The organism is Sphingopyxis microcysteis (assembly GCF_012274265.1).
GTDB lineage: Bacteria > Pseudomonadota > Alphaproteobacteria > Sphingomonadales > Sphingomonadaceae > Sphingopyxis > Sphingopyxis microcysteis.
The window spans coordinates 509,761-564,885 of the sequence record NZ_JAANYY010000002.1 but is presented as its reverse complement, the minus strand read 5'-3'; the positions used below and the strand labels follow the sequence as shown (position 1 = coordinate 564,885).

Here is a 55,125-nt window from a genome sequence, read left to right as displayed (position 1 = left end):
CAATGACCTCGTCTTCCGCGTGACGCAGTTGTTCCCCGAAACCTTCATCGGCGTCTGCATGTTGCCGCAGAGCCCGCAGGCCGATCTTTCCGAGAGCGTCACCGAGCTTCGTCGCTGCGTCGAAGAACTCGGTTTCATCGGCTGCAATCTCAATCCCGATCCGGGCGGCGGTCACTTCGACCACCCGCCGCTGACCGATGAATTCTGGTTTCCGGTCTACGAGGAGATGGTCCGGCTCGACGTCCCGGCGATGATCCACGTTTCGGGCAGCTGCAACCCCGCGATGCACGCCACCGGCGGCTTCTACATCGCGGCGGACACGATTGCCTTCATGCAGCTGTTGCAGGGCGATCTCTTCGCCCGCTTTCCGACCTTGCGCTTCATCATTCCGCACGGTGGCGGGGGCGTTCCTTACCACTGGGGCCGGTATCGGGGCCTCGCCGACATGCTCAAGCAACCCAGTCTCGACACGCACCTGATGAACAACCTGTTCTTCGACACCTGCGTCTATCACCAGCCCGGCATCAACCTGCTGGCCGAAGTGATCGACACGAAGAATATCCTGTTCGGCAGCGAGATGGTCGGGGCCGTACGCGGCATCGATCCGGAGACCGGCCACTATTTCGACGACACCAAGCGTTACATCGATGCGCTCGACATCACCGACGATCAACGTGACGCGATCTTCGAGACCAACACCAGGCGGGTGTTCCCGCGCCTCGATGCACTGCTGAAGGGTCGCGGCCTGTGACCGACATCCACGAATATCTCGCGGAATTCGACGACATCCCTGGGACACGCGTCTATACCGCCAAGCGCGCGCGGCAGGGATACCAGCTCAACCAGTTCGCGATGAGCCTGATGAAAGCCGAGAACCGCGCGCGTTTCCACGCGGGTGAGCGCACCTACCTCGACGAGTGGCCGATGAGCGAGGACCAGAAACGGGCGGTGCTCGACCGCGACTATAACCGGCTACTCGACCTCGGCGGGAATATCTACTTCCTGGCCAAAGTCTTCGCCAGCGACGGACTGAGCTTCGTCCAAGCGGTCAGCACGATGACGGGCATGAGCGTGGAGGATTACCAGGCGATGATGCTCGGCGGCGGGCGCTCGCCCGAGGGACTTCGGTCGATCAAGGACGAGAACTGATGGCGCGGATCACCTACGGTATCGCCTCGAGTCACATCCCCGTACTCGGCTTCGCAGCCGACAACGGCAAGACGCAGGAGCCGATCTTCAAGCCAGCCTTCGATGGCTACAACTGGACCCGTGAGTGGATTGCGAACGAGGGCAAACCCGACGTTGTCGTGCTGGTCTATAACGATCACGCGTCGGCCTTTGACATGAACATCATCCCGACCTTCGCGATCGGTTGCGCTGAGAGTTTCAGGGTCTGCGACGAGGGCTATGGACCCCGGCCGGTACCCGGCGTCGTCGGCCATCCCGACCTCGCCTGGCATATCGCGCAGAGCCTGATCCTCGACGAATTCGACATGACCGTCTTCAACGAAATGGAAGTCGACCACGGCCTGACCGTGCCGCTGACGATGATGTACGGAGAGGACTGCGCCGAATGGCCGACGAAGGTCATCCCGCTGGCGGTCAACGTCGTCACCTACCCCCCCCTCGGGCAACCGCTGCTGGCTGCTCGGCGAAGCGATCGCACGCGCGGTCAATAGCTTCCCCGAAGACCTCGAAGTCCATGTCTGGGGTACCGGTGGGATGAGCCACCAGCTCCAGGGTCCGCGCGCGGGGCTTATCAACCAGGCGTGGGACAACATGTTTCTCGACAAGCTCGTCGGCGACACGCAGGATCTCCGCCACATCCCCCACATTGAATATCTGCGCGAGACCGGCAGCGAGGGTATCGAGATGGTCATGTGGCTGATCATGCGCGGCGCGCTCGGCCGCGAGACGAAGTGCCTCCACCGCCACTACCACGTGCCCGTCAGCAACACCGCGCTCGGCCATATCGTCCTCGAGCCGATCGACGGGACCGTCCCGCCCTCACCCACGCTCAAAGGCAACAGCGCCGCGGCGCGTTCGCTCACTCAATAATCGAAACGGAGTAGTTCCATGGTTCGCATTGCCCTCGTCGGCGCCGGCGCATTCGGCGAGAAACACCTCATCGGGCTCAAGAACGTGCCCGATGCCGAAGTGGTCACCATCGTCAGCGCTTCCAAAGAGGAATCGCGCAAGCTCGCCGCGCCGCACGGCATCGCCGACGTCTCCGACAGCTACGAGGCGACGCTCGCACGAGAGGACATCGATGCTGTCATCCTAACCACGCCCACGCAAATGCACGCGCGCCAGGCTATCATGGCGATGGACGCCGGCAAGCATGTCGAAGTCGAGATTCCGGTCGCCGACAGCTGGGCAGATGCGCAAGCCGTAATGGCGAAGCAGCAGGAAACCGGCCGTATCTGCATGGTCGGCCACACGCGCCGTTTCAATCCGAGCCACCGGTTCGTGAAGAGCCGGATCGATGCCGGCGAGTTCAACATTCAGGCGATGGACGTCGAAACCTTCTTCTTCCGCCGCACCAACACCAATGCAAAAGGTGAACCACGCAGCTGGACCGACCACCTGCTGTGGCACCACGCGGCGCATACGATCGACCTCTTCCAATATATGACCGGCGGCAAAGTCGTCGCCGCGAATATCCTGCAGGGGCCAAAGCACCCTGACCTGGGGATCGCGATGGACCAGTCGATCCAGATGAAATCTGACAAAGGCCAAATCCTCACGCTGGCGCTTTCGTTCAACAACGACGGTCCGCTCGGCACCTTCTTCCGCTACATCGGCGACACGGGTACCTACATTGCGCGGTACGACGATCTTGTCACGGGGCGCGAAGAACCGGTCGACCTGTCCACCGTCGCAGTGTCGAACAACGGCATCGAGCTGCAGGACCGCGAGTTCGTCGCCGCGATCAAGGAAGGGCGCGAGCCCAAAAGCTCGATTGGCCAGGTCCTCGACTGCTACCGGGTGATCGGCGAGCTGGCCGCCAGCCTCGAAATGCAGGACGGTTGGAGCTGAGCCTATACGGGTATGCCGACATAATTTTCGGCGATGCTCGTCTGCGCCGCGCGACTGGTGGCGATGTAGTCTGGTTCGGCCATTTGCAACGGTCCGTCCTCGGGAAAGCGGCGCATCAGCCGGGTCAGCGCCCAGCTGATCCTGACGCGCAGGCCTGCCTTGCTGAGGGGGGTCGCCCACTCACGCGCCTCATCGATTAAAAATGCAGGTCCGATACCCAGGATTATTTCGACGTTTTTCCTTGTACCGGCGACAACGCGGTTAAAGCGCCACTGCTTATTGGCGGGGCGAGCGACGATGAGGGAAAGGCCCGATACCTCCGGTCGGCCAACGCGCTGCTGTTCAGCCGCTCGATATGGGCGGGCATCAGAAATACCCATTTGGTCATGATAACCTCGGACTGATCGAGGCTAAAAAAAACTCGCCAAAATTCTCGCGAAACTTGTGTCTAATCTGGTCACAAACTGGTGGGCTTCGTCCAGATAGATCACAAAAATTCTTGCCAAAATTCGCATAGCTTGGGCCTCGATGAACGGCAGAAAACTGCCGGAAATGCGAGGTTCGAAGGTGATTCGCGATGGTAGCGGAGGAGGGACTCGAACCCCCGACACGCGGATTATGATTCCGCTGCTCTAACCAGCTGAGCTACTCCGCCCCAAGGGGCCGCCGCGACGGGCGAGCAGCGCCTATAGGCAGGCCTTTGCCGCGGGTCAATATCATGTGCGAGCCCCATGAAAATTCCGTGCGAAAGCCGCTTCCCAGGGGCCGCCGCGATAATGGTGCGCGGCGAGGCCGGTGATCGCCAGCGGGCGCGGCACGAAATCGGCGGCGAGTTCGGTCAGCAGCGCGCGCGCGTCGCTGGGCGCGACCTTGTTCTGGACGGTGATGTGGAGGCGCGGCGTCCCCTGGTCCTGCACGGTCAGCATGCCGGTGAAATGATCGGCGATCCGCGCCCGGATCGCCAGCAGGTCGGGGCTGTCGATGCGATAGGCGACGCCTTTGCCGAGCGAATAGAGCTCGCGCAGCCGCGCCGCGGGTGGCGGGGTGTCGGCGGCAATCCGGCGGATCAGGCCGTCAAGCTCCGTCAACGCCGACGGCGGCAGCTGATGAAACAGCGTGATGTGCGCGGCAAGATAGTTGCGCTCGGGCGGAAAATGCGCCGCGCGCAGATGATCAAAATATCGCTGGTCGGCCGCACCCATCGTCGCGGTAACGATGATGGGTGCGGCGCCAGCGGCCCGGATGGGAGGGGGGATGGCCGGGCCGCTCAAGCTTATACCAGCGTCAGTTAGGCCGCCTGCGACAGCTTGCCCTGATAGGGGTTCGCCTTCACCCATTCGAGCGCCTTTTCAGGGGTCGATTCGACATAGGGGTCGCTGTCGGTGCCAACGTCATTGATGCCGGGTTCGACAAACATCTGGACCACGATGCCGTCGTCGACGATCGCGGTGTAGCGCCAGCTGCGCATGCCGAAACCGACATGATCCTTGTTGATCAGCATGCCCATGCGGCGCGTGAAGGCGCCCGAGCCGTCGGGAACCATCTTGACGTTCTGGACGCCCAGGCTCTTGCCCCAATTATACATCACGAATGCGTCGTTGACGCTGATGCAATGGATGTCGGTGACGCCTTCGGCGATGAAGTCGCCATAGAGGCGCTCGAAGCCCGGGCACTGCTCGTTCGAGCAGGTCGGGGTGTAGGCGCCGGGCAGGCCGAACAGGATGTGGCGGCCGGTGCCGAACGCTTCGCCGGTGTTGACGTCCTGCCAGCGGAACGGGTTCGGGCCGTCGACGGCCTCGTCGCGGACGCGCGTCTTGAGGGTCACGGCGGGAACGGGCTGATTGATCATGGGAGAGAATCCTTTCTGTGGGGATTTTTGTGCGGCGCACCAAGAGCAGACCGGCGCGCCCAGGTCAAATCGAGTGCGCCGCTTTCGTTGATCGACCCAACCGATCAGAGTGTTGACCAGAAGCGATGGAGCGCCGCGGCGACCTCGGCGGGTCGTTCGGCGATCGCCCAATGCCCTGCCCCCTCGATGACGGTCAGCGGCGTGCCGGTGTTCGCGGCGTAACGCTGCGCAACCGCGAGTTCGACATAGGGGTCGCCCGCGCCCCAGATCAGTGCGCCGTTTGCGGGCAATTTTCCGATGTCACGCGCCCAGTCATGCTCGAAACTCAGCCCTTTGGCCGATCGATAGAGCTTCAGGATCGCGCGGCGCTTGTCCTTGCTCCGCCACTGTTCGGCCTCTTCGGCGGCGATGTCGGCGGGCATGCCCTGTGCGGCCAGTCCCTCGGCGAGCTTGTCGGCCTTGCTCAGCGCCATGAAGATCTCGCCAAGGATCGGCGTGTTCCAGATGCGCGCGATCCGGTGACCGCGATAGTCGGGATCGATCACCGCATTCGACAACGCCCAGTTGCGGAGAAGGTCGGGGCGCAGCATCGCCACGCGCTGCGCGATGAGCGCGCCCCAGTCATGCCCGACGATGTCGATCGGCCCGTGCGCCGCGTACAGCGCCTCGGCCTGCCCCACCGCCCAGTCGGCATAGGCTTCCTTGGTGGCAGGAAAACCCGCGGGCAGCGGCGCGGTGAAGCCGGGCAGCGCGGGTACCGCGACCGGCGTATCGCCCAGATCGAGCGCCGCGAGCAGCGGGCGCCAGATCGCGGGACTGTCGGGGACACCGTGAAGGAACAGCTTGGCAGTCGTCATCGGGTCACCCCTTCGGCAAATGGACAATCCAGCTCTGGTCGGTCGGCTCGATCCGTCCCTCGCGATAGCCGCCCGCGAGCAGCGCGGTGCGCGCATCGGCGCGGACCAGCGTCATATAATTCCACTGCCCGCCAAGGTCATAGTCGAGGCGTGTCCCGACCCCGCGCGCGACGTCGAAAATCTCCGGCGCCGCGTCGCCCGCCGCGACGAGCACGCGGTTGCCGGGGAGCAGCAGCAGCCCGTCGGCAATCTTGAACCGCGGATCGGCGAGGTTGCCGGCGGGGACAAAGCGCCCCGCCGCGACATCGAACCGCTCGACCGAGCGCAGCTTGCCGCCATAGTCGCGAATGTCCGATCCACCGACGATCAGCACGTCGCCGTTCGCCAGCCGCACCGCGCCATGCTTGTAGCGTTGCTGCGCCATCGTTCCCGCGGGGGTGAAGCGCCCGGTGGCGGGATCGAACAGCTCGGCGCTCGCGAGCGCGCGGCGCGGTTCGCGGTCGGGACGTCCGCCCCCGGCGACGAGCACCCGACCGTCGGCAAGCAAGGTTCCCGTCGCGCCGCTCCGTGCGGCGGCGAGCGGCCCTGTCGCGGTCATCCGGCCTGTCGCGGCGTCGAAGATTTCGGCGTCGGCGCGCACATCGCGCCCGTCATATCCCCCCGCGATCAGGATGCGGCCATCGGCGAGCGTCACGACGGTCGGCGCGTTGCGCGGCCCCGCCATCGCCGGTCCAGCCACCGACTTGCCCGTCGCGGGGTCGAATATCTCGGTCGCCCCGCTCACCCGCCCATTGACCCAGCCGCCGAGGATCAGCACCTTGCCATCCGGCAGCGCCGCCGCCGAAGGCTGGATGCGCGGCGCGAGCAGCCGCCCCGTCGCGATTACCCGCATGTCCGGCGCGGCGATGATGTCGACCGTCGCGCTCGCGGGCCCCGCTTCGCAGCCCGACCTGACGCAGCCGCCGATCGCGAGCAGCCTGCCCTCGCCCGCCGCGACCAGCTGGTGCGTCGCGCGCGGCGCGCCGAGCCCCGGACCCGGTTCGATGCGGACATCGGTCGCGCCCTTCTCGGCTGCGCTGCCTCCGCCTGCCATGCAGGCAGTGAGCGCCAACGTGACGGCAGACAATCCCAACAATCGACGCATCGGCATCTCTCCCCCCGCGTCGCCCCCGCGAAGGCGGGGGCCGCTATCGGTGTATCACAAGCTTGCTAGCGGCCCCCGCCTTCGCGGGGGCGACGGCCGACTCCTACTCCATCTCCCCGCGTTCGCGGCGGAGCGCATACCATTTCTGCACATTGGCATTATGTTCGGACAGCGTGCGCGCAAAGATATGCCCGCCGTCGCCCTTGGCAACGAAGAAGAGATAATCGTTCGCTTCGGGATCGAGCACCGCCGCGATCGACGCCTTGCCGGGGTTGGCGATCGGCCCCTGCGGCAGCCCCGCCATGCTGTAGGTATTATACCCGTTCACCGCCTGGATTTCGGACCGCAATATCCGCCGACCGAGCGGCTTTCCCTTGGTGATCGGATAGATGATCGTCGGATCGGCTTGCAGCCGCATGCCGACCGCCAACCGGTTGGTATAAACCCCCGCGACGGTGCGGCGCTCGGCGGGAACGCCGGTTTCCTTCTCGACGATCGAGGCGAGCGTCAGCGCTTCGTTGCGGTTCTTGACCGCGGTGCGCGGCGTCCGTTTGGCCCACAGCTCGGCGAACGCCTTGTCCATCGCCGCCTGCATGCGCTTGACGACCGCGGCGCGGCTTTCGCCGGTGGTAAAGGCATAGCTGTCAGGCAAGATGCTGCCCTCGGCGGGCACCGGGATTTCGCCCTTCAGCCGCTTTTCGGCCATCAGCCGTTCCCACACCATGATCGACGGCATGCCCTCGGGGATCATCACCAGCCGCTGGATCGTCTTGCCCGACTGAAACAGCTCCAGGATGTCGCCCGCGTCCATCCCCTTTTCGATTTTATATTCGCCGGGCTTGATCGGATCGTCGCCGCCAAAGAAGCGCGCTTCGTTGCGAAAGCTCGACGCCGAGACGATGCCTGCGTCCTCGAGGATCTGCCCCGCCTTCGCGATGCTCGCGCCCGCCGGGATCACAACCTCGGCATCCTTCGGCGCGCCGCCCGAGCAGGCGGCGAGGAGGAGGGCCAAAATGGCGATCGTCAGCCAGCGGAACGGATGCACTTCATTCTCCCGTCGGTCATAGAGTGCTTAAAGCCACAAAAGCCCCGCAGGTGCAGCGTCCTTTTGCGTCCTTTGTGGCCTTAACGCCGGTGCCCCGGCGGGTCGTGCCAAGGGTAAAGCATGGCGGGATTATGTAGGAAAGCGATTTTGTTCCTCCCTGTGGCGAAGCCATGGGGAGGTGGCAGCGCGCAGCGCTGACGGAAGGGCCATGGCGCTGCCGTCGCCGCCCCTCCACCACTCGCTCCGCGAGCGGTCCCCCTCCCCACGGCTTCGCCGCAGGGAGGATCGGTTGATCAATCCACCGCTTTGACGATCACGCTCGCGTTGGTGCCGCCAAAGCCGAAGCTGTTGTTGAGCGCCGCCTTCACCGGGCGTTTTTTGGCGGTGTGCGGGACGAGGTCGACGCCGTCGGTGCCTTCGTCGGGGTTGTCGAGATTGAGCGTCGGCGGGACGATCTGGTCGCGGATCGCGAGGATGCAGAAAATCGTCTCGACCGCGCCCGCGCCGCCGAGCAAATGGCCGATCGCCGATTTGGTCGAGCTCATCGACACATCGCCGATCGCGTTGCCGAACAGCCGCTTGACCGCGCCAAGCTCAATCGTGTCGGCCATCGTCGAGGTGCCATGCGCGTTGATATAATCGATGTCCGACGGGGTCATGCCGGCCTTTTTGAGCGCCATTTCCATCGAACGATAGGCACCCGATCCTTCGGGGTGCGGCGCGGTGACGTGATAGGCATCGCCCGACAGACCGTAACCGACGACCTCGGCGTAAATCTTCGCGCCGCGCGCCTTGGCATGCTCATATTCCTCGAGCACCACGACGCCCGCGCCTTCGCCCATCACGAACCCGTCGCGGTCCTTGTCATAGGGACGGCTCGCCTGCTCGGGGCGGTCGTTATAGCTCATGTTGAGCGCGCGCGCTTGCGCGAAGCCCGCGATTCCGATCGGGCAGATCGTCGCCTCGGCGCCGCCCGCGAGCATGATGTCGGCGTCGTCGTCGCGGATCATCCGCGCCGCGTCGCCGATCGAATGCGCGCCGGTCGAACAGGCGGTGACGACGGCATGGTTCGGACCCTGCAAGCCATATTTGATGCTGACCTGCCCCGAGATCAGGTTGATCAGGCGACCGTGAACGAAGTGCGGTGACACCCGCCCCGGCCCTTTTTCGGCGAGCAGCAGGCTTTCGCTTTCGATGCCCGGCAGGCCGCCGATGCCCGACCCGATCGAGCAACCGGCACGCAGCTTCATCGCGTCGGTCATATCCTCGAGCCCGGCGTCCTCGATCGCCTGCCCGGCGGCGTCGATGCCATAGATGATGAACGGGTCGACCTGGCGCTGCACCTTGTGATCGACGCGCTTGCCGGGGTCGAAACCATATTCATGGTCCGGTCCCTTGACCTCGCACGCGATCGTGCATTTCTGGTCGGCGGTGTCGAAGTGGGTGATCTGACCCGCACCCGATTTGCCCGCGATCAGATTTTTCCAGCTTGTTTCGACATCGCCGCCCAGCGGCGTCACCAAACCCAAACCCGTCACCACAACCCGGCGCATAATCATTCCTTTCGTCGGCCCCTGCCCCCGCAGGCGCCCGCGTTACCTAATCCCAGTCACCTCGGCGAAGGCCGGGCTCTCGCCCTCTCGACCTGCTGCTACCGAAATCGCGAGATCCCGGTGTTCGCCGGGATGACGGATTTAGCGCCGTGCCGGGCTATATCCATAAAAAAAGCTCCCCGGTCGCTGCGCACGAGCGCTCGAGACCGGGGAGCCGGGTTTGCGTGGACGGCGTCGCCGCCGCATCCGGCAACGCCGGACAGGCTGGATCAGCCCTTGTTCGCTTCGATATAGTCGATCGCATCCTTGACGGTGGCGATCTTTTCCGCCGCATCGTCGGGAATTTCGACGCCGAATTCTTCTTCAAATGCCATCACCAGTTCGACGATGTCGAGGCTGTCGGCGCCCAGATCGTCGATGAAGCTCGCTTCCTCGGTGACCTTGTCGGCTTCGACGCCCAGATGTTCGACGACGATCTTCTTAACCTTTTCGGCCGAATCGCTCATGCGCTATTCCTTTTCTGACTAAGCCGTGAATGTTGGAAATTGCCCTAGTGTCCGTCGGCGGGGCTGGCAAGAGGGCTGGTAGCGACCAGTTCCTCCTCCGCCGCGCTATAGGCCGAACGCCTCCCCTTCTGTCCGTTCGGCACCTGCGTCACGAAATAGGCGGTGCCATTGCCCGCTTCAAGATCGTACCAGAGCCCCGATCGCAATCCATAGGCGTCGCCCGAATGGCCGAGCCGCCGCCGCCCGTCGCCGAACAGGTCGTCGCGGCACCCCGCCCCGGTCGCCGCACCGGTCCCGTTACTGTGCATCGCCGCACCATATTCGCAGAAAAACCCGCCCGTCCCCTCACCCGTCGCCGGGCGGACCGGTGCCATCGCTTCGAGGCGCGCGAGGCTCGCGGGGGTCAGAAAATCCTCGCCGCGGCGCAGCAGCATGACCCCGATCCGCGCCAATCCGTTCGCCGATATGCGCAGCCCGCCCTGCGGGCTGAACCCCGCGCCGTGGCGCGCGAGCCGATAGGTTTCAAGGTCGCAGCTGCCGTCGCTTGCCGGAACGACCGGACAGGCGGGACGGATGCCCTGCATGTCGTCGCGCACGGCTGAACCGTCGGCGCCGTACAGCACGACGGCGCGCGCAACCGCGGCGTCGCTGCACGTCGGCCAGTTGAAACAGGCGTCGATGCCGAGCGGGCGCAGCACCAGCCGCGCCATCGCGCGGTCAAAACGCTCGCCCGTCGCGCCTTCGATCGCGGCGGCGACGACGGGATAGTTGAGGTTGGCATAGACGAAATCGCCGCCCGGCGGGCGCGGTGCGTCCCACGCCGCCGGGTCTTGCAACGCCTGTTCCAGATCGGCGCCCAGCGGCAGCGCATAGTCGATATTGTCGGCCAGCCCCGCCCGGTGGCCGAGCAGCTGGATCAGCGTAATCGGCTGGTCGGGATAAGCGGGATGGCGCAGCCGCCAGCCCAGATAGTCCGAAACGTCGCGATCGAGGTCAAGGCGCCCTTGCTCGACCAGACGCAGCACGCCGAGCGCAACGACCAGTTTCGATACCGACGCGATGCGGACCGGATCATCCGCGGTCAGCGGACGCCCGCTCGCGCGGTCGGCCTGCCCGACGACGACGCGCGTCGCGATTCTTCCGTCGCGGTCAAAATCGACCGCGACCGCGGCAGGCGCCGACGGCGCAGAGGCGAGCAAGGCAAACGCGAGCAGCATCGGCCCGTTGTGCTTGGCGGTTTTCAGTGCGTCAAGACACGGGCCGGAGAGGAACGACGCCGGATTCGCGCAAGGCCGCCGATGCACGCTGGATCACGACCGGGGTGATCATGAAGCGGCCGAGCACCGCTTCGGGGGCGGCGTCTTCGGGTTGCCGGGTGTAGGCCAGCAAGCGGCGCCAATGCGCCTGCGCCGCCGTGACGTCGCCTTGCCGCGCGGTGACGATCGCGCGGACCATCAGATATTGCGGCTCCATATTGCTTGGCGATGGCATCTGGTCGAGCACGGTCAGCGCTTCGGCCTGTTCGCCGCGCTGCGACAGGATGAACGCCAGGGTCACCGCGGGAACGCCCGGATAGCTGTCGTCGAGCGCCAGCGACCGACGGAGCAATATTTCGCCCTCGGCGGCCTGACCGCACGTGATCTTGAACAGCCCCAGAAAACCCGAAATGTCGGGGTCGAACGGGTTGAGCCGCCGCGCGGCGTCGCCCATCGTGTTGCCGCCCGAACAATTGCCGACATAGAAATTCGCCCGCGCCATGGCAAAAAGCCCCGCCGACGAGTTGGGACTGGCTTCATAGGCCTTGAGCGCCAGCGCGCGCGCTTCGGCAAACGCCGTGCGTCCGGCGGGGGTTGCCCTTTGCGGCTGCCAGTCGCCAAAGCGCAGCAGCGACAGCGCGGCAAGCGCCACCGGGTCGCGGTCGTCCCGCTTCAGCGTCGCGCGCAGGCAGACATCGACCTGCTTCGCGCCCGACGGATTGCGCATCTGGCGCAACCGGTTGAACTGCGCGAGACACGGAAAGCCGGGCGCAAAATTGTCCGGCTGGCGCTGAATCTGATCGCGGACGATGACGCCATAATCGCCCGCAATCTGGGCGATCAGCGGCTCCATCGACACAAATTGCGGCGTGTCGGGGTCGGCCACGCGGATTCGCTGCGACCATATGGCGCGTTGATCGGCGACGCGGTTCAGCACCAGCGTCACTTCCGCATTGCCATCAAGGTCGCGGACCAGCGATGTGTCGAGCCGATAGTCGGCGGTGCGCGGCGCGGCGCCGCCCGGCGCCTGCGAGCTCAGCAGATCGACCAGATCGAACCGCCGCAGACCGTCGCGCAGCTTGCCGTCGAGCGCGCGCGCCAAGGCGCGCGATGGCGCGGTGCTGCCCGCGACGGGCTCGCTCACATCGAGGAGCGGCATCGGCTGCGCATCGCTGACGAACAATCGCTCCGGCCCGCTGCGCAGCGACCACAAGGCAAATATCGCGAGCGCCAGCAGGACGAGCGCGACGACCCAGCGGCCATAGCGCGGCCCGTCGGCAGGCTGCGAACGGCCGGGCGCGCCCGGTGGAAGCGGTGCCCCGGCCGCGTCGGCGCGCGCGGCGGCCTTGACGTCATCCTCGCTCCCCGGCTCGTCGATCGAACGCGAGGGCGGCGCGACGCGGTACTGGACGACGACCTCGTAGCTCCCCTGCGGCACCCGCAAACGATGGATCCAGGGGGTTTCGGCATAGTAGCGGTCGAGCAGGCTGCGCAGGCGCCCGACCATCACGCGCGGATAGCTGTCAACCGCAGGGTCGAAATCTTCGCTGCGCCCCAGCGCCTCGGTCGCGATCGCATAGGCCTTGGGCGAACTGCGTCCGCCGCGCAGCCGATGCTCGACCAGAAACTGCAGCAAGCGCGTCAACACCGGCGACCGCACGAACATCGGGGATTCGAGCAAACGCTCCAATTCTTCCGCGATAATCCGGTCGGTGTCCCCGGTACCCTGAGTATCGTTCGCTTTCGCGTGGTCCATGCTACCCTCGATTGCCCCTGACGGGCGGTGCGGGTGATACGCCAATCAAGTCGCGCGACCAGTCCTTGTTACTTCCACGTAACGGTAACAGGAAGGCCCGCCGCCATATCAGAAGAACGATGAGCCGCCAATCTGGAACGATGAAATTCGAAACAGGGTCAATAAAGGGTTATCAAATGGCGACATCAGCGCGTGTGACCCCTTGTAACTGCCGCACTTTCGCAATTCTGTCATTCTTTCAACGTCGCGGCTTTCCTACAGGGCCGCGATGTTGAGGCTGACAGGCGAAGAATGCGAGCTGGTCCCTGGCGTTCTTCAGACCCCCTTCGGCCTCAGTTCAAGACTTCGCCGGATGCATGGCAGCCCCACCTGTCACGCGTCCGGCAAGTCGATCCCGGACCGGCGGCGGCGCCTCAGGCTTTGCATAAGCGCAGCGCGCTTGGCCACATCGGCGCCCACCAACACGCCGACCGCGAGCGCGACCGTAGCGATTTCGCGAACAAACCGATCAACAACGGTGCCGATCGGCGGTCAAGCCATGCGGCCAAACTCAGGCCGGCCCGATCCGAAACGCACAGAGCTTGTTGCCGTCAAGGTCGCGGAAATAGGCAGCGTAAAAGGCCTGATCGCCGTCGTCGCCGCGCACCCCCGGGGTCCCTTCGCACGTCCCGCCCAGTTGCAACGCCTTCGCGTGGAGGGCATCGACCTTGGCGCGCTCGTCAACGACGATCGCCGCCATATGTCCGTTGCCCGCATGCATCGGCTGGCCATCATAGGGCCGCGTCACCGCGATCCCCGGCTGCCCCCAGCTCGTCGCGTAGAGCGTAAAGCTTGTCTTCATCCGACATCCGCATCAATTCGCTGGCGCCGATCGTCCCGAGCAGCGCGGCGTAAAAGTCGCGCGCGCGATCGATGTCGTCGGTTCCCATCGTCACATAACCCAGCATTCCCGGACTCCTTTTCAGCATCGACACGATATGGACATGACAAGGGCGTCAGCTCTGCTGACGCCCCAATCGATTGGCAATTACCTCGCAGATCAAGTCGTTGCCGGCGCCTTGCACGGTCCGGTGTGGGTGCTGGTCATCTGCATGACCATTTCCATGTCACCGCCAGTCGGCACCTTGCCCTTGGTCGTGATCGTCACGTCGGATTTCTTGGCTTCCATCGTGCCGTTCATCGCCATGTCGACGGTCTGGCCATTGGCAGTGCAGGTTCCGGCGATGTCGATCTTGCCGCCCGCAATGTCCTTTTTGGACCATTTGCATTCGCCGCCATTGCCCGGACCCTTGGCCAGTTCCGCGGCGATGTCTTCCTTGTCGACCTGCTCCTGGGTGAAGCACTGGTCCATGCCGCTGGCGCCTTCCATCATCTTGGCCATGTCCTCTTTCATTTCGGGCGGCATGCCGGGAACTTCGAACTTCACCAGCTTGATGTCGGTTTTCCAGTTGCCCGCCTCGCGCTTCACCGCGCCGCCGGCATTTTCGCTTTTGCCGCAGCCCGCGACCGCCAGGAGCGCGCCGAGAGCTGCAATCGTCAAAATCTTTTTCATACCCTGTCTCCTGTGACTTGCCGCTGCCTGCTCTGTGGCGGACTCATTGCGATTGTGGACCCGCCCCATCGATACCATATTGGCGACAATGGCAATTCAGATTCGTACATCGCTCGATGAAATCGACACGGCGGAGGGCTATGTCCCGCACCGCCCCGCGCGCCCCGACAAGGTCGAAGGGGGCAAAAGATTTGAACTGGTTAGTGATTATGAACCAGCCGGCGACCAGCCCACCGCGATCCGCGAACTCGTCGATACCGCGCTGACCGGCGAACGCGATCAGGTGCTGCTCGGCGTCACCGGATCGGGCAAGACCTTCACCATGGCAAAGGTCATCGACGAGCTGCAGCGTCCTGCGCTCATCCTGGCGCCGAACAAGATCCTCGCGGCGCAGCTCTATGGCGAATTCAAGAGCTTCTTCCCGAACAATGCGGTCGAATATTTCGTCAGCTATTATGATTATTACCAGCCCGAGGCCTATGTGCCGCGGTCCGACACGTACATCGAGAAGGAAAGCTCGGTAAACGAGGCGATCGACCGCATGCGCCACTCGGCGACGCGCGCCTTGCTCGAACGCGACGACGTCATCATCGTCGCGTCGGTGTCGTGCCTCTATGGCATCGGGTCGGTCGAGACTTACTCGGCGATGATCTTCGACCTCAAAAAAGGTCAGGTCGCCGACAATCGCGAGATCATCCGCAAGCTCGTCGCGCTCCAGTACAAGCGCAACGACCAGGCCTTCGCGCGCGGCAATTTCCGCGTTCGCGGCGACAGCCTGGAAATCTTCCCCTCGCACTATGAGGATATGGCGTGGCGCGTCAGCTTCTTCGGCGACGAGATCGAGGAGATCACCGAATTCGACCCGCTCACCGGCAAGAAGATCGCGAGCCTGAACAGCGTCCGCATCTATGCCAACAGCCATTATGTCACCCCGGGCCCGACGCTGAAGCAGGCGACCGAGGCGATCCGCCACGAACTCGCCGAGCGCCTGAAGGAGCTCGAAGCCGAAGGCCGACTGCTCGAGGCGCAGCGGCTCGAACAGCGCACCAATTTCGACCTCGAAATGATCGCCGCGACGGGGAGCTGCGCCGGGATCGAAAATTACAGCCGCTTCCTGACCGGTCGCCTGCCCGGTGAACCGCCGCCGACCCTGTTCGAATATCTGCCCGACAACGCCCTGCTCTTCGTCGACGAAAGCCATCAGACGATCCCGCAGATCGGCGCGATGTCAAAGGGCGACCATCGCCGCAAGATCACGCTCGCCGAATATGGCTTCCGCCTGCCAAGCTGCATCGACAACCGGCCGCTGCGCTTCGCCGAATGGGATCTGATGCGCCCGCAGACGGTGAGCGTGTCGGCAACCCCCGGGACATGGGAGATGGACCGCACGCAGGGCGTCTTCGCCGAACAGGTGATCCGCCCTACCGGGCTGATCGACCCGCCGGTCGAGATCAAGCCGGTCGAGGAACAGGTCGACGATTTGATCGCCGAGGCGAAGAAAACCGCTGCCGCAGGCTACCGCACCCTCGTGACCACGCTGACCAAGCGCATGGCCGAGGATTTGACCGAATTCCTGCATGAGGCGGGACTGAAGGTCCGCTACATGCACTCGGACGTCGAGACATTGGAGCGCATCGAGATCATCCGTGACTTGAGGCTCGGGGTGTTCGACGTGCTCGTCGGCATCAACCTGCTGCGCGAAGGGCTCGACATCCCCGAATGCGGGCTCGTCGCGATCCTCGACGCCGACAAGGAAGGCTTTTTGCGCAGCGAAACCAGCCTCGTCCAGACGATCGGCCGCGCCGCGCGTAACGTCGACGGCCGCGTTATCCTCTACGCCGACCGCATCACCGGCAGCATGGAACGCGCGATGCGCGAGACCGACCGCCGCCGCGAAAAGCAGGAAGCCTATAACAAGGAACATGGCATCACGCCGCAGACGATCAAGCGCAACATCGGCGACATCATCGCGCATGTCGCGTCGAAGGACGGCGTGACGATCGACATCGGCGACGACAAGCCCGCGCATATGGTCGGGCATAATTTGCGCGCCTACATCCAGGATCTGGAAAAGCGGATGCGCGACGCCGCCGCCGACCTCGAATTCGAGGAAGCCGGCCGCCTGCGCGACGAGATCCGCAAGCTCGAGGCCGACGAGCTGGGCCTGCCGCCGGATGAGCAGGTCGCGCCAAGGGTCGGGCGCTCGAACGAGGGGAAGCCGGGGACGCGCAAGGGGCGGTTCGGCAAGCAAAGCAAGACGAAGTGGGGGCGGTGACCGCTCGATGACGATGATCCGCTGGGGCATGATCGGTTGCGGCAGCGTGACCGAGCGCAAGAGCGGCCCCGCCTACCAGCAGGTCGCGGGTTTCGCGCTGCACGGCGTGTTCAACCGCACGCTGGCGAAAGCGGAATATTATGCCGCGCGCCATGGCGTGCCGCATGTGTTCGCGAGCGCCGAGGCGCTGATCCATTCGCCCGAAATCGACGCCGTCTATATCGCGACGCCGCCCGACAGCCACGAAGCCTATGCGCTTGCCGTCGCCCGCGCGGGCAAGCCGTGCTGTATCGAAAAGCCGATGGCGCCCGATCACGCCGCCTGCGTGCGCATCCGCGATGCCTTCGCCGCACAGGACGTGCCGCTGTTCATCGCCTATTATCGGCGCTCGCTCCCCCGCTTTCGGCAGATCCGCGCGTGGCTCGACGACGGCGAAATCGGCGCGGTGCGGCACGTCCACTGGACGCTGACCAAGGCCGCCAGCCCCGCCGACCTTGCCGGGGACAACTGGCGCGTCGACGCGGCAGTCGCCCCCGGCGGCTATTTCGACGACCTCGCAAGCCACGGCCTCGACCTTTTCTGCTGGCTGTTCGGCGAAGTGACCGACGTCGCGGGTTTCGCGGTCAACCAGCAAGGCCGCTACAGCGCGGCGGACGCGGTGACGGGTTGCTGGCTGCACGGCGGCGGCGTCACCGGTTCGGGCAGCTGGAACTTCGGCGCCGCAGACCGGCAGGACCGCGTCGAAATCACGGGCTGCACGGGCCGGATCACCTTCTCGATCTTCGACGAAGAACCGCTGCGGCTGGTCCGCGGCGACGAAATGGTCGAACGCATCATCGAAAACCCTCCAGCCGTGCAATATTTCCACGTCGAAGCGATGCGCGACCACCTCGCCGGGCGGGCTTTGCATCCGTCGACGGGCGAAAGCGGCGCACACACCGCATGGGTGATGGACCAGATCTTGTTGCGGCGGTGATCGCGCGATATCCCTTCGACCAAAGTCCCTTTGTAACCGACAAGTAACCTTGTCTCCTCCCCGTGCGCGGCCTAGCGTCCGCGTCGCAACCGGGGAGGAAAATATGAAATCGGGTCTGTCGCTTATCGCTCTGGCGCTCGCCGTCGCCGCGCCCGCCGCGCTTCATGCGCAGGACAAGCGCGACGATGCTGGCGCCGCGAAGGCAAAGGCCGAAAAGCCCGCCGATTACGAACCGCAGGTCCGCACGACGAAACTCAGCGGCACCTTCGGCGGTCAGCGGATCAATTACGCCGCGACGATCGGCGAGACGATCATCAAGAACAAGGACGGCGTGCCCGAAGTCGCCGTCGTCACCACCTCCTACGTCAAGGAACCGCGCGACCCGAACCGCCCCGTCACCTTCCTGTTCAACGGCGGCCCCGGGTCGGGAACCGTCTGGTTGATGATGGGCGCGTTCGGGCCGAAGCGCGCCGCGATCCCCGGCACCGGGGTCGACGACGGCGCCCCGCCCTATCCGATCGTGGACAATCCCGACGCACTGATGGACGTCACCGACGTCGTGTTCATCGACCCCCCGGGGACGGGCTTTTCGCACCTGATCGGCAAGGCCGACCCCAAGGATTATTATGGGGTGACGCAGGACGCCAAGCTGGTGGCCGAGGTGATCCGCCGCTGGCTCGCCGACAATGGCCGCTGGAACAGCCCCAAATATCTGGGCGGCGAAAGCTATGGCACGACGCGCACCGCCGCGGTCGCGCACCAGCTGATGAACGCGACCTATAATGACGTCGCGTTCAACGGGCTGATCCTGATTTCAACCGTGCTCGATTTCGCGGCGGGCGCCGACACGCCGGGCAACGAGCTGTCGCCGATCACCAACCTGCCGTCGATGGCGGTGACCGCGCTCTATCACGGCAAGGCGACCGGCACTTCGCCCGAAGCCTTTGCCGAGGAAGCGCGCCAGTGGGCGATCGGCCCCTATGCCACCGCGCTGCTCAAGGGACAGAAATTGCAGGGCGAGGAGCGCGCCGCGATCCGCCGCGAGCTCGCGCGCTTCACGGGGCTTTCGGAGACCTATCTCGAACAGGCGGACCTCCGCGTGACGCCGCAGCGCTTCTACAAGGAATTGCTGCGCGACCGAGGCCTCACCGTCGGCCGCCTCGACAGTCGTTATACGGGCAAGGATTATGACAATGCGGGCGAAGGGCCGGACAATGATCCGAGCTTCTATGGCATCGACGCGAGCTACACCGCTGCGATCAACAGCTGGAGCCGCGACGGGCTGGGGTTCAAGACGGACCGCGAATATCAGTCGATCGGCGGCATCGGCGGCCAGTGGGACTGGCGCATCGGCGGCCGCGACAGCAACGCGTACCTCAACGTCGCACCCTATATCGGGCAGGCCTTGCGCGAAAATTCGGGGTTGAAGGTGCTCGTCGCACAGGGCTGGTATGATTTCGCGACGCCCTTTTTCGCCGCCGAATACGCGCTGTCACGCACCGGCATCCCGCAGGACCGGATCACCTACACTTACTATGGCGCGGGCCATATGATGTATATCCGCGACGAGGACCGCAGCAAATTGTCGGCGGACGTGCGCGCGTTTATTCGGGCGCGGTAGGAGCCGCGGCGAATTGCGGCCATATAATCCTCCCTGTCGCGAAGCGATGGGGAGGGGGACCGCCGCCGCAGACGGCGGTGGAGGGGCCGCGACGTTGCGTCTTTGCCCCTCCGTCAGCCCTGCGGGCTGCCACCTCCCCATCGCTTCGCGACAGGGAGGATTTAAAAGCAACTTACCGCAGCGCACCCTTCGCCGCCTGCGCCCGGGCATACAGGAACAGCGCAATCACGATCACCCAGATTACGGCGGTAAAGATCATCGGGAACGTCCCGAACATGCGCTGCAAATCGCCATAATGCATGCCGAACTGATAGACGCTGCTGATCGCCAGGCCGACGAGCGAAACCAGAAATGCCGTCACCGCATGCCGGCTGCGCGCGAGCAGCAGCATTGACCCCAGCACCGACCCCCAAACACCCAGCGCCCAGCCGACATTCGCCCATAGCGGGAAGCTATAGAAATACGCCTGTTGCTCCGCGGTGAAGGCGGCCATGTAATCGGGGTTCTTCAGCTTTGTCATGACGTAATCGAACGCGCCGAACGCGTTCCACAGCAATGATATGATCCCGACGACCCACAAGTGCCACGGCGTTTTTCCAGCTTCGGTCATGATGATCTCCCTCCCCAGAAAGATTGTAACGCGCAGACCGCCGCGCCCCTCGGCAACGTCGGTGCGCTAATGATATAACACACTGGCGGCGTGACCGAAACAAAGATGTCGCGGCGACCTGCCAAGGCGCTTGGCAAGCCGCGCCGAGATCGCGATAGGCGCGCCATGTGCGTCGTCGCCCTCGCCCACCGCGTCCACCCCGACTGGCCGCTCATCCTCATCGGCAACCGCGACGAATTTCACGCGCGCGCCGCCGCGCCGCTTCACCCATGGGACGATGGCAGCGGTATCGTCGCCGGGCGCGATTTGCAGGCGGGCGGGACGTGGCTTGGCGTTCATGCGCCGAGCGGCCGCGCGGTCGTGGTCACCAATGTGCGCGGCGCGATGCCCGATCCGGCGAAGGAATCGCGCGGCGCGCTCGTCACCGACATGCTGCGCGGTGACGGGCGGTTTGCCGATCCGGCCGCAACCGACCTCGACGGTTTCAACGCCTTCAACCTGCTGGCTGTCGACGGCGAGCGGGTACGCTTGCTGACCAATCGGCCGCTGCCGCAGATCGCCACGCTCGGCGCTGGTGTCCACGCGCTCGCCAACGAGCCCGTCGACACGCCCTGCCCGCGCGCCGAGCGCCTGCGCGCCGCATTGGCCGCGGTGGTCGAAGCGCGCGCAGACCCCGAAGGCCTGCTCGACACGCTGACCGCGACAAGCGACCCGGCGCTGTTCCTGCGCGGCGACGTCTATGGCACGCGCGCGTCGACGCTGGTTGTGGCGGCGGCGGACGGCACGGCGAAAATGATCGAGCGCCGATACGAAAAGGGCGGCCGCCCCATCGGAACGACCGCCCTGGAATTTCGGATTGACGCCTAATCCTCCCTGTCGCGCAGCGATGGGGAGATGGCAGCGCGAAGCGCTGACGGAGGGGCTATAACGCGGCCCCTCCACCATCCCCGCTTTCGCGGGGACGGTCCCCCTCCCCATCGCTGCGCGACAGGGAGGATCGAATTGCTTACTTCGGCGCGATCACCATCAGCATCTGACGGCCCTCGGTGCGCGGATGCGCCTCGACCTTCGCGATTTCCGACGTCAGTTCGGCAACGCGCTGGAGCACGTTCAGGCCAAGCTGGGTGTGGCTCATCTCGCGGCCGCGAAAGCGCATGGTCATCTTGACCTTGTCGCCTTCCTCCAGGAAGTCGAAAACCTTGCGCATCTTCACATCGAAATCATGATCGTCGATGTTCGGACGCATCTTGATCTCTTTGATTTCCTGCGTCTTCTGGCTCTTGCGCGCCAGGTTCGCCTTTTTCTGGGCTTCGTATTTGAACTTGCCCACATCGAGGAATTTGCACACCGGCGGATCGGCGTTCGGGGAGACTTCGACCAGGTCCAGCCCGACGGAGGCGGCCTGTTCGATCGCTTCGGCGGTCAGCATCACGCCCAGATTTTCGCCTTCCTCGTCGATCACGCGGACCTTGGGCGAGGCGATGAATTCATTGTATCGCGGGCCGTTTTTCGGCGGCATCGGCGCCATCGGGCGGCGAGTCATGGGCGGTGGTATAGCTGTATCTCCTGATCGTGGACGGGTGGCGCGCGGAATCAGCGCGATCCACGCACGCCATGTTCATATAGTGAACGCGCACGCGCCGTAAAGGCCGCGCGTGACATTCAGGCGACGCTTTTTGGGCCGACTGTGGCGGTCAGGCCACGCCGATCACCATTTTGTCGGCGCCGGATCGACGACGCGGAAGCCGCCAGCGCCGATCTCGCTGACCTCCAGCGCGCGCTGTGCAATGCCGCGGTTGTTGAAGCGGAAAATGCCGTCGATGCCGCCGAACCCGTCGGCCGCGAGCAGCTGGTTCACCGGAAAGCTGGTGCCGGGTTTCCAGTCGCGCGCAATCCGGACGGTCAGCAGCACCGAGTCATAACCGAGGCTGGCGAGCCGGTACGGCGCCTTGCCGAAGCGCGTGCGATATTTCCCCGCCAGCTGGCCATAGAGCCCGTCGGACACGCTGGCGAACCACGACCCGCGCATCACCGGGCTGCTGCCGAGCGACGCATCAGTGTTCCACAGCTCGGTCCCCAGGATCTGGCGCGGGCCGCTGCCCTTGATGACCGGAACCGCGCGGATCGCATTGCCGCCGCTGTCGGCGATCAGCACCGCATCGATCGCGCCGGCATTGGCGATCCGCCGCGCCGCGCCGGTCAGCGCAGTGGCGCTGCGGTCATAGCTTTCGACGGCGACCAGCGTCCCGCCCGCGGCGGCGACCGCGCTGCGGAAGGCCGCGACCGAACGGTCGCCATAGACGTTCTTCGGCACCAAGGCGCCAAAGCGCTGATGCCCCTTGCCGCGCGCAAAAGCGACGACGCGCTCGACCGACTGGCCGGGGACAAAGCCCATGATGAACACGCCATTGCCCGCGACGCTGCTGTCGTTCGAGAAGCTCAGCACCGGCACCTTGGCGTCGCGCGCGATCGGCGCGACCGCGGCGACATCTTCGCTGAGCAGCGGACCGAGGATCAGCTTGTTGCCATCGGCCACCGCCTGCCGCGCCGCCGCGGCGGCGCCCAGCGCGGTATCGTAGGTGGTGATGCGCACACGCTCGGTCCGCGAATCGAGCAGCGCCAGCGTCGTCGCGTTGGCGATCGCGGTGCCGACGTCGGCGTTGGCGCCGGTCTGCGGCACCAGCAGCGCGACGCGGTGGCGATCGGTGTCGGTCGGCAGGCCCGGCCCGACATTGTCGGTCGGGGTTTCGGGCGGCGGCGGCGTCGCCGGGCCATTGCTTTTCGGCACCACCTGGCACGCGGCGAGCAACCCCGCCATCGCCACCGCGCCGAGTCCGCGCAGCAGCTGCCGCCGCGGCGATGCATATGCTTGGCGCTCGGCAGCAGTTTCTGCCATTTTCGGCGTCATGCCAGATTCGACCATCTCAAATTCTCCCTTGCCCGGTCTCTATATCGTCGCGACCCCCATCGGCAACCTCGGCGACATCAGCGCGCGCGCCGCGGCGGTGCTGGGGCGCGCCGACCTGATCGCCGCCGAGGATACCCGCGTCACGGCAAAGCTGCTTTCACATCTTGGCCTGCGCGTGCCGATGACCCCCTATCATGACCATAGCGACGAGCGGACGCGCGCGGCGCTGATCGGCCGTATGGCAGACGAAATTGTCGTTCTGGTGTCGGATGCGGGAACGCCGCTGATTTCGGACCCCGGATACAAGCTGGTGCGCGATGCGCGCGCCGCCGGGCGGCACGTCACCACCCTGCCCGGCCCCTGCGCCGCGATCGCCGCGATCACCCTGTCGGGATTGCCGAGCGACCGCTTCCTGTTCGCGGGCTTCCTGCCCAACAAGACGAAGGCGCGCGCCGACGCGATCGCCGAATTTGCGGGGCTGCGCGCCAGCCTCGTCTTCTACGAAAGCGGCCCGCGCCTCGCCGCCGCCCTCGCCGCGCTCGCCGAGGGACTGGGCGACCGCGAGGCGGCGGTCGCGCGCGAAATCAGCAAGCTGTACGAGGAATGCGTCACCGGCACGCTGCGCGAGCTTTCCGCGCGTTATGCCGACGCGCCGCCGAAGGGCGAGATCGTCATCGTCGTCGCCCCGCCCGGCGAAGCGGCCCCCGAAGCGGCCGATGACGCGACACTCGCCGCGGCGCTGCGCCAAGCGATGGCCGACAAGCCGGTCGCACAGGCCGCGAAAGCGGTCGCCAAACGCTTCGGGCTCGATCGCCACGACGTTTATGCCCGCGCGCTCGCGCTGAAGGATGCCGATTGAAGCGCGCCGCCGCCGAAGCGCGCGGCCGCAAGGCCGAGCGCCGCGCGGCATGGTGGCTGCGCCTCCACGGCTGGCGCATCCTGGGCGAACGATTGCGCGTCGCGGCGGGCGAAGTCGATCTGGTCGCGCGGCGCGGGCGCATCGTCGCCTTCATCGAGGTAAAATGGCGCGAACGCCCCGAAGACCTCGACCTCGCGATCGACCAATATCGCCTGCGCCGCGTCGCGGCGGCGGCGGAAATGCTCAGCCCGCGCTTTGCCCGGCCAGACGACGACATCCGTATCGACGTGATGCTTCTTGCGCCGGGGCGCCTGCCACGCCATCTGGTCCACGTCTGGCAGCCGTGAGGATGCTGAAACGCTTAAAGCCCCTCTCCTTCAGGGGAGGGGTTGGGGTGGGGTCTCGCGAAGTAGCGCGAGGCCGATGGACCCCACCCGCTGCGACTAGGTCCGGCTTTGCCGAACCAAGTCTCGCTGCCCTCCCCTGAAGGGGAGGGAGAGAATGATTGGAGACAAGAATGACCCTGCGCGCAGCCGTGCAAATGGACCCGATGGACAATATCAACATCGGGGGCGACAGCAGTTTCCACCTGATGCTGAAAGCGCTCGAACGCGGGTACACCCTCTATCATTACGACGTGCGCGGACTGACATGGGAGGCCGGGCGGCTGACGACCAAGGCGCACCGCGTGCTCGAAGTGAAGCGCGAGGCGGGCGATCATTACCGCTTCGGCGAAGAAGTCACCCTCGACCTGGGCCGCGACGTCGATGTTGTACTGATGCGGCAGGACCCGCCCTTCGACCTCGGCTACCTGACCGGCACCTGGCTGCTCGAACGCATTGCCGGGGAAACCTTGGTCGTCAACGATCCGGTCTCGGTGCGCAACGCCCCCGAAAAGGTGTTCGTGCTCGACTATGCCGAATATATGCCGCCGACGATGGTCACCCGCGACCTCGACGCGGTGAAGGATTTTCAGGCGCGCCACGGCGCGGTCGTGATCAAGCCGCTCCACGGCAATGGCGGCAAGGCGGTGTTCAAGATCGACGCCGACGGCAGCAATTTGGGCGCGCTGGTCGAGCTGTTCGGGCAGGTGTGGCCCGAACCCTTCATGGTCCAGCAATTCCTGCCCAGCGTCGCGCAAGGCGACAAGCGCATCGTCCTCGTCGACGGCGAGGTCGCGGGGGCGATCAACCGCAAACCCGGCGAGGGCGAATTTCGCTCGAACCTCGCGGTCGGCGGCTATGCCGAGGCGGCCGAGCTGACCCCGCGCGAACAGGAAATCTGCGCCGCGCTTGGCCCGGCGCTCAGGGACCGCGGGCTGATCTTTGTCGGGATCGACGTGATCGGCGGCGAATGGCTGACCGAAATCAACGTCACCTCGCCCACCGGCATCGTCGCGATCGACCGGTTCAACAACAGCGATACGGCGGGCATGATCTGGGACGCGATCAAACGAAGGATCGGTTAGCCAATGTTATGCGTCATTGCGAGGAGCGAAGCGACGAAGCAATCCCGAGCGGTGTAAGGCCGCCTCTGGATTGCTTCGCTTCGCTCACAATGACAAGGCTTGTTGAACGATGACCGATTTCATCCTGAACCTGATCCAGAGCTGGGGCTACGCCGGGATATTCATCCTCATGTTCCTAGAAAATGTCTTCCCGCCGATCCCGTCGGAGGTCATCATGGGCCTTGGCGGCATCGCGGTGGCAAAGGGCCATTTCGACTTCTGGACCCTGGTCGCGGTCGCCGTCGCCGGGACGACCGCGGGCAATTGGGTGTGGTACGGGGTCGGGCGCTGGATCGGGTACAAACGGCTCAAACCCTTCATCGACCGCCACGGCCGCTGGCTGACCCTCGACTGGGACGAGGTGGAAAAACTGCATAGCTGGTTCCTGAAATATGGCCCCGGCATCGTGTTCGTGGCACGCTTCATGCCGGTCGCGCGCACGATGGTGTCGCTGCCCGCGGGCATGGTGAAGATGAACCAGGCGAAATTCCTGGCGTGGACCGCTGCCGGATCGACGATCTGGATCAGTGCGCTGGCCGGCGCGGGCAACTGGTTCGGCGGCCAGTTCGCCAATCTGGATGCCTTCGTCGGCCCGGTGGCGCTGGTGGCGATCGGATCGCTGGTGCTGCTCTATGTGTACCGCGTGATTACGTGGAAGCCGAAAACGCGCGAACGCTGACCATGTCACCGTAGCCCTGAGCCTGTCGAAGGGCGCTTCCCAGTGAGGCGCCCTTCGACAGGCTCAGGGCTACGGTAATGGACTAACCTGCCCGCGGGTGCGCGCTGCGGTAAATATCGAGCAGGTGCGCGGCATCGACCGCAGTATAGACCTGCGTCGAGGCCAGGCTCGCGTGGCCGAGCAGTTCCTGCAGGCTGCGCAAATCAGCGCCTCCTGCCAGCAGATGCGTGGCGAAACTGTGGCGCAGCGCGTGCGGCGTCGTGCGTTCGGGCAGCCCCAATGCGCGGCGCGCCGCGCGCACGCTCGCGCGGACCACGCCGGGCTGGAGCGGGCCGCCGCGCGCGCCGAGGAACAGCGGCGTCTCCTTCGCGATCGGATAAGGGCAGGCCGCGACATAGCGCGACACTGCCGCAGCAACCGCGGGCAGGATCGGTACGATCCGCGTCTTGTTGCGCTTGCCGGTGACGCGCAGCGTGTCGCCCAGCGGCAGCGCCGCGCCGGTCAGCGACAGCGCTTCGCCGATGCGCAGCCCCGCGCCATAGAGCAGCAGCAGCAGCGCAAAATCGCGCGCGCCGACCCAGCCCTCGCGCGCATTGTCCGCGACATCCTCTGCCAGTTTTAACGCTTCGGCGGGGGAAACCGGACGCGGCAGCCCCTTCTTGACGCGCGGCCCGCGCATTTGCGGCACGCTGGCGTTCGATCCGCCGACGAAGCGCAGGAAGGTGCGCAGCGCCGACAGCTCGCGCGCCGCCGACGCATTGCCCAGCCCCTCGGCGCGGCGTTCGGCGAGATAGGCACGCAAATCATTCGGGGTCAGGCTTTTGAGCATGCGCGCATCGACCACGCCGCCTTGATGGCGCGACAGGAAGGCGCAGAAACGCGTCGCGGTCGCGATATAGGCGCGGCGCGTATGCTCCGACCGGCGCCGTTCGTGCGCCAGATGGGCGTCCCAGTCGCGGATGATGCCAGAAGACAAAGACCGCCCCTTGATTCCGTTCGTGTCGAGCGAAGTCGAGACACGTTTGCGCCGTGCCGCACGTCCCTCGACTTCGCTCGGGACGAACGGTGCCAACAGGCTAGTGCGTTTTCACCACCTCGGAAAGGATTGAGTCGAGCAGCAAAATCCCCGCGTCGGTCACCGCCAGCCGGTCGCCCGCCGCGCGCATAAGCCCCTGATGCGTAAGCCGCGCCACCGCGCCTGCATCGACGAACGCCTCGCGCCCCAGCCCGCTCCGCGCCTCGACACGGCGAAGGTCGATCCCTTCATTGAGCCGCAGCCCCATCAGCATCGCCTCGGTCGCGCGTTCGTGCGCGGGCAGATCGCTCTCGCCCTTGATCCCGTAGCCGTTGCGCTCGACCGCCGCGACGAAATTCTCGGGCTTCTTGTGTCGTTCGGTCGCTTGGCCCGTGCGCCGTCCGTGCGCCCCCGGCCCGACCCCGGCATAATCTCCATAACGCCAGTAAGTCAGATTATGCCGACTCTCCTCGCCGGGCCGCGCGTGGTTCGACACCTCGTAGCGCGGCAGCCCGGCGGCGCGGGTCAGCGCCTGCGTCGCGTCGAACAGGTCCGCCGCGGCGTCGCCATCGGGGATGACGAGCTCGCCCTTCGCCGCCAGCGTCGCAAAGCGCGTCCCCGGCTCGATCGTCAGCTGGTACAGCGACAAATGCCCCGTCCCGAACGCCAGCGCGGCGCGCAGTTCCTTTTCCCAATCGGCAAGTCCCTGCCCCGGCCGCGCATAAATCAGGTCGAAACTCGCGCGCGGGAAACAGGTTTGCGCCGCCGCAATCGCGCGCCGCGCCTCGTCACCGCTGTGCGCGCGGCCCAGAAATTCAAGCACTTGCGGATCGAAGCTCTGGACGCCGATCGATACGCGATTAACCCCCGCCGCCGCCAGATCGGCGAAAGCGGCGACTTCGACCGAATTGGGGTTCGCTTCCAGCGTGATTTCGCAATCGTCGGTCAGTCCCCACAAAGCCGCCGCCTCGGCGATCACCGCCGCCACCGTCGCGGGCGGCATCAGGCTCGGCGTGCCGCCCCCAAAAAAGATCGACGACACGGCCCGCCCCGGCAGCAGCATGGCCTCATGCCGCAAATCCGCCAGCAACGCCGCGCGCCAGACCTGCTGATCGACGCTTTCGCGTACATGACTGTTGAAGTCGCAATAGGGACATTTGCTGACGCAGAACGGCCAATGGACATAAAGGGCGAGTGGTTCGGCCATGGAGAATGATATAGGCTCTATTCGGCAAGATAACACGTCGCCCCCGCGACGGCGGGGGCCGCTAACGGTTTACGCCGTGCGGCGGGACCAGGCCGATGGCGGCCCCCGCCGTCGCGGGGGCGACGGACATTCAGAACACTCCCGCCACCAGCTTCGCAAACGCATCCGCCCGGTGGCTGATCGCATGCTTTTCGGCTGGGTCGATTTCGGCATAAGTCAGCGACTTGCCCGTCGGAACGAACACCGGATCATAACCAAAGCCCAGCAGCCCGCGCGGTGGCCAGGTCAGGCTGCCCTCGGCACGCCCCTCAAACACTTCTGCATGGCCATCGGGCCACGCGAGCGCGAGGGTGCAGACGAAACAGGCGCTGCGATCGACGTCGCCCCCCCGCTCCGCGAGCAGCCCTTCGACCTTGCCCATCGCCATATACCAGTCGCGACCCGGCGGGCCTTCAAATGCCTGCCGCTCGGCCCAGTCGGCGGTATAGACCCCCGGCCGACCGCCCAGCGCCGCAACCTCGAGCCCACTGTCGTCGGCAAGTGCGGGCAGCCCAGCCGCCGATGCGCTCGCATGCGCCTTCAGCAGCGCATTTTCGCGGAACGTCGTCCCCGTCTCCTCGGGTTCGGGCAGGCCAAGGTCGCCCGCCGACACCGGCTCGATCCCGAACGGCAAGAGCAGCGCGCGAATCTCGCGCACCTTGCCGGCATTATGGCTGGCGATGACGAGTTTGCCGGGGGAGAGCTTACGGTGGGCCATGATGTGCTGATTTTCCCGTGGATCAGGTCGCAAAGCCTGAGTTTAGAGAGTTTCGCACAAAGGCACGAAGACACGAAGAGGTCGTGTTTGCCGTGAAGCGGCCTTCGCTTTTGGCGTTGCGGCTGGTCGCAACGCTGGAGAAGGAAGGGGCCTGCCGGCCCAGACTGCCATCTTCGTGTCTTTGTGTCTTTGTGCGAACCGAATCTTCTTTACCTCAGCGACCCGTTGCCTTGTCCTGCGCCGCAAATATCTCGCCGCAGCCGATGCGCGCCAGACGCAGCAGGCGCAGCAGGCCTTCCTCGTCATAGGTCGCACCCTCGGCGCTCGCCTGCACCTCGACGATCTGGCCCTTGCCCGTCAGCACGAAATTGCCATCGGCTTCGGCGACCGAATCCTCGTCATAGTCGAGGTCGAGCACCGGCGTTCCCTGGTAGATGCCGCACGAGATTGCGCCGACCTTGTCCGCGATCGGATCCTCGGCGATCGTTTTCGCCGCAAGCAGCTTGTCGACCGCCAGCCGCATGGCGACCCATGCGCCCGAAATCGACGCGGTGCGGGTGCCGCCGTCGGCCTGGATCACGTCGCAATCGATGACGATCTGCCGCTCGCCGAGCTTCTTCATGTCGACGACGGCGCGCAAGCTGCGCCCGATAAGCCGCTGGATTTCCTGCGTCCGCCCCGACTGCTTGCCCTTGGCCGCCTCGCGGCTGCCGCGGGTGTGCGTCGCGCGGGGCAGCATGCCATATTCGGCGGTGACCCAGCCCGCCCCTTTACCGCGCATCCACGACGGCACTTTTTCATCGACGCTGGCGGTCACCAGCACCTTGGTATTGCCAAAGCTGACGAGGACGCTGCCCTCGGCATGAATGGTGAATTCGGTCTCGATTGCGATGGGGCGCATCTGATCGGGCGCGCGGCCGGAGGGGCGCATGGGATTCTCCTATAATGTGTGTGGGGCGCTTAGCCGCGCTGAGGCCCGATGACCAGAAAAAGGAAATAGCAATCTCGGTCATGCGCGTTAGTCTCGCCGCATGCGAAACGGCGTCGCGATAGCAGTCATAACGGCCACATTGATAGCGATCGGCGTCGCATTGGGCACTACGATGTCCGGCGACGTCTCAAACCGAATCAGCCGTTTCGAGCAGATCATCTACGTCCGCAACATCGAGCACGGCCGGTTGGCATTGTTGGGCGACTGCCCGCTTATGCGCGAGATCATCATCGAACGCACGGGCAAAACGCGAATTAGCTGGTACGCCCAACAGCCCGATCACCACGGCTGCGTACGAGCTATAGATTTTGGGTCGGACCTTGACGAAGCAGAACGCTGGGACGAGCCGAAAGTCGCGCGGATCGAGCTGGCGCTGAGCCCCGGAGACCTTGACCGGCTGATCAACAGGCTGGAGCGTCTGTCGTGGAAGATCGAATGGAAAGCGCCTGAATATCAAGGCAGTACCTATTCGACTGGATGCGAACGCAGGACGTTTTCGCTTCCTGACCGGCTGTTGGCGATCACGAAAACGGATCCCCGGATGGCAACCCTGTCGGTGTACGGCGAAGGGCGACTGGGTAGTGCTGCCTGTCTTGCCAACGAGAAAACTAACGCAGCAGGCCTCGATGCAGCGGTCGCCCCCTTCTCACCCTTCTTGCCCGACAAATATGAGCTGCGACCCGAAGTCGCGAAGCGCCTATATCGCAGCGAAAAAGGCGTCAGCTCAACCGCATCCTGAAAAAATCGAGGATTTCGTCACGCGCCTGTACGGTCGGCTGGCCGGCCTCGTCGATCAGGTGGATCGTCACGACGCTGTGCGGGTTCTTCATCGGGCTGTCGGGGTTCGCGGCGCTATCGGGCAGCACCTTGCCGATGAAGCGGTCGCCGAGCGCATCTTCATAGGCCGCGAAGCGCGCCGCCTTGCAATATTTGTCGCCCTCGAAACGGTAGGCGAGCACGGTCAGGTCCTCGGCCTCCATCCGCGCCTTGACCGCGGCGAGTTCGTCAGGGGCGATGTGCATGCCGGCGGGATCGTTGAGCGGCAGCGACGGCTGCGCCAGCACCGGCGCGAGCACCGCGGGTTCGAGCATCATCGACAGCGCGAAATTGCCCGTGAAGCACATGCCGACCGCGCCGACGCCCTTGCCGCCGCACTCGCGATGCGCCTGCGCCGCCAGCGCGCGCAGCCACTGCGTCGCCGGCGAGCTTTCGTTCGCCTGAAAAGCGCGGAACTGGCGGCTGATGCACCCGCCGAGCATCGTGAACAGCGCCCCGGGCATACGCGGCACGGCGCCGTCTTTCCCGAAGATGTGCGGCATATAGACGGTGAAGCCCGCGTCGCGGACCCAGCGCGCGAAACGCGCGACATGCGGGCTGATGCCGGGCATTTCGGTCATCACGACCACCGCGGGGCCGCGGCCCATCGTATAGACGCGGTGCTTGCGGCCGAGCAGGATGATGTCGCGGTGGTCGAAATCGTCGAGCGGGTCGTCGCGGTCGAGCGGGCGTGTGGTCATGGCGTTCTCCCCCGGGGGAGAGGCTAGCGGCGCAGGCCAGCCTGTCAAATCCATCATCGTCGCCCCCGCGAAGGCGGGGGCCGCGAGCAGCCTGTCCCTGCGTCGCTGCGTCAACCGACAGCGGCCCCCGCCTTCGCGGGGGCGACGGTCTTGTTGCAACCCAATGTCCCCATCCCTAAATCCCCCCTATGACGACCCCGCCGATCACCGAACTGACCACGCGCGCGCGCGACGTGTTCCGGCTCGTGGTCGACGCCTATCTCGAAACCGGGCAGCCGGTCGGGTCGCGCACACTGTCAAAACTCGCGAGCCTCAACCTTTCGCCCGCGTCGATCCGCAACGTCATGCAGGATCTGGAGGAATTCGGCCTGCTCGCCAGCCCGCATACCAGCGCCGGGCGGCTGCCGACAGAGCAAGGCCTGCGCCTCTTCGTCGACGGCATGATGCAGGTCGCCGAACCGTCGGCCGAGGACCGCGCGCAGATCGAAGCGTCACTTGCCGACGCTGGCCCGATCGAGAGCGCGCTCGCGCAGGCGACCTCGGCGCTGTCGGGTCTCTCGGCGTGCGCGGGGCTGGTGCTGGTGCCGAAGCACGAGCGCGTGCTGAAACAACTCGCCTTCGTGCCGTTATCGGCGAACCAGTCGCTCGTCGTGCTGGTGGCGGGCGACGGCGCGGTCGAGAATCGCGTCATCGATATTCCGCCCGGGCTCAATCCGTCGTCGCTAGTCGAGGCGGGCAATTATATCTCGTCGATGCTCAGCGGGCTGACGCTGACCGAAGCGATGGCACGGGTACGCCGCGAGATCGAGGCCGAACGCATCGCGATCGACCGCGCGGCGCAGGATCTCGTGAGCCGCGGCCTCGCGATCTGGTCGTCGGACGGCGCCGACCGCCCGGTGCTGATCGTGCGCGGACAGGCGAACCTGCTCGACGAGAATGCGGTCGGCGACCTCGACCGCGTGCGCCAGCTGCTCGACGAGCTCGAAACCAAACAGGACATTGCGCAGCTGCTCGACAGCGCGCGCGAGGGCAGCGCAACCCGGATTTTCATCGGATCGGAAAATAAATTATTCTCGCTTTCGGGCTCTTCCGTGATAGCGGCGCCCTATCGCGGATCGGACGGGCGCGTGGTCGGCGTGGTCGGGGTGATTGGCCCCACCCGCTTGAACTATGCCCGCATCGTACCCATGGTGGATTTCACCGCACAATCGCTCTCCAGACTGATACGATAGGTTTATGACGACACAAGAAAACGACACGCCGGTCGACGACGGCGCGAACACCGAAGCCGAAGCTGCCGAAGCGGCGGCGCCCGCCGAAGATACCAATGACGAGGCGGCGCAGCTCGCCGAACAGCTCGCCGCGCTGCAGCAGGACCTGCTCTATGCGCGCGCCGAGACGCAGAATGTCACGCGCCGCAAGGACAAGGAAATCGCCGACGCGCACGCCTATGCCGCGACGAAATTCGCGCGCGACATCTTGTCGGTTGCCGACAACCTCGGCCGTGCGCTGGCGGCGCTGACCGACGAACAGCGCGCCAACGAGGGCATCAAGCCGCTGATCACCGGGCTTGAAGCCACCGAGCGCGAATTGCTCGGCGTCTTCGAACGCCACGGCATCACGCGCATCGCGGCAATCGGCCTGCCGCTCGACCCGAACCAGCATCAGGCGATGCTCGAAATCCCCAGCGACAAGGCGCCGGGGACGATCGTGCAGGAAATGCAGGCAGGTTATATGCTGAAGGATCGGCTGCTGCGCCCTGCAATGGTGGGGGTTGCGAAGGCGGGGTGACCGTCAACTCCCTCTCCCCTTGCGGGAGAGGGATGCGAAGCCTTGGCAACTTGTTGCCTAGGCGACGCTGGGTGAGGGGTTGCGCCCTATCGATGGCGCGCAACCCCCTTACCCGCTGCAACTAGCGAACAAGTTCGCAAGTTTCGCTGCCCTCTCCCTAAATGGGAGAGGGTCTGGAGAATCACGCCGCCTTGCGCAGCTTCGCGAGCTTCTTCAGCACCATCTCGCGCTTCAACCGCGACAGATGGTCGATGAAGAGAATGCCTTCCAGATGGTCATGCTCGTGCTGGATGCACGTCGCCATCAGGCCGGTCATCCGTTCCTGATGATGCTTGCCGTCTTCGTCCTGCCAATCGACCGTGACCTCGGCGGGGCGCGTCACATCGGCATATTGTTCGGGGACCGACAGGCAGCCTTCCTGATAAACGCTGTGCTCCTCGCTCTCGTCGGAAAAGACGGGATTGATGAAGACGCGCGGGCTCCGGATCACCTTCTTGCCCTCGGGGTCTTCGGGATCGGCTTCCTGCAGGTCGATGACCAGAATGCGCTTCGGCACCCCGACCTGGATCGCGGCGAGCCCGATGCCGGGCGCGTCATACATCGTCTCGAACATGTCGGCGACAAGCTGCTTCAGCTCGGCGTCGAAGGTCTCGACGGGCTTCGAAATGACGCGCAGCCGGGGGTCCGGGGTCTCGATGATAGGGAGTAAGGCCATGGCGTGCAGGTATGGTTGGAGGGGCGCGGGGTCAAGGGGGCAGTCGGTAAGCTTGACTTCAACCTCTCATCAGTAAATCTCCGCTGCATGACCGACGATGATATTCCTAGGTGGACGCTGTCCGAGCATCTCAAAGCCGGCGAGGCTGCTTTGGCCGAAATCCAATCTGACGTGGAAAGAGCAGCGAGCGCACAGCCGATTTGCCATCATTTCGATGAGTGCGAACCGACCGACATCTTACACGTCGACCGAGATGAAATTTACGCGACTGTTTCAGATCACTTTTCCACTCTTGGCGTCGACTTTGCTGCCGATCGCCTTGAGGCGTGGGAGACATCCTCACCAAATTTTCAGTGGCTGAATCATCGCGTCCCGTCGCTATTTGAAGCGGCGAACGAAGCCGGGCTCATTTATTGCGGTTGGACTTGGGAACCCAAAGACCGCCAGCCGATCAGCGCATCGACCGTGAACGTCATCAACAATTTATCGAATTAGCCCACCGGCCTCCTTGCCCGCAGCGCCTGCGCCAACGTCCCTTCGTCGAGATAGTCAAGCTCACCGCCCACCGGCAAACCATGCGCCAGCTGCGTGAGCCGCACCGGATAACCCTCCAGCCGCTCGGCGAGATAATGCGCGGTCGTTTGCCCCTCCAGCGTGGCGTTCATCGCCAGCACCACCTCGTGAATCCCGCCCGCGGCGACGCGCGCGACGAGGGCGTCGATGCTGAGATCCTGCGGTCGCACGCCCTCCAGCGCCGACAGCCGCCCGCCGAGGACATGATATTTGCCGGGGAACAGCCGCGACTTGTCGAGCGCCCAGAGGTCGGAAACTTCCTCGACGACGCACAGGCTGCGCGCATCGCGGCGCGGGTCCGCGCAGATTGCGCAGGGGTCGCTCGTGTCGACATTGCCGCAGGTGCCGCAGGTGACGAGCCGCTCGGACACTGTCTGGAGCGCCGCGAGCAGCGGTGCGAACGCGCTCTCGCGCTTTTTCATCAGGTGCAGCACCGCGCGCCGCGCCGACCGCGGGCCAAGGCCGGGGAGCCGGGCGAGTTGCTGGACGAGCGCTTCGATTTCGGTGGAGGCCATGACGGGGGTGGTAGTGGGCGACAAGGACGCGCGCAATATCCCCAATCCCCTCTCCCCTTGAGGGAGAGGGTTGCGCAGCCTTGGCAGCTCGCTGCCTAGGCGAAGCTGGGTGAGGGGTTCATCCCTATCGATGGCACAGACTCCCTCACCCGCTGCGACTAGGCCAGCAAGCTGGCAAGTCTCGCTGCCCTCTCCCTAAATGGGAGAGGGTTGAACTCTGCGCCCGCCTCCGCCAAAGCCCGCACCCATGCGTATCGCCTTCATGGGAACGCCGCCCTTTGCGGTACCGACGCTCGCCGCGCTCCACGCGGCGGGGCATGATATTGCGGCCGTCTATAGCCAGCCGCCGCGCCCGGCGCAGCGCGGCAAGAAGTTGCAGAAAAGCCCGGTACAGGTCTGGGCCGAAGAACATGGCCTGCCCGTCCGCACACCGCGCAGCCTGAAAAGCGAAGAAGCACAGGCCGAATTCGCCGCGCTCGACCTCGATGTCGCAGTGGTCGCGGCCTACGGCCTGATCCTGCCGCAGGCGGTGCTCGATGCCCCGCGCGAGGGCTGCCTCAACGTCCATGGCTCGATCCTGCCGCGCTGGCGCGGCGCGGCCCCGGTGCAGCGCGCGATCCTGGCGGGCGATGCCGAAACGGGCGTGACGATCATGCAGATGGACGCCGGGCTCGACACCGGCGCGATGCGGCTGGTCGAGGCAACCCCGATCGGGCGCAAGACCGCGGGCGTGCTGACCCACGAGCTTGCCGAAATGGGCGCGCTGATGATGGTCAAGGTGCTGAGCGACCTCCACGCCTTCATGCCCGAACCCCAGCCGGGCGACGGCGTCACCTATGCCGCCAAGATCGACAAGAGCGAGGCGCGGCTCGATTTCCTGCCCAGCGCGGTGCAGGTCGAACGGCAGATTCGCGCGTTCAACCCGATGCCCGGCGCCTTTTTCGAGCTGGAGGGCGAGCGGTACAAGATATTGGCGGCCGAAATCGTCCACCCGGCGGAGACGATCGCGGGCGCAGCGCCCGGCGTCACGCTCGACGATGCGCTCACTATCGCCTGCAACCCCGGCGCGATCCGCGCCACGCGCGTCCAGCGCGCTGGCAAGCCCGCGATGGAGGCGGGCGAATTGCTGCGCGGACGGGCGATCCCGGCAGGTACGCGCTTGGCATGACACGCCGACTCCTCCCTCGTCACCCCGGACTTGATCCGGGGTCCACTCCAGCGCTGACGACATGGCCCCCGGATCAAGTCCGGGGTGACGATTATGGGAAAGAAGGGCCCGTATGACCCGCTTCGCCCTCACCATCGAATATGACGGCCGCCCCTTTATGGGCTGGCAGCGGCAGGCGCATGGCCCCAGTGTGCAGCAGGCGATCGAGGAGGCGATCCACCGCTTCACCGCAGAGGACGTACAGGTGCTGAGCGCGGGGCGCACCGACGCCGGGGTACATGCCATCGCGATGCGCGCGCATGTCGACATCGAAAAGCCGCTGACCCCGTTCAAGCTGACCGAGGCCTTGAACGCGCAGCTGCGCCCGGCGCCGATCGCGATCGTCGGATGCGAGATCGTCGCCGACGACTGGCACGCGCGCTTCGCCTGCACCGGGCGCGCTTACGAATATCGTATCGTCAACCGCCGCGCGCCGCTGACGTGGGACAAGGGGCTGGCGTGGCAGGTCGCGCGCCCGCTCGACAGCGATGCAATGCACGCCGCGGCGCAGCAGCTCATTGGCCTTCATGATTTCACGACCTTCCGCTCGGCGCATTGCCAGTCGCAAAGTCCGGTGAAGACGCTCGACAGGCTATCGGTCAGCCGCCACGGCGAAGAGATTATCGTCGAAGCCGCGGCGCGCAGCTTTCTGCACCATCAGGTGCGCTCGATGGTCGGCTGCCTCGCGCTGGTCGGCTATGGCAAATGGTCGGCGGGTGACCTCAAAGCGGCGCTCGATGCGGCGGATCGTAACGCGTTGGGCCTCAACGCGCCGCCCGACGGGCTGTATTTTGTGGGTGCGAGCTATCCTTAGCTCGTCATTGCGAGCGAAGCGAAGCAATCCAGGGCGGTTTACGCCTACTCTGGATTGCCGCGTCGCTTCGCTCCTCGCAATGACGACATAAAAAAGGGCGGCCCTCGCGGACCGCCCTCTTATCTATCGCTGTGCGAGGCGCTTACACCTTTTCGGCGTAATACAGCGGTGCATGTTCATTCAAAATCTGCAGGATCTTCGCCTGCGCGGTCTTTTCGTCGCTTTCTTCCATCGCGCCAAGTTCGCGCGCGAGGCGGCTCGACGCCGCTTCGAAGATCTGGCGCTCCGAATAGCTCTGCTCGGGCTGGTCGTCGGCGCGGAACAGGTCGCGGGTCACTTCGGCGATCGACACCAAGTCGCCCGAATTGATCTTCGCTTCATATTCCTGCGCCCGGCGCGACCACATGGTGCGCTTTACCTTCGGCTTGGTGGTCAGGACCTGCAGCGCTTCCTTCAGCGTCTTGTCCGACGACAGTTTGCGCATGCCCACGCCTTCGGCCTTGTTCGTCGGCACGCGAAGCGTCATTTTTTCCTTTTCAAAGCGCAGGACATAAAGTTCGAGCTGCATGCCGGCGATTTCCGACCGCTGCAATTCAATGACGCGCCCCACGCCATGCTTGGGATAAACAACATAATCGCCGACTTCGAACAAGAGCGTGCTCACGGACATGCAAATTCCTTTTGTTGTGCCTTGACCCCGATCTGAAACTGCGACAACAGCGGCGCTTCCCGCCCTCTAGCCAAGGGGGACCTACGATCGCTCGGCGCTAGCCAGTCAGAGTGACAAGGGATATGGCTCCATCGGAACGCCGAAAAGCGCCCCAGCCCAGCGACGGGAAGAGGCAGAATGTCGGCGCGTTGATATTTATTATAACAGATTCGCAACAAAATTGCCACCCCCGCCCGGGATTGCGCCTGGGCGACGCCTTGACGGCTGCACGAACGCGTTTCAGGTTGAAACGAAAGCCAAGAATGGGAGCGGGTATGAAAGATCAGATCTGGTGGATTACGGGCGCCTCGTCGGGAATCGGTGCGGCGCTGGCCCGCGCGCTGGCGGCACGCGGTGCAAAGCTGATCCTGTCGGGGCGCAATCTCGCCGCGCTGGAGGCGGTCGCCGCGGCTTGCGCGACCGAGACGCTGGTGCTGCCATTCGAGGCGACCGACTATGCTGCCCTTCCCGCCATCGCGGAGAAAGCCTGGAACTGGCAGGGCCGCATCGACGGGCTGGTCAACAACGCCGGCATCTCGCAGCGCAGCCTGGCGATCGACACCGACTTTGCCGTCTATCAACAGATTGTCGCGGTCGACCTGCTCGCCCCGATTGCGCTGACCCAGCAACTGCTGCGGCGCATGGTTGAGGCGGGCGGCGGCCAGATCGTCGCGATCTCCAGCGTCGCGGGCATCGCCGGGGTGCCGCTGCGCAGCGCCTATTGCGCCGCCAAGCACGGCCTGATCGGCTATCACGACAGCGTCCGCGCCGAGAATGAGCATCTGGGATTGAAGGTGCTGGTCGTCGCGCCGGGCTCGGTGCAGACCAACGTCAGCCGCAACGCGCTCAACGCCGACGGCAGCGTCCGCGGGGAGAGCGACGCCGCGATCGACAATGGCCTGTCGCCCGACTTCGCCGCCGCGCAGATATTGGCGGCGGTCGATGCCGGCACGCGCGAACTGGTGGTCGCCGCGGGCGCCGAGGCCGCGATTGCGGACCTGCGCCGCAGCGACCCCGACGCGCTGTTCGACCGCATGAGCGCCATGGTGCAGGCGGGCTATGCGCAGCAGATGAAGGCCGCGAAGTCGGCCTAGCTGGCGGGTGACGGGCGGTGGTTGCCGTAACGACGAGCCAGCCCCTCTCCTTCAGGGGAGGGGCAACGAAGACTTGGCAGCTTGCTGCCTAGTCGTAGTGGGGTGGGGGCCAGCGGCCTTGCGCAAGGCCGCTGGCCCCCACCCGCTGCGACTAACGAACAAGTTCGTAAGTCTCGCTGCCCTCCCCTGAAGGGGAGGGCGTGTCTTTGCCGATATGTCTGCTCCCCACCCCAAACCAGCCCTGGATCGCTCCGACATCATCTCGCTTTGCCCGGATGCCTGCTTTGCATATCGCTCCACCCTCCGGTGCTCCATCGCCCTCGCCCCTTCCCTCTTGCGCTCGCGCGTCAAATGGGTCACATCTTTACGTGAACGTAAAGGTAAAGTGCCTGCGAGAGGATCCTTCCCCATGACCGACATCCCCACCTTTGACACGATCAAGCTGGACAGCGCCGACAATGTCGCGACGATCACGCTCAATCGCCCCGACCGGCTCAATTCAATGCCGCCCGCGATGGCCGACGATATTCGCGAAGCGCTGGATCATCTGCCGGGTCTCGGCACGCGCGCGCTGCTGATCACCGGCGAGGGACGCGGTTTCTGTTCGGGCGCCGACCTGGCGGGCGATCGCTCGGCGGGCGGCGCGGTCAGCGGCGGCGCGCGGAGCCGCAACGCCCTGCGCGGGCATTACAATCCGATGCTGCTCGCGCTCGCCAACCTCGACATTCCCGTGGTCGTCGCGGTCAACGGCCCCGCGGCCGGGGTCGGGTGCAGTTTTGCGCTGTCGGGCGATTTCACCATCGCGGGCAAAAGCGCCTATTTCCTCCAGGCCTTCGTCAACATCGGCCTCGTCCCCGACGGCGGATCGTCGTGGCTGCTGCCGCGGCTGGTCGGCGTACCGCGCGCGTTGCAGATGATGATGCTCGGCGAAAAAATCTCCGCCGACCAGGCCGCCGATTGGGGCATGATCTACAAGAGCGTCGAGGATGCCGAGCTGATGACCGAAGCGAAGGCGCTCGCGACGCGGCTCGCAAACGGACCGACGATCGCATTGGGAACAATGCGCAAGGTGCTGCGCGACGGGCTGACGCAGGATTTCGCAACGACGCTCGACGCCGAAGCCAAAGGCCAGTTCATCGCGGGCGGCACCGCCGATGCGATGGAAGGGATCATGGCGTTCCAGCAGAAGCGCAAGACCGAGTTCAAGGGGAGGTAACAGCACGTCGCCCCCTGCGAAGGCGGGGGCGACGTCAATCTACTCCGCCGCTTCCTCGACCATCACCTTCTTGTAGATGCTGTTCTTCGGATAGCTGCAAATGCGCATCACCATCGGTTCGAAGAACTCCAGCGGCTCGCTGTCATAATCGGGGTCGAACGCCGGGGCGTCATATTTTTCGCAGAATTCTGCGCACGCCGCATAATGGGGGTGATCCTTGAACTGGTCGCGCATGTCGCGGTCAAGGCCGATATAATGGAAGAAATAATGGCCCTGGAAAATGCCGTGATGCTGGACGATCCACAGATTTTCTTCTGACAGAAAGGGTTTGAGGATCGCCGCCGCGACGTCGGGGTGGTTGAACGCGCCGAGCGTGTCGCCGATGTCGTGGAGCAGCGCCATCACCACATATTCCTCGTCGCGGCCATCCCTGTGCGCTCTGGTCGCGGTCTGCAGGCAATGTTCGAGCCGGTCGACGGGGAAACCGCCATAATCGCCGCCCAGCAGTTTCAGATGGTCGAGGATGCGCTTGCCGTTCTGCGGCGCGAATTCCTTTTGCTCGCGCGCGATAATGTCCCAGTCGTCCTGCGTCCCGTCGATCATCGACCGGAAAGTCGCATGGTCGTGCGTCATCTCGTTCATGGCAGCCTCTCCTCTTTGGCGGCCAATCTACGACATTCGTTTCAGTTTGCAACGCTCCACACGCGACCCGATCATTCTTCGGGCGCGTAGGTGACCCCATATTTGAGCGCTTCGTCGAGCGTCAGGCAGCGGCGGGTCGACTTATTCTCCTCGGTCGCCACGGCTTGCTGGCGATACATGACCTCGGTCAGCAATTTTCGCGAGATGCCCATGCGGATCAGGAAATCATTGTCCTCGCTGGCCAGCAGCGCCGAATCCTGTTCGATGTCGCCGATCAGTTCACGCGTCGCGTCGGTCCCCAACGCAACGCTCATGTCGATCGCCGATCGGTCGCCGGTCCGCGTGAACATGTGAACGATAAACAGCCCGCCGGGATCGATGACGCGCGGCGCGCCGCCCATGAACACGAAATTGCAGGCGCTGAAACAGGCCCAGCCCGCCGGGATGCGCGTCGTGACCCCGAGGTTGGAGCGAATGATCCGGCCCGCCGCATTGCCGGCGCGGGCATCGCCGCCGGGCGAGCGCAGCCAGATTTCGCTGACATCGGGATTGGCCTTCAACGCGGCGGTCAGCCGGTCGGGAAGTCCGGCATCGATCCGCCCCTCGGCCAGCATGACTTTCATCCCGCCGCGCTTTTCGACGGTCAGCTTCATCGTCGGATGGGCCGACCAGTTGGGATTGAGCGGACAGGTCGGGTTGACCGGATCGACCGCCGAAGCGGCGCTCAGGCTGCCGAACGCCAGCAGCGCAATGCCGCAGCGCGCTGCCCTACGCCGCCAGGACATAACGCGACTCGCCCGGTCCCTTGCACATGCGCTTCGTCACGCGCGTCTCTTCGCCTTCGACGATGATGAAGTCGTTGACGTTCATGCACTTGCGCCCGCCGCCCTCTTCATTGATCGACGCCACCGTCGACGAGCCACTGACTTCGGGGCGGGTTGCGCTGGTCCAATTGGCGGTTGCCCCCACCTCTTCGCTGCGCGTCGCTTCTTCGGTCGCGACCGCCGCCTGCGCCTGCTCACCGGGGTCGAGGCGGCACGCGATGGCGTCGGTCAGCGTCCCGCTGACCTCAGAAATCGGCACATAGCTGTACACGCCAGCCTTGCTCGCCGCATCGCCGACCGCGTCGTTCAGCACATTGCCCAGGATGTTGCGGCCGATGCTGTTGCCCTTCTTGCCCTTGGGACAGCCGCCATTGTCATCGCTGCTCGGCTTGGGCGCCGGTGTCGTCACCTTGCGCAGCAGCCCGCCAAATTGTGCCTGCGCGGGGGTAACGGCGAGCATACAAGCCGCCAGCATCGCCGGAGCACCCCAGAATTTACGCATCATCCGCTACACCCCAATCGTCGCCACCATCAGCGTCCTGGCCGCGCTTATAGCCCGCGTTCATGCCACCCGCTGTGATTTTCATCAACTCCGGGCGAAATGTCATCCCGACAGGTTGAATTAAGCCTGAATATGTCACAGTAAGCCCGCCATGCTTTCGCAAAAGACCCGCTACACGATCCGTGCGTTCCAGCATCTTGCCGATCATTGGGGCAAGGGGCAGGTCCAGCTCGCGGATATTGCGGAGGCACAGAATATCCCGCCCAAATTTCTGACCGTGATCCTGTCCGAAATGGCGCGCGAAGGGCTGCTGATTTCACAGCGCGGGCGCGACGGCGGTTACCAGCTCGCGATCTCGCCAATCGACATCAGCTATGGCGACCTGGTCCGCCTGACCCGCGGTTCGCTGGCGCTCGTGCCCTGCGCGGCGCGCAACGCGCACGAGCATTGCAAGAATTGCCTGCCCGAATCCGAATGCCGGTTGCGCAGCCTGATGCTGAAAGTCCGCGACGACACCGCGTCGATTCTCGACCGCATCACGCTGGCCGATCCGATCGCGCTGGAACCGCTGTTTGATGAGGTTGCGGGGTAAGGGCGCCACGGTCGTTAGCGACCGACCAGCCGTCGCCCCCGCGAAGGCGGGGGCCGCCGTCGGTTTACGCAGCGGCGAAGGAACAGGCGGCTAGCGGCCCCCGCCTTCGCGGGGGCGACGCTGTATCAACGCCAGTTCCCCACCCTCAAACCCAGCATCGACGACGCCAACTTGAACCCGACATGTCCAACAAAAAAGGCCCGCTTTCGCGGGCCATTTTTTGAAGAAGTGGTGGAGCCTAGCGGGATCGAACCGCTGACCTCCTGCATGCCATGCAGGCGCTCTCCCAGCTGAGCTAAGGCCCCACATCTTCATTCGACCACCCTCGCCATCAAGGCTGCTGCGATCGGGTTGCCGCCTTTAACAGTGCGGGCGGCTGATGCAAGGGGCCAAATGCATCTCGCGATGCCTTTTTTGGCCCCCTGAAACCAAAGGCGAAATAAATCAGGTTTCGACGTCGTCGTCATCCGCCGTCGCGACGCCCAGATCGTCGTCACCGCCGAGGTCGACGTCATTGTCGGGCGAATCATTGTCCTCGTCGACATCGACGTCCAGATCCAGATCCCCGTCGACCGCGACATCTTCCTTGACGGTCTTGCCGGGCTTTTCAGCCTCGAACGGGGTCGACTGCTTTGATTTCAGCACCGATTCCGGAATCCAGTTATACCCGCAATTGATGCAGCTGACCGGATCATCCTTGGTCAAATCATAGAATCGGGTGGCGCATTTCGGGCAGCTGCGCTTCGTGCCCCATTCAGCCTTGATCATATAAGCCTCGTAACCTTCTGGAAACAGGATAAAAATATCGGAAAGCAACGGCGCCTGAATAGCTATCCGTCAAATCGGCGTGCGCCTTGCCAGATTGTTAGGGCGCTGTCAAAAGCCGCTCGCCATGACCGATCAACCTGCCAGCCCGCGCAGCTTTGCCGCATCCGTTCCGCTCAAAGGTAGGATCGCGATCCCCGGCGACAAGAGCATTTCGCATCGCGCGCTGATGCTCTCGGCGCTGGCGGTCGGAACAAGCCGCGTCACCGGCCTGCTCGAAGGGCATGACGTGCTGGCCACTGCCGCGGCGATGCGCGCGATGGGCGCCAGCATCGAACGCCGCCCCGATGGCGAATGGCGAATCGACGGCGTCGGCGTGGGCGGGCTGCTCCAACCGCGCGAAGCGCTCGACATGGGCAACAGCGGCACCTCGACGCGGCTCCTGATGGGGCTCGTCGCCAGCCACCCGATCACCGCCACCTTTGTGGGCGACGCCAGCCTGTCGGGCCGCCCGATGGGCCGCGTCATCGCCCCCTTGTCGCAGATGGGCGCCGACATCACCGCCTCGCCGGGGGGGCGCCTGCCGTTGATGGTGCGCGGTCTCGCTCCGGCCATTCCGATGTCCTACCGCCTTCCCGTCGCGTCGGCGCAGGTCAAAAGCGCAGTCCTGCTCGCGGGCCTCAACACCGGAGGGGTCACCGAAGTCATCGAACCGGTGCCGACGCGCGACCATAGCGAGCGAATGCTGCGCGGGTTCGGCGCCAATCTCAGCGTTGAAATCGATCCGACCGGCACGCGCCATATCTGCATCATGGGCGAGGCCGAGCTGAAACCGCAGACGATCGTCGTTCCCGGCGACCCGTCGTCGGCGGCATTCTTCATCGTCGCAGCGCTGATCGTCCCCGGATCCGACGTCAGCATCACCAATGTCGGGCTGAACCCGACGCGCGCCGGGCTGATCGAGGTGCTGCGCCAGATGGGCGGCGACATCGAACTGATCGATCCGCGCGAAGTCGGCGGCGAGCCCGTTGCCGACCTGCGCGTCCGTCACAGCGCGCTCACCGGCATCGACGTCGATCCTGAGCTCGCGCCGAGCATGATCGACGAATTCCCGATCCTGTTCGTGGCCGCGGCGCTGGCGCAGGGCCGCACGACGACCAGAGGGCTCGACGAATTGCGCGTCAAGGAAAGCGATCGGTTGGCGGTGATGGCGACCGGCCTGAAAGCCATTGGCGCGCGCGTGACGGAAAGCGAGGACGGGTTGGTCATCGACGGCAGCGGGGGCGATCCGCTGCCCGGCGGTGCCACCATCGCCGGTCATCTCGACCACCGCATCTGCATGAGCTTTGCCGTCGCGGGACTTGTCACCAGGTCACCGGTGACGATTGACGACATGGCGCCGGTCGCGACAAGCTTTCCCAATTTCGAGACGCTGTTGGGAGAATTGCAGGCATGATCATACGTCGCAACGCGATCGCATGGCCCCTCGCCGCCGCCGCGATGTTGGCCGCGAGCCCGCAGGCGCAGGCAAGGGCCACGATCGCCGATCCCTTGACCCGCGCCGACGCCAGCTTTTCGGCGCACGCGCTGAACCGCGCGGTCGATCCGAAAAAGATCGGGCGACTGGTCAACGAAAAGGATTGCACCGAAACCGCGATCGATTGCGAATGGCAGGACGGCGCCGGCGTCCGCCACATCATTTTCGGCGAGGTGGTCGCGATCAAAATTATCAATGCGACCGAAGTCGGCAACCGCGACATTTCGGCGCTGAATATCGGCACCGCCCGCACGCGGCCCGAGGTCATGGCGCGCGTTCGCGCCTTTTTGCCTGAAATCGCGATCGACTGCCTCGAACCCGGTCAGGCGGGCGAAGGCGAAGGCATCGCGTCGTGCGGCGGCTCGTTCGAACCCGATGGCTGGATCAAATTGCTGTTCGGCCCCGATAACCGGCTGACCTTTGTGCGTATCGACGCATTTCAGGGTAACTGATGATCGTCGCCGTCGACGGCCCCACCGCGTCGGGCAAGGGCACGATCGCGCGCGCGCTCGCCGATCATTTCGGATTGCCGGTGCTCGACACCGGGCTGCTCTATCGCGCCGTCGGCTATCAGACGCAGCTCGACCATGGCGATGCCGACAATGCCGCTGACGCGCTGGCAGCTTGCGATTTTCCCGACAGCCTGCTCGACGATCCGGCGCTCCGCTATGAAACCACCGGCGGGCTCGCCAGCCGGGTATCGGTGCATCCACAAGTGCGCGCAGCACTGTTTCAGCGTCAGGTCGATTTTGCCAACCAACCCGGCGGCGCGATCCTTGACGGGCGCGACATCGGCACCGTCATCGCGCCGCATGCCGATGCCAAGCTGTTCGTCACCGCCAGCCCGGACGTGCGCGCGCGGCGCCGCCATGCAGAGATGCTGTCGCGCGGGGTCGACGTCACCTTTGACGCGGTGCTTGCCGATGTTCACGCCCGTGATGCGCGCGACACCGGGCGCGCCGACGCGCCTTTGCTGCGCGCGCCCGACGCGATGCTGCTCGACAACAGCGACATGCCGCGCGAAGCCGCCATTGCCGCAGCCATCGCCTTTGTCGAAGCGCGCGCGCGCGGCGCCGCCTGAACCCGGCTTTCAACCTTGCGTTTGCGGGGTTTGGGGGCTATAGGCGCGCGGTCCGACGGGCCATAGCGCCGGTCGAGGCATGGACAACCGCCGCCCGAAACCGGGCGTCGGGCGCGACGGGCCTGTCCCGCCGCGCCCCTTTTGCTTTGCCCCTGCCCCGTCCGCTGTGGTCCGAAGGATGTTCTGCATCGCATCCGGCGCGCAGGACATATCGGCCACAAGACCAGCGGAACCAACCGCTTGGCCGGAACAATGAAGTAAGGAACCTGTTTTTATGGCCACTACGGCTTTCCCGACGCGCGACGATTTCGCCGCGATGCTCAATGAATCGCTTGGTGGTGCTGATGGCGGCTTTGAAGGCCGCGTCGTCAAGGGCACCGTCACCGCGATCGAAAACGACCTGGCAGTCATCGACATCGGTTTGAAGAGCGAAGGCCGCGTGCCGCTGCGCGAATTCGCCATGCCGGGCCAGAAGGCCGACATCAACGTCGGCGACGAAGTCGAAGTCTATGTCGACCGCGTCGAAAACGCCAATGGCGAAACCATGCTGTCGCGCGACCGCGCTCGCCGCGAAGCCGCGTGGGACCGCCTGGAAGAAGAATTCAACAAGGAAGCCCGCGTCGAAGGCGTCATCTTTGGCCGCGTCAAGGGCGGCTTCACCGTCGACCTCGGCGGCGCCGTGGCGTTCCTGCCCGGCAGCCAGGTCGACATCCGCCCCGTGCGCGACGTTGGCCCGCTGATGGACCTGCCGCAGCCGTTCCAGATCCTCAAGATGGATCGCCGCCGCGGCAATATCGTCGTGTCGCGCCGCGCCATCCTGGAAGAAACGCGCGCCGAACAGCGTTCGGGTCTGATCCTGAACCTTGAAGAAGGCCAGATCATCGAAGGCGCGGTCAAGAACATCACCGATTATGGTGCGTTCGTCGACCTCGGCGGCATCGACGGCCTGCTCCATGTCACCGACATGAGCTACAAGCGCGTCAACCACCCGAGCGAAGTCATCAACATCGGTGACACCGTCAAGGTGCAGATCATCCGCATCAACCGCGACACCCAGCGCATCAGCCTGGGCATGAAGCAGCTCGAAAGCGATCCGTGGGAAGGCGTCGCCGCCAAGTACCCCGTCGGCGCGAAGCTGTCGGGTACCGTCACGAACATCACCGATTACGGCGCGTTCGTCGAACTCGAAGCTGGCATCGAAGGCCTGGTCCACGTCAGCGAAATGTCGTGGGTCAAGAAGAACGTCCACCCCGGCAAGATCGTTTCGACGAGCCAGGAAGTCGACGTCATCGTCCTCGAAGTCGACAGCGACAAGCGCCGCATCTCGCTGGGCCTGAAGCAGGCTCAGTCGAACCCCTGGGGCGCATTCGCCGACACCCACCCGGTCGGGTCGGTCGTCGAAGGCGAAGTCAAGAATGCGACCGAATTCGGCCTGTTCGTCGGTCTGCCGGGCGACGTCGACGGCATGGTTCACATGTCGGACATCGCATGGGGCATCTCGGGCGAAGAAGCGCTGCACCTCCACCGCAAGGGCGAGCAGGTTCAGGTCGTCGTTCTGGACGTCGACGTCGAGAAGGAACGCATCAGCCTGGGCATCAAGCAGCTTGAAAAGGGCGCCCCGGCCGTTGGCGGCGGCGCTGCGGCGGCTGGTTCGGTGAAGAAGAACGACATCGTCACCGTCACCGTCCTCGAAGTTCGCGACAATGGCCTGGAAGTTCAGGCCGGCGACGATGGCGCCACCGGCTTCATCAAGCGCGCCGACCTTGGCCGCGACCGCGACGAACAGCGCGCCGAGCGTTATCAGGTCGGCCAGAAGTTCGACGCGATGGTCATCGGCTTCGACCGTTCGAAAAAGCCGAACTTCTCGGTCAAGGCGATGCAGATCGCCGAAGAGAAGCAGGCGGTCGAACAATATGGTTCGTCGGACTCGGGCGCCTCGCTCGGCGACATCCTTGGCGAAGCATTGAAAGCCGGCAAGAAAGATTAATTTCAAACTTGCATAGCGAAACGAACAAAAAGGTCCGCAGAGTGTCCCTCTGCGGGCCTTTTTCTTTTGGTGATATATTTTGACCAAACAGTGATTCGTGATACCTTCGGCGCGCGTTGGGAGGGGTCTCACGCAAGGAATGGACCGGCAACGACCGGACGCCCGCTTTGGCGGGAAACGCGTGACTTATATAATAGGGGAAGCAGATGATCCGGTCAGAACTGGTTCAGAAGATCGCGAGCGAAAACAGCGATTTGCGCGTCGAAGAAGTCGAACGCATCGTCGATACTTTTTTTGATTCCATTGTCGAGCAGCTAGCGGCGGGGGGCCGCGTCGAGCTGCGCGGCTTTGGTGCCTTTTCGACCCGTGCACGCGAATCGCGCACCGGCCGCAATCCGCGCACCGGCGCGTCGGTCGATGTGAAGGCGAAAAACGTCCCTTATTTCAAACCCGGCAAGGAAATGCGCGAGCGCCTGAACGACTGACCTCGTCGATCGAAGCGGCACCGAACCCGAATACAGACGTTAAGTTTGGGCCGGTTTCCGGCCGAAACCAGCCGCGAAATCGGCACAGCATGCACTGGCAGCGCGGCGCGCTTCGGGCTGCCCGCGTCTGCGTCCGGCGGTTGCTGGCATGACCGCGGGGCCGCTGAAGATTGTTCACCAGCGGCCCCGTTCGATATAATGCAGGCGAGGGTCAGGGCGCCTTTGCGCCCCCGGTGCGGAGCCGGGCCAGTCCCTCGACCGCATACCGGTTCTTGGGATCCACCTCGAGCGACTTTTCGAACATCGCAATCGCGCGGGCCTTGTCGCCTTCGGCATCGGCAACATCGGCAAGCCCGTCATAGCTGTATGCCGATTTGGGATATTGCTGCAGATTATATTCGAAAACCGCCTTCGCCTCGGCCAATCGCCGGACTTCGAACAGGTCATAGCCCATCGTCACGAGCGTTTCGTCACCGAAGTCATAGGCCGTCGGCGCCGTCCGCTTCAGCTCGGCATGGCGTGCCAGAGCCGCCGCCACGCCGCGATCGCGCATGACATTCCACAGCAGGTCGCCCAATCGTTCGACCGGCATTTTATACGGCGCGCCCAAAGCGATTGCTGCGAGGTCGCTGCTCACCCGCCCGGCGTTGGCGCGGTCGCTGTTGCTCAGCACCACTACGGTCAACCGGTCGTCGGGAAAGCGCGCGATATTGGTCGAAAACCCGTTGTCGCTGCCCGAATGAAACTGGATCGGCCGACCATGCCGCTGGCCGATGAACCAGCCATAGCCATAATCCCCCTTGCCCGCGGTAAACATTGCGTCGCGCGACGCGCGCGAGATCAGGCGGTCGTCGGTCAGCGCCTTGTCCCACCGCAGCATATCACCCACCGTCGCATAGACACCGCTGGAGCCAAGGTCGACGGTCGGGCTAACCAGCCGCGCGCTGATAAAATCGGTTCCGACCGAATAATATCCCGTCACCCGGCCGGGGACGAGCGCGCGCGTGTCACCCCTGTAGGTGCGCGTCATCCCGGCGGGTTTGAACAGCTTTTCGTCGAGATATTGATAATATCCCTGCCCCGAGACGCGTTCGATGACCACCCCGAGCAGCGTGTATCCCGAATTGGAATAGTCGAACTTTTCACCCGGCGCGAAGTCCAGCGGCAAGTCGCGAAACAGCGCGACCAGCTCGGGACGGGTGTAGCTGAGCATCGCCAGTTTCTCGTCCCACCCGGGCAGGCTCGTAAGATTGGGAATGCCCGATGTGTGGGTCAGCAGATGGTGCAGCGTGATCTCCTGCCAGCTTTGCGGACAGGTTTCGAGGTACCAGCAGATCGGATCGCTGACCTTCAGCTTCCCCTGCTCCTGCAATTGCAGGATCGCGGCCGCGGTGAACTGCTTCACCACCGATCCCAGCAAATAGCTATTGTCGGCCGTGTTCGGCGCCCCCAATTCATAATTCGCCATGCCATAGCTTTTGACGAAGATGGGCTCGCCATCGCGCGCGACCAGCGCGGTGCCACTGAACATATCGTTCCGCACCTGCACTTGCATATAGGCATCCATCGCCTGCAATTTCGCGCTGTCGACATCGGCGTGCGGCGGCGGGGCCGGTACGAGAGTGGGCGCCGCGCTGGTGTGCGCCGCCACGGGCGCGGCGATCGACATTAACGCTGCGCACGACAGTAGCACATGCTGGAACCGGGTCATCTTCACGCTAGCCACTCGATCAATCTCCACGCCGGAATATTGCCACATGAATTTATCTTCATATAAAGATTAATTGCAGCGAATGACCTCGGACAAAGCACCGGTACATATGACGACACCGCCCGATCTGATCGACAATCTGGTCGCCGACTGGCGGCGCGAGCGGCCCGCGTCGGACGCCGAGGCGATGCAGGTCGTCGGCCGGATCATACGGCTCGGCCGCGGCTATGAACAGGCGGCTTCGCAGTTATTGCGCGCGCACGGCATGAGCTATTCCGACTTCGACGTGCTCGCGACGCTGCGGCGCGCGGGGCCGCCCTATGAAAGCGTCCCATCCCGGCTTCAGCACAATGTGCTGCTGACGTCGGGCGCGATGACCGCGTGTCTGCGGCGGCTGGAGGGCGCCGGACTGATCGAGCGGGGCACCAGCCCACAGGATCGGCGCAAGCTGTCCGCCCGATTGACGCCCAAGGGCTTTGCGATGGTCGAAGAGTTGATCGACGCCCGCTTCGCCTTGGCGCGGCAGTCGCTCGCCGGGTTGGGCGCCGATCAGATCGTCGCGGTCGAAGCGGCGCTGCGCCGCCTCAGTCGCTGATCGACGGTCAGTTCTTGAGCCGGTACCCGGTACGGAACATCCAGAATATGACGCCCAGGCACAGCGCGAAGAACAAGGCGACCGCCGCCATGCTCACCTCGATGCCGACGTCGCCCTTGCCGAAGAAGGTCCAGCGGAACCCGCTGATCAGATAGACGACCGGGTTGAACAGCGTCACCGCGCGCCACGCGGCGGGCAGCATGTCGAGCGAGTAGAAGGCGCCGCCCAGGAAGGTGAGCGGATAGATCACCAGCATCGGGATAACCTGCAACTGTTCAAAGCTCTGCGCCCAGATGCCGATGATGAAGCCGAACAGGCAGAATGTCACCGCCATCAGCAGCATGAAACCGACCATCAACAGCGGATGCGCGACCTGGACATCGACGAACAGATGCGCGGTCGCAAAGATGATCGATCCGATGATCACCGACTTGGTCGCCGCCGCCCCGACATAGGCAAGGACCGTTTCCAGCGGCGACAGCGGCGCCGACAGCATCTCGTAGATCGTCCCCGTCCACTTCGGCATATAGATGCCGAACGACGCGTTGCTGATGCTTTCGGTGAACATCGTCAGCATCATCAGGCCGGGAACGATGAAGGCGCCATAAGGCACGCCGCCGACTTCGCTCATCCGGCCGCCAATCGCCGATCCGAACACCACGAAATAGAGCGCGGTGGTGATCACCGGCAGCGCCAGACTGGTCCAGACCGTCCGCCCGAAGCGCGCCAGCTCGAACGCATAAATCGCGCGCACCCCGCGCCAGTTCGCGGTCATGCGGCCTCTCCCTTGGTTTCATGCACCAGCCCGACGAAAATATCCTCGAGCGAGCTTTGTTTCGTATGCAGATCCTTGAACGCGATCCCGATGTCGGTCATCCGCCGCAGCAGCGACGGCACCCCCGTCGCCTCTGCCTGGCTGTCGAATTCATAGACGAGTTCGTGGCCGTCACCGGCAAGTGCCAGTTTCCAGTCCGCCAGTTCCGCGGGCACCGCCGCGATCGGTTCGGCAAGGTTCAGGGTCAGCGTCTTGCGCCCCAATTTCTTGATCAACGCGTGCTTTTCTTCGACCAGGATCAACCGGCCCTTGCTGATCACCCCGACCCGATCGGCCATTTCCTCGGCCTCTTCGATATAATGGGTGGTCAGGATGATCGTCACCCCGCGCTCGCGCAGCCCGTGGACCATCTGCCACATGTCGCGGCGGAGCTCGACATCGACCCCTGCGGTCGGTTCGTCGAGGAACAGGATTTCGGGCTCGTGGCTCAGCGCCTTGGCAATCATCACCCGGCGCTTCATGCCGCCCGACAATTCCATGATCTTGGACCCGCGCTTGTCCCACAGCGACAGGTCGCGCAGCAATTGTTCGATGAACGCGGGATCGCGCGGTTTGCCGAACAAGCCGCGCGAGAAGCTGACCGTCGCCAGCACCGTTTCAAACGCGTCGGTGTGCAATTCCTGCGGCACCAGTCCGATCATCGTCCGCGCCGCGCGATAATCGCGCGCATGGTCATGCCCCGCGACGGTCACCCTCCCCGCGCTGGCGGTCACGATGCCGCAAACGATGCTGATCAGCGTCGTCTTGCCCGCGCCGTTCGGCCCGAGCAGCGCGAAAATCTCGCCCTTGTTGATCGAAAGATCGACATCGCTGAGCGCGACATGGCCGCTTTTATAGGTTTTCCCGAGGCCGGAAATTTCAAGAACTGCTGTCATGTTCGCGGTCTAGCCGAGCAGCATCGCCGGGTGAAGCGGCAAACATTGCTTGACCTCAATCGACCCATCGGCTTGACCGGCACCGCCCCGTGCGGACGTGGCGAAATCGGTAGACGCAGCAGACTTAAAATCTGCCATCCTCTGGATATGCGGGTTCAAGTCCCGCCGTCCGCACCAGCAATCCAGTCCCGTCAGCGGCGGATAAGCGCCTTCACTTTGGCGCGCAGTCCCAGATGGTCGAGCACCGCCTTGCCACGCGCCGCCGCGCTGTCGATCCCCTGCATCGCCGCCAGCGTCAGGCGATTGCGCAGCGTCGGGCGGAGTATGAGTATGTCGGCGCAGGCGATGGTCGCGCGGCCGAACTGCGCCTTGTGCGCGCCATCGCCTTCGGTGAAATCGAAGGCGCTAAAGCGGTTTTCGCCGTACAGCGCGCGCATCGCTTCGACGTGCAGGACCGTGCCGGGCGAAAGATCGGCGCAGTCGGGATCATAGCCAAGATAGGCATAGATCAGCACGTCGCGCTCGACCGGCAGATACAGATAGGCGATCGCCCGCCCACCCGCGAACAACAGAAAGGCGCGGATCCTGTCGTCCGCGGCGGCGGCAACCGCCTGCGCAACGTCCGCCGCGTCGCAAGGGAGCCCGGCCTGCATCAATCGGGCCTGATAGGTGCGGCGCGACAGATCGCCCGCGATTGCCATGAATTCGGCCACCTCCGCCGCAGTGCGATAGGAGCGGACGGTGAAACCACCGTCGAACTGGTCGCCCAGCCGCCGCGCCTTGCGCGACAGCGTCGAACGGGTCTTTGACGAAAACCCCTGCCACCAATCGTCGAAACTGCCGCCCTGCATCGCAATATAGTGGCGCGGATAACGCTGGCGGACGGCGAACAGCCAGCCGCCGAGTTGAGCGCGGAGCGCGGGCAGATGCTGCGCCGGCAGCGACCGCAGCAGCCAGCCGTCGCGCCCTGCTGGCGGCAGCACGGCCGCGCGCCCTGCCAGGGCGGCGTCCAGCCCGTGCGGAACCACGCTCAATTGCCGCCGGACATGCCCAATCGCGCGCCCGGCCACCTCGACGCGCAGCGCCACCGATTGCCCCGGTAGTTGGTCGCCCTGCCCGTTCATTCTCTCACCATTTGCGACGATAGCCCTATTCCGGTTTCGCAGCCTTTGGTTATGATTGGCTTACGCAGACGAAAAGGACCAGACCAGGAATGACGGCGGCAGGCAGATATCGGCGCACCACCATGCTGATGGCGGCGGCGGCAGGCCTTGCGCTGACCGTGTCGAGCTGCGGCCTGTTCGGTGAGGCGGGCCCGGTGCGGATCGCCGCGATGGGATCGATCAACCCTGCCGCCAGCCCGCTGAACGGCGAATTGTCCGCGACCAACGCCGCGCTGCTCGACGCGACCTCGCAGGGGCTGGTCAGCTATGATGGCGAGGGCCAGATCGATACCGGACTGGCCGATCGCTGGACGGTGACCACCGATGGGCGAAGCTATATCTTTCGGCTGCGCGAGGCGAAGTGGACCAATGGCCGCAAGGTGACGGCACAGGATGTCGCGGCGATCCTGCGCACCTATCTGGCCCCGGCGAGCCGCCACATGCTGAAAAGCGACTTTCCGGAAATCGAGACGATTCGGGCGATGACCGACACCGTGATCGAAATCCGGCTGTCGGTGCCGCAGCCCGCGATCCTCGAGCTGCTGGCGCAACCGTCGATGGCGATCGTCAACAAGGGCATGGGATGGGGTCCGATGCGCGCGCGCAGCATCGGCCGCGCCATCCTGCTGTCGCCGGTGCCCGATCCGCTCGCGGAAGACCCCGCCGCCGCCGAAGCCGCCGCCAATGATCCCGCCGCGTCGATCGAGCTTGTCGGCACCTCGCCCGCCAAGGCGTTGGCGCGGTTCAAGAACGGCTATGCCGACGGGGTGGTCGGTGGCCGATTTTCGACCCTTCCCTATTTCGCCGCGTCGAACATCGCGCGATCGCGGCTGGTCGTCGACCCCGCGCCCGGCCTGTTCGGCCTGTCGTTTGTCCGCGCCGAAGGGTTTCTGGCGACCGACACCAATCGCGACGCGTTGACGCGCGCGATCCGGCGCGAGCGGCTGGTCGAAGCGTTCGGGCTTGAAGAATGGCAAGCGCAGCTGACCTTGCGCCCCGTGGTCCATGTTCGCAGTGGCGGCCCTGCGCCGTTGCAGCCGGCATGGGCCGACTACGACGATGCGTCGCGGCAGGCGCAGGCAAAACGCGCCGTTGACGCGTGGCGCGCGGCGGGCCGCGAGATCGAGCCGATCCGCATCGCCATCCCCGATTCGCCGGGCGGACGCATCCTGTTCGCTTATATCGCCGCCGATTTCACCGCGATCGGCGTCCCCAGCCGCCGGGTGGCGATGGCATCGACGGCCGACCTGCGCCTGATCGACGAGGTGGCGCCCAATGACGATCCGCTGTGGGCGCTGCGCCGCCTGTCGTGCCGGCGCGACACGTTGTGCAATCGCGAGGCACAGGATCTGATCGAACAGGCGATGCGCAACATCGACGTCGGCCAGCGGTCGACCCAGGTGACCGAGGCCGAGGTC

General features: G+C 64.7%; 58 protein-coding genes, 3 tRNA genes and 2 pseudogenes (2 of these 63 cut by a window edge). 29 read left to right on the top strand and 34 right to left on the bottom strand.

Annotation, left to right across the window (positions count from 1 at the left end):
- The 4 genes and pseudogenes from G9408_RS02690 to G9408_RS02675 all read left to right on the top strand — a co-directional run.
- Positions 1–751: the 3' portion of an amidohydrolase family protein gene (locus G9408_RS02690; protein WP_168452577.1), read on the top strand. The gene continues 275 nt to the left of window position 1, outside the view; only the last 751 of its 1,026 coding nucleotides appear in the window; its start codon lies beyond the left edge, outside the window; its stop codon occupies positions 749–751.
- Positions 748–1,149, top strand: a complete 402-nt coding sequence (gene ligA / locus G9408_RS02685; RefSeq protein WP_168452576.1) for a protocatechuate 4,5-dioxygenase subunit alpha — start codon at positions 748–750, stop codon at positions 1,147–1,149. The genes G9408_RS02690 and ligA overlap by 4 nt, the downstream gene beginning before the upstream one ends.
- Positions 1,149–2,058, top strand: a pseudogene (locus G9408_RS02680) (class III extradiol dioxygenase subunit beta). The gene ligA and the pseudogene G9408_RS02680 overlap by 1 nt, the downstream one beginning before the upstream one ends.
- A gap of 18 nt (positions 2,059–2,076) precedes the next feature.
- The gene (locus G9408_RS02675; RefSeq protein ID WP_168452575.1) at positions 2,077–3,039 is read left to right on the top strand and encodes a Gfo/Idh/MocA family oxidoreductase; all 963 of its coding nucleotides are present in this window, start codon (positions 2,077–2,079) and stop codon (positions 3,037–3,039) included.
- 2 nt (positions 3,040–3,041) lie between these two features.
- Here the strand turns inward: G9408_RS02675 and G9408_RS02670 are convergent.
- The 14 genes and pseudogenes from G9408_RS02670 to G9408_RS02610 form a co-directional block, all read right to left on the bottom strand.
- A pseudogene (locus tag G9408_RS02670) lies at positions 3,042–3,182 on the bottom strand (4-hydroxybenzoate 3-monooxygenase); the annotation flags it as partial.
- Positions 3,183–3,617: 435 nt separating this feature from the next.
- Positions 3,618–3,694 (bottom strand) — tRNA-Met (locus tag G9408_RS02665).
- A gap of 61 nt (positions 3,695–3,755) precedes the next feature.
- The gene (locus tag G9408_RS02660; RefSeq protein WP_168452574.1) at positions 3,756–4,241 is read right to left on the bottom strand and encodes a 2'-5' RNA ligase family protein; all 486 of its coding nucleotides are present in this window, start codon (positions 4,239–4,241) and stop codon (positions 3,756–3,758) included.
- A gap of 86 nt (positions 4,242–4,327) precedes the next feature.
- Positions 4,328–4,888 (bottom strand): peroxiredoxin, encoded by a 561-nt coding sequence (locus G9408_RS02655; RefSeq protein WP_120215924.1) that lies wholly within the window; start codon positions 4,886–4,888, stop codon positions 4,328–4,330.
- Positions 4,889–4,992: 104 nt separating this feature from the next.
- Positions 4,993–5,745 (bottom strand): alpha/beta fold hydrolase, encoded by a 753-nt coding sequence (locus tag G9408_RS02650; RefSeq protein WP_168452573.1) that lies wholly within the window; start codon positions 5,743–5,745, stop codon positions 4,993–4,995.
- Between the two features lie 4 nt (positions 5,746–5,749).
- Entirely contained in the window at positions 5,750–6,889 is a 1,140-nt protein-coding gene (locus G9408_RS02645; protein WP_168452572.1) for a Kelch repeat-containing protein, read from the bottom strand.
- Between the two features lie 103 nt (positions 6,890–6,992).
- Positions 6,993–7,934, bottom strand: a complete 942-nt coding sequence (gene mltG / locus G9408_RS02640) for an endolytic transglycosylase MltG (protein WP_168452571.1) — start codon at positions 7,932–7,934, stop codon at positions 6,993–6,995.
- 293 nt (positions 7,935–8,227) lie between these two features.
- Positions 8,228–9,487, bottom strand: a complete 1,260-nt coding sequence (gene fabF, locus G9408_RS02635; RefSeq protein WP_120218123.1) for a beta-ketoacyl-ACP synthase II — start codon at positions 9,485–9,487, stop codon at positions 8,228–8,230.
- Between the two features lie 269 nt (positions 9,488–9,756).
- The gene (locus tag G9408_RS02630; protein WP_003039428.1) at positions 9,757–9,993 is read right to left on the bottom strand and encodes an acyl carrier protein; all 237 of its coding nucleotides are present in this window, start codon (positions 9,991–9,993) and stop codon (positions 9,757–9,759) included.
- 44 nt (positions 9,994–10,037) lie between these two features.
- The gene (locus G9408_RS02625; protein ID WP_168452570.1) at positions 10,038–11,210 is read right to left on the bottom strand and encodes a serine hydrolase domain-containing protein; all 1,173 of its coding nucleotides are present in this window, start codon (positions 11,208–11,210) and stop codon (positions 10,038–10,040) included.
- Between the two features lie 31 nt (positions 11,211–11,241).
- On the bottom strand, positions 11,242–13,005 hold the full coding sequence (locus tag G9408_RS02620) for a tetratricopeptide repeat protein (protein WP_168452569.1): 1,764 nt from the start codon (positions 13,003–13,005) through the stop codon (positions 11,242–11,244).
- Positions 13,006–13,555: 550 nt separating this feature from the next.
- A complete protein-coding gene (locus tag G9408_RS16525; RefSeq protein ID WP_408021859.1) occupies positions 13,556–13,846 on the bottom strand; it encodes a VOC family protein in 291 nt (96 codons plus the stop codon).
- A complete protein-coding gene (locus G9408_RS16520; RefSeq protein ID WP_235957441.1) occupies positions 13,776–13,973 on the bottom strand; it encodes a VOC family protein in 198 nt (65 codons plus the stop codon). Before G9408_RS16520 ends, G9408_RS16525 begins: the two co-directional genes overlap by 71 nt.
- Before the next feature lie 71 nt (positions 13,974–14,044).
- Positions 14,045–14,557: a DUF3617 domain-containing protein gene (locus G9408_RS02610; protein ID WP_168452568.1), complete on the bottom strand. Its 513-nt coding sequence runs from the start codon at positions 14,555–14,557 to the stop codon at positions 14,045–14,047.
- Positions 14,558–14,645: 88 nt separating this feature from the next.
- On the opposite strand from G9408_RS02610, the gene uvrB reads away from it, so the two are divergent.
- The 3 genes from uvrB (at position 14,646) to G9408_RS02595 (ending at position 19,429) form a co-directional block, all read left to right on the top strand.
- A complete protein-coding gene (gene uvrB / locus G9408_RS02605) occupies positions 14,646–16,832 on the top strand; it encodes an excinuclease ABC subunit UvrB (RefSeq protein WP_168452567.1) in 2,187 nt (728 codons plus the stop codon).
- A gap of 7 nt (positions 16,833–16,839) precedes the next feature.
- A complete protein-coding gene (locus G9408_RS02600; RefSeq protein ID WP_168452566.1) occupies positions 16,840–17,808 on the top strand; it encodes a Gfo/Idh/MocA family protein in 969 nt (322 codons plus the stop codon).
- A gap of 103 nt (positions 17,809–17,911) precedes the next feature.
- The gene (locus G9408_RS02595) at positions 17,912–19,429 is read left to right on the top strand and encodes a S10 family peptidase (RefSeq protein ID WP_168452565.1); all 1,518 of its coding nucleotides are present in this window, start codon (positions 17,912–17,914) and stop codon (positions 19,427–19,429) included.
- A 172-nt stretch (positions 19,430–19,601) separates the two neighbouring features.
- Here G9408_RS02595 and G9408_RS02590 read toward each other — a convergent pair whose 3' ends face one another.
- Complete coding sequence (locus G9408_RS02590) at positions 19,602–20,039, bottom strand: hypothetical protein (RefSeq protein WP_168452564.1); 438 nt, start codon at positions 20,037–20,039, stop codon at positions 19,602–19,604.
- Between the two features lie 165 nt (positions 20,040–20,204).
- On the opposite strand from G9408_RS02590, the gene G9408_RS02585 reads away from it, so the two are divergent.
- On the top strand, positions 20,205–20,906 hold the full coding sequence (locus tag G9408_RS02585) for an NRDE family protein (RefSeq protein WP_168452563.1): 702 nt from the start codon (positions 20,205–20,207) through the stop codon (positions 20,904–20,906).
- Positions 20,907–21,045: 139 nt separating this feature from the next.
- Here the strand turns inward: G9408_RS02585 and infC are convergent, their stop codons facing one another.
- Positions 21,046–21,582: a translation initiation factor IF-3 gene (infC, locus tag G9408_RS02580; protein ID WP_039572576.1), complete on the bottom strand. Its 537-nt coding sequence runs from the start codon at positions 21,580–21,582 to the stop codon at positions 21,046–21,048.
- Between the two features lie 165 nt (positions 21,583–21,747).
- On the bottom strand, positions 21,748–22,935 hold the full coding sequence (locus G9408_RS02575) for a penicillin-binding protein activator (protein ID WP_168453420.1): 1,188 nt from the start codon (positions 22,933–22,935) through the stop codon (positions 21,748–21,750).
- A 10-nt stretch (positions 22,936–22,945) separates the two neighbouring features.
- On the opposite strand from G9408_RS02575, the gene rsmI reads away from it, so the two are divergent.
- The 4 genes from rsmI (at position 22,946) to G9408_RS02555 (ending at position 25,992) form a co-directional block, all read left to right on the top strand.
- Positions 22,946–23,806 (top strand): 16S rRNA (cytidine(1402)-2'-O)-methyltransferase, encoded by an 861-nt coding sequence (gene rsmI, locus G9408_RS02570; protein WP_168452562.1) that lies wholly within the window; start codon positions 22,946–22,948, stop codon positions 23,804–23,806.
- Positions 23,803–24,153 carry a YraN family protein gene (locus tag G9408_RS02565; RefSeq protein WP_168452561.1) on the top strand — a complete coding sequence of 117 codons (351 nt, stop codon included), beginning with the start codon at positions 23,803–23,805 and terminating at the stop codon, positions 24,151–24,153. Before rsmI ends, G9408_RS02565 begins: the two co-directional genes overlap by 4 nt.
- Positions 24,154–24,323: 170 nt before the next feature.
- A complete protein-coding gene (gene gshB / locus G9408_RS02560; protein ID WP_168452560.1) occupies positions 24,324–25,274 on the top strand; it encodes a glutathione synthase in 951 nt (316 codons plus the stop codon).
- Between the two features lie 109 nt (positions 25,275–25,383).
- Positions 25,384–25,992 carry a DedA family protein gene (locus G9408_RS02555; RefSeq protein ID WP_168452559.1) on the top strand — a complete coding sequence of 203 codons (609 nt, stop codon included), beginning with the start codon at positions 25,384–25,386 and terminating at the stop codon, positions 25,990–25,992.
- 82 nt (positions 25,993–26,074) lie between these two features.
- On the opposite strand, the gene G9408_RS02550 is transcribed toward G9408_RS02555, so the two are convergent.
- From G9408_RS02550 to rph, 4 genes are all read right to left on the bottom strand, one after another.
- A complete protein-coding gene (locus tag G9408_RS02550) occupies positions 26,075–26,968 on the bottom strand; it encodes a tyrosine recombinase XerC (protein WP_168452558.1) in 894 nt (297 codons plus the stop codon).
- Positions 26,969–27,068: 100 nt separating this feature from the next.
- Positions 27,069–28,214: a radical SAM family heme chaperone HemW gene (gene hemW / locus G9408_RS02545; protein WP_168452557.1), complete on the bottom strand. Its 1,146-nt coding sequence runs from the start codon at positions 28,212–28,214 to the stop codon at positions 27,069–27,071.
- Between the two features lie 130 nt (positions 28,215–28,344).
- On the bottom strand, positions 28,345–28,971 hold the full coding sequence (gene rdgB, locus G9408_RS02540; RefSeq protein WP_168452556.1) for an RdgB/HAM1 family non-canonical purine NTP pyrophosphatase: 627 nt from the start codon (positions 28,969–28,971) through the stop codon (positions 28,345–28,347).
- A gap of 214 nt (positions 28,972–29,185) precedes the next feature.
- On the bottom strand, positions 29,186–29,902 hold the full coding sequence (gene rph / locus G9408_RS02535; protein ID WP_168452555.1) for a ribonuclease PH: 717 nt from the start codon (positions 29,900–29,902) through the stop codon (positions 29,186–29,188).
- 100 nt (positions 29,903–30,002) lie between these two features.
- Between rph and G9408_RS02530 the strand changes: the two genes are divergently transcribed.
- Positions 30,003–30,701: a hypothetical protein gene (locus G9408_RS02530; RefSeq protein WP_168452554.1), complete on the top strand. Its 699-nt coding sequence runs from the start codon at positions 30,003–30,005 to the stop codon at positions 30,699–30,701.
- Here G9408_RS02530 and G9408_RS02525 read toward each other — a convergent pair.
- Positions 30,682–31,479, bottom strand: coding sequence for a dienelactone hydrolase family protein (locus G9408_RS02525; RefSeq protein ID WP_168452553.1), 798 nt, complete (start codon positions 31,477–31,479; stop codon positions 30,682–30,684). The genes G9408_RS02530 and G9408_RS02525 overlap by 20 nt on opposite strands.
- Positions 31,480–31,667: 188 nt before the next feature.
- On the opposite strand from G9408_RS02525, the gene hrcA reads away from it, so the two are divergent.
- Together hrcA and grpE are read left to right on the top strand one after the other, a co-directional pair.
- On the top strand, positions 31,668–32,711 hold the full coding sequence (gene hrcA, locus G9408_RS02520) for a heat-inducible transcriptional repressor HrcA (protein WP_168452552.1): 1,044 nt from the start codon (positions 31,668–31,670) through the stop codon (positions 32,709–32,711).
- 4 nt (positions 32,712–32,715) lie between these two features.
- Entirely contained in the window at positions 32,716–33,270 is a 555-nt protein-coding gene (gene grpE, locus G9408_RS02515; RefSeq protein WP_168452551.1) for a nucleotide exchange factor GrpE, read from the top strand.
- A gap of 181 nt (positions 33,271–33,451) precedes the next feature.
- On the opposite strand, the gene def is transcribed toward grpE, so the two are convergent.
- On the bottom strand, positions 33,452–33,985 hold the full coding sequence (def, locus tag G9408_RS02510) for a peptide deformylase (RefSeq protein WP_168452550.1): 534 nt from the start codon (positions 33,983–33,985) through the stop codon (positions 33,452–33,454).
- Positions 33,986–34,072: 87 nt separating this feature from the next.
- Here def and G9408_RS02505 point away from each other — a divergent pair, with 87 nt between their 5' ends.
- Positions 34,073–34,480 carry a hypothetical protein gene (locus G9408_RS02505; RefSeq protein WP_168452549.1) on the top strand — a complete coding sequence of 136 codons (408 nt, stop codon included), beginning with the start codon at positions 34,073–34,075 and terminating at the stop codon, positions 34,478–34,480.
- Here G9408_RS02505 and recR read toward each other — a convergent pair.
- Positions 34,477–35,073 (bottom strand): recombination mediator RecR, encoded by a 597-nt coding sequence (gene recR / locus G9408_RS02500; protein ID WP_168452548.1) that lies wholly within the window; start codon positions 35,071–35,073, stop codon positions 34,477–34,479. The two genes, G9408_RS02505 and recR, sit on opposite strands and share 4 nt — an antisense overlap.
- Positions 35,074–35,320: 247 nt before the next feature.
- Here recR and fmt point away from each other — a divergent pair, with 247 nt between their 5' ends.
- Together fmt and truA are read left to right on the top strand one after the other, a co-directional pair.
- Positions 35,321–36,241 (top strand): methionyl-tRNA formyltransferase, encoded by a 921-nt coding sequence (gene fmt / locus G9408_RS02495; protein ID WP_168452547.1) that lies wholly within the window; start codon positions 35,321–35,323, stop codon positions 36,239–36,241.
- 112 nt (positions 36,242–36,353) lie between these two features.
- A complete protein-coding gene (gene truA, locus G9408_RS02490; protein WP_168452546.1) occupies positions 36,354–37,094 on the top strand; it encodes a tRNA pseudouridine(38-40) synthase TruA in 741 nt (246 codons plus the stop codon).
- A gap of 142 nt (positions 37,095–37,236) precedes the next feature.
- Here truA and G9408_RS02485 read toward each other — a convergent pair whose 3' ends face one another.
- Entirely contained in the window at positions 37,237–37,764 is a 528-nt protein-coding gene (locus G9408_RS02485; protein ID WP_120215896.1) for a CarD family transcriptional regulator, read from the bottom strand.
- A 314-nt stretch (positions 37,765–38,078) separates the two neighbouring features.
- Here G9408_RS02485 and G9408_RS02480 point away from each other — a divergent pair, with 314 nt between their 5' ends.
- Positions 38,079–38,897: an SDR family NAD(P)-dependent oxidoreductase gene (locus G9408_RS02480; RefSeq protein WP_168452545.1), complete on the top strand. Its 819-nt coding sequence runs from the start codon at positions 38,079–38,081 to the stop codon at positions 38,895–38,897.
- 409 nt (positions 38,898–39,306) lie between these two features.
- A complete protein-coding gene (locus G9408_RS02475; RefSeq protein ID WP_168452544.1) occupies positions 39,307–40,113 on the top strand; it encodes an enoyl-CoA hydratase-related protein in 807 nt (268 codons plus the stop codon).
- A gap of 39 nt (positions 40,114–40,152) precedes the next feature.
- Here G9408_RS02475 and G9408_RS02470 read toward each other — a convergent pair whose 3' ends face one another.
- The 3 genes from G9408_RS02470 to G9408_RS02460 form a co-directional block, all read right to left on the bottom strand.
- The gene (locus G9408_RS02470; protein ID WP_168452543.1) at positions 40,153–40,755 is read right to left on the bottom strand and encodes an HD domain-containing protein; all 603 of its coding nucleotides are present in this window, start codon (positions 40,753–40,755) and stop codon (positions 40,153–40,155) included.
- A 71-nt stretch (positions 40,756–40,826) separates the two neighbouring features.
- Entirely contained in the window at positions 40,827–41,540 is a 714-nt protein-coding gene (locus G9408_RS02465) for a COG3904 family protein (RefSeq protein WP_168452542.1), read from the bottom strand.
- A complete protein-coding gene (locus G9408_RS02460; protein WP_235957440.1) occupies positions 41,524–42,084 on the bottom strand; it encodes a hypothetical protein in 561 nt (186 codons plus the stop codon). Before G9408_RS02460 ends, G9408_RS02465 begins: the two co-directional genes overlap by 17 nt.
- Before the next feature lie 148 nt (positions 42,085–42,232).
- Between G9408_RS02460 and G9408_RS02455 the strand changes: the two genes are divergently transcribed.
- Positions 42,233–42,673, top strand: a complete 441-nt coding sequence (locus G9408_RS02455) for an RrF2 family transcriptional regulator (protein ID WP_120215892.1) — start codon at positions 42,233–42,235, stop codon at positions 42,671–42,673.
- Between the two features lie 229 nt (positions 42,674–42,902).
- On the opposite strand, the gene G9408_RS02450 is transcribed toward G9408_RS02455, so the two are convergent.
- Both G9408_RS02450 and G9408_RS02445 read right to left on the bottom strand, forming a co-directional pair.
- Positions 42,903–42,978, bottom strand: a tRNA-Ala gene (locus G9408_RS02450).
- 139 nt (positions 42,979–43,117) lie between these two features.
- Entirely contained in the window at positions 43,118–43,441 is a 324-nt protein-coding gene (locus tag G9408_RS02445; protein ID WP_168452541.1) for a TIGR02300 family protein, read from the bottom strand.
- Positions 43,442–43,565: 124 nt separating this feature from the next.
- On the opposite strand from G9408_RS02445, the gene aroA reads away from it, so the two are divergent.
- From aroA to G9408_RS02420, 5 genes are all read left to right on the top strand, one after another.
- Positions 43,566–44,894, top strand: coding sequence for a 3-phosphoshikimate 1-carboxyvinyltransferase (gene aroA / locus G9408_RS02440; protein ID WP_168452540.1), 1,329 nt, complete (start codon positions 43,566–43,568; stop codon positions 44,892–44,894).
- Positions 44,891–45,427: a hypothetical protein gene (locus tag G9408_RS02435; protein ID WP_168452539.1), complete on the top strand. Its 537-nt coding sequence runs from the start codon at positions 44,891–44,893 to the stop codon at positions 45,425–45,427. Before aroA ends, G9408_RS02435 begins: the two co-directional genes overlap by 4 nt.
- Positions 45,427–46,056, top strand: coding sequence for a (d)CMP kinase (locus G9408_RS02430; protein ID WP_168452538.1), 630 nt, complete (start codon positions 45,427–45,429; stop codon positions 46,054–46,056). Before G9408_RS02435 ends, G9408_RS02430 begins: the two co-directional genes overlap by 1 nt.
- A gap of 274 nt (positions 46,057–46,330) precedes the next feature.
- The gene (rpsA, locus tag G9408_RS02425) at positions 46,331–48,043 is read left to right on the top strand and encodes a 30S ribosomal protein S1 (protein ID WP_137871663.1); all 1,713 of its coding nucleotides are present in this window, start codon (positions 46,331–46,333) and stop codon (positions 48,041–48,043) included.
- Positions 48,044–48,249: 206 nt separating this feature from the next.
- Positions 48,250–48,528 carry an integration host factor subunit beta gene (locus G9408_RS02420; protein ID WP_120215886.1) on the top strand — a complete coding sequence of 93 codons (279 nt, stop codon included), beginning with the start codon at positions 48,250–48,252 and terminating at the stop codon, positions 48,526–48,528.
- A gap of 211 nt (positions 48,529–48,739) precedes the next feature.
- Here G9408_RS02420 and G9408_RS02415 read toward each other — a convergent pair whose 3' ends face one another.
- Positions 48,740–50,254 (bottom strand): serine hydrolase, encoded by a 1,515-nt coding sequence (locus G9408_RS02415; RefSeq protein WP_168452537.1) that lies wholly within the window; start codon positions 50,252–50,254, stop codon positions 48,740–48,742.
- Positions 50,255–50,321: 67 nt separating this feature from the next.
- On the opposite strand from G9408_RS02415, the gene G9408_RS02410 reads away from it, so the two are divergent.
- Positions 50,322–50,834 (top strand): MarR family winged helix-turn-helix transcriptional regulator, encoded by a 513-nt coding sequence (locus G9408_RS02410; RefSeq protein ID WP_168452536.1) that lies wholly within the window; start codon positions 50,322–50,324, stop codon positions 50,832–50,834.
- 7 nt (positions 50,835–50,841) lie between these two features.
- On the opposite strand, the gene G9408_RS02405 is transcribed toward G9408_RS02410, so the two are convergent.
- Complete coding sequence (locus tag G9408_RS02405; RefSeq protein WP_137871660.1) at positions 50,842–51,609, bottom strand: ABC transporter permease; 768 nt, start codon at positions 51,607–51,609, stop codon at positions 50,842–50,844.
- Positions 51,606–52,544 carry an ABC transporter ATP-binding protein gene (locus G9408_RS02400; RefSeq protein WP_168452535.1) on the bottom strand — a complete coding sequence of 313 codons (939 nt, stop codon included), beginning with the start codon at positions 52,542–52,544 and terminating at the stop codon, positions 51,606–51,608. The genes G9408_RS02405 and G9408_RS02400 overlap by 4 nt, the downstream gene beginning before the upstream one ends.
- A gap of 91 nt (positions 52,545–52,635) precedes the next feature.
- Between G9408_RS02400 and G9408_RS02395 the strand changes: the two genes are divergently transcribed.
- Positions 52,636–52,721: transfer RNA gene (locus tag G9408_RS02395), tRNA-Leu, on the top strand.
- 14 nt (positions 52,722–52,735) lie between these two features.
- Here G9408_RS02395 and G9408_RS02390 read toward each other — a convergent pair.
- Complete coding sequence (locus tag G9408_RS02390) at positions 52,736–53,668, bottom strand: GNAT family N-acetyltransferase (RefSeq protein WP_168452534.1); 933 nt, start codon at positions 53,666–53,668, stop codon at positions 52,736–52,738.
- Between the two features lie 89 nt (positions 53,669–53,757).
- Between G9408_RS02390 and G9408_RS02385 the strand changes: the two genes are divergently transcribed.
- Positions 53,758–55,125, top strand: partial view of an ABC transporter substrate-binding protein gene (locus tag G9408_RS02385; RefSeq protein WP_168452533.1) — the 5' portion only. 138 nt of this gene lie beyond the right edge of the window; the window shows 1,368 of its 1,506 coding nt (coding positions 1–1,368); the start codon lies at positions 53,758–53,760; its stop codon lies off the right edge, out of view.

Bases quoted from the DNA above. Each gene is read 5' to 3' on its own strand.
- G9408_RS02400 (WP_168452535.1), bottom strand. From the start codon at position 52,544: ATGACAGCAGTTCTTGAAATTTCCGGCCTCGGGAAAACCTATAAAAGC.
- G9408_RS02485 (WP_120215896.1), bottom strand. From the start codon at position 37,764: ATGTCCGTGAGCACGCTCTTGTTCGAAGTCGGCGATTATGTTGTTTAT.
- G9408_RS16525 (WP_408021859.1), bottom strand. From the start codon at position 13,846: ATGAAGACAAGCTTTACGCTCTACGCGACGAGCTGGGGGCAGCCGGGG.
- G9408_RS02410 (WP_168452536.1), top strand. From the start codon at position 50,322: ATGACCTCGGACAAAGCACCGGTACATATGACGACACCGCCCGATCTG.
- fmt (WP_168452547.1), top strand. From the start codon at position 35,321: ATGCGTATCGCCTTCATGGGAACGCCGCCCTTTGCGGTACCGACGCTC.
- hrcA (WP_168452552.1), top strand. From the start codon at position 31,668: ATGACGACCCCGCCGATCACCGAACTGACCACGCGCGCGCGCGACGTG.
- G9408_RS02405 (WP_137871660.1), bottom strand. From the start codon at position 51,609: ATGACCGCGAACTGGCGCGGGGTGCGCGCGATTTATGCGTTCGAGCTG.
- recR (WP_168452548.1), bottom strand. From the start codon at position 35,073: ATGGCCTCCACCGAAATCGAAGCGCTCGTCCAGCAACTCGCCCGGCTC.
- G9408_RS02505 (WP_168452549.1), top strand. From the start codon at position 34,073: ATGACCGACGATGATATTCCTAGGTGGACGCTGTCCGAGCATCTCAAA.
- rph (WP_168452555.1), bottom strand. From the start codon at position 29,902: ATGCGCCCCTCCGGCCGCGCGCCCGATCAGATGCGCCCCATCGCAATC.
- rsmI (WP_168452562.1), top strand. From the start codon at position 22,946: ATGCCAGATTCGACCATCTCAAATTCTCCCTTGCCCGGTCTCTATATC.
- G9408_RS02585 (WP_168452563.1), top strand. From the start codon at position 20,205: ATGTGCGTCGTCGCCCTCGCCCACCGCGTCCACCCCGACTGGCCGCTC.
- gshB (WP_168452560.1), top strand. From the start codon at position 24,324: ATGACCCTGCGCGCAGCCGTGCAAATGGACCCGATGGACAATATCAAC.
- G9408_RS02610 (WP_168452568.1), bottom strand. From the start codon at position 14,557: ATGAAAAAGATTTTGACGATTGCAGCTCTCGGCGCGCTCCTGGCGGTC.
- G9408_RS02465 (WP_168452542.1), bottom strand. From the start codon at position 41,540: ATGTCCTGGCGGCGTAGGGCAGCGCGCTGCGGCATTGCGCTGCTGGCG.
- hemW (WP_168452557.1), bottom strand. From the start codon at position 28,214: ATGGCCGAACCACTCGCCCTTTATGTCCATTGGCCGTTCTGCGTCAGC.
- G9408_RS02475 (WP_168452544.1), top strand. From the start codon at position 39,307: ATGACCGACATCCCCACCTTTGACACGATCAAGCTGGACAGCGCCGAC.
- G9408_RS02675 (WP_168452575.1), top strand. From the start codon at position 2,077: ATGGTTCGCATTGCCCTCGTCGGCGCCGGCGCATTCGGCGAGAAACAC.
- fabF (WP_120218123.1), bottom strand. From the start codon at position 9,487: ATGCGCCGGGTTGTGGTGACGGGTTTGGGTTTGGTGACGCCGCTGGGC.
- def (WP_168452550.1), bottom strand. From the start codon at position 33,985: ATGGCCTTACTCCCTATCATCGAGACCCCGGACCCCCGGCTGCGCGTC.
- G9408_RS02600 (WP_168452566.1), top strand. From the start codon at position 16,840: ATGACGATGATCCGCTGGGGCATGATCGGTTGCGGCAGCGTGACCGAG.
- G9408_RS02430 (WP_168452538.1), top strand. From the start codon at position 45,427: ATGATCGTCGCCGTCGACGGCCCCACCGCGTCGGGCAAGGGCACGATC.
- aroA (WP_168452540.1), top strand. From the start codon at position 43,566: ATGACCGATCAACCTGCCAGCCCGCGCAGCTTTGCCGCATCCGTTCCG.
- G9408_RS02620 (WP_168452569.1), bottom strand. From the start codon at position 13,005: ATGGACCACGCGAAAGCGAACGATACTCAGGGTACCGGGGACACCGAC.
- G9408_RS02525 (WP_168452553.1), bottom strand. From the start codon at position 31,479: ATGACCACACGCCCGCTCGACCGCGACGACCCGCTCGACGATTTCGAC.
- G9408_RS02455 (WP_120215892.1), top strand. From the start codon at position 42,233: ATGCTTTCGCAAAAGACCCGCTACACGATCCGTGCGTTCCAGCATCTT.
- infC (WP_039572576.1), bottom strand. From the start codon at position 21,582: ATGACTCGCCGCCCGATGGCGCCGATGCCGCCGAAAAACGGCCCGCGA.
- G9408_RS02480 (WP_168452545.1), top strand. From the start codon at position 38,079: ATGAAAGATCAGATCTGGTGGATTACGGGCGCCTCGTCGGGAATCGGT.
- G9408_RS02390 (WP_168452534.1), bottom strand. From the start codon at position 53,668: ATGAACGGGCAGGGCGACCAACTACCGGGGCAATCGGTGGCGCTGCGC.
- G9408_RS16520 (WP_235957441.1), bottom strand. From the start codon at position 13,973: ATGCTGAAAAGGAGTCCGGGAATGCTGGGTTATGTGACGATGGGAACC.
- G9408_RS02655 (WP_120215924.1), bottom strand. From the start codon at position 4,888: ATGATCAATCAGCCCGTTCCCGCCGTGACCCTCAAGACGCGCGTCCGC.
- G9408_RS02595 (WP_168452565.1), top strand. From the start codon at position 17,912: ATGAAATCGGGTCTGTCGCTTATCGCTCTGGCGCTCGCCGTCGCCGCG.
- G9408_RS02470 (WP_168452543.1), bottom strand. From the start codon at position 40,755: ATGAACGAGATGACGCACGACCATGCGACTTTCCGGTCGATGATCGAC.
- G9408_RS02645 (WP_168452572.1), bottom strand. From the start codon at position 6,889: ATGCGTCGATTGTTGGGATTGTCTGCCGTCACGTTGGCGCTCACTGCC.
- truA (WP_168452546.1), top strand. From the start codon at position 36,354: ATGACCCGCTTCGCCCTCACCATCGAATATGACGGCCGCCCCTTTATG.
- rdgB (WP_168452556.1), bottom strand. From the start codon at position 28,971: ATGGCCCACCGTAAGCTCTCCCCCGGCAAACTCGTCATCGCCAGCCAT.
- G9408_RS02625 (WP_168452570.1), bottom strand. From the start codon at position 11,210: ATGCTGCTCGCGTTTGCCTTGCTCGCCTCTGCGCCGTCGGCGCCTGCC.
- G9408_RS02420 (WP_120215886.1), top strand. From the start codon at position 48,250: ATGATCCGGTCAGAACTGGTTCAGAAGATCGCGAGCGAAAACAGCGAT.
- G9408_RS02555 (WP_168452559.1), top strand. From the start codon at position 25,384: ATGACCGATTTCATCCTGAACCTGATCCAGAGCTGGGGCTACGCCGGG.
- G9408_RS02630 (WP_003039428.1), bottom strand. From the start codon at position 9,993: ATGAGCGATTCGGCCGAAAAGGTTAAGAAGATCGTCGTCGAACATCTG.
- G9408_RS02660 (WP_168452574.1), bottom strand. From the start codon at position 4,241: ATGGGTGCGGCCGACCAGCGATATTTTGATCATCTGCGCGCGGCGCAT.
- G9408_RS02650 (WP_168452573.1), bottom strand. From the start codon at position 5,745: ATGACGACTGCCAAGCTGTTCCTTCACGGTGTCCCCGACAGTCCCGCG.
- uvrB (WP_168452567.1), top strand. From the start codon at position 14,646: ATGGCAATTCAGATTCGTACATCGCTCGATGAAATCGACACGGCGGAG.
- G9408_RS02435 (WP_168452539.1), top strand. From the start codon at position 44,891: ATGATCATACGTCGCAACGCGATCGCATGGCCCCTCGCCGCCGCCGCG.
- G9408_RS02460 (WP_235957440.1), bottom strand. From the start codon at position 42,084: ATGATGCGTAAATTCTGGGGTGCTCCGGCGATGCTGGCGGCTTGTATG.
- grpE (WP_168452551.1), top strand. From the start codon at position 32,716: ATGACGACACAAGAAAACGACACGCCGGTCGACGACGGCGCGAACACC.
- G9408_RS02590 (WP_168452564.1), bottom strand. From the start codon at position 20,039: ATGACCGAAGCTGGAAAAACGCCGTGGCACTTGTGGGTCGTCGGGATC.
- G9408_RS02445 (WP_168452541.1), bottom strand. From the start codon at position 43,441: ATGATCAAGGCTGAATGGGGCACGAAGCGCAGCTGCCCGAAATGCGCC.
- G9408_RS02575 (WP_168453420.1), bottom strand. From the start codon at position 22,935: ATGGCAGAAACTGCTGCCGAGCGCCAAGCATATGCATCGCCGCGGCGG.
- G9408_RS02530 (WP_168452554.1), top strand. From the start codon at position 30,003: ATGCGAAACGGCGTCGCGATAGCAGTCATAACGGCCACATTGATAGCG.
- rpsA (WP_137871663.1), top strand. From the start codon at position 46,331: ATGGCCACTACGGCTTTCCCGACGCGCGACGATTTCGCCGCGATGCTC.